Source organism: Ensifer sp. MJa1, assembly GCF_037026475.1.
In the GTDB taxonomy this organism is placed as follows: domain Bacteria; phylum Pseudomonadota; class Alphaproteobacteria; order Rhizobiales; family Rhizobiaceae; genus Ensifer.
The window spans coordinates 1-56,696 of sequence record NZ_JAKUMO010000030.1 but is presented as its reverse complement, the minus strand read 5'-3'; the positions used below and the strand labels follow the sequence as shown (position 1 = coordinate 56,696).

Annotated in this window: 51 protein-coding genes and 2 pseudogenes (1 of these 53 running past the window's edge); 26 read left to right on the top strand and 27 right to left on the bottom strand. The window is 61.7% G+C overall.

The genetic code is table 11. From position 1 onward, the window contains the following. Nucleotides 1–815, bottom strand: the 5' portion of a protein-coding gene (locus tag MKZ91_RS28100; protein ID WP_442892358.1) for an alpha/beta fold hydrolase. 133 nt of this gene lie to the left of the window's left edge; only the first 815 of its 948 coding nucleotides appear in the window; the start codon lies at nt 813–815; the stop codon falls past the left edge of the window. A 253-nt stretch (nt 816–1,068) separates the two neighbouring features. Here MKZ91_RS28100 and MKZ91_RS28095 point away from each other — a divergent pair, with 253 nt between their 5' ends. Continuing rightward, nucleotides 1,069–1,488: a VOC family protein gene (locus MKZ91_RS28095; protein ID WP_336174330.1), complete on the top strand. Its 420-nt coding sequence runs from the start codon at nt 1,069–1,071 to the stop codon at nt 1,486–1,488. A 100-nt stretch (nt 1,489–1,588) separates the two neighbouring features. After that, nucleotides 1,589–2,905, top strand: coding sequence for an epoxide hydrolase family protein (locus MKZ91_RS28090; protein WP_336174329.1), 1,317 nt, complete (start codon nt 1,589–1,591; stop codon nt 2,903–2,905). Nucleotides 2,906–2,993: 88 nt separating this feature from the next. On the opposite strand, the gene MKZ91_RS28085 is transcribed toward MKZ91_RS28090, so the two are convergent. From MKZ91_RS28085 to MKZ91_RS28045, 9 genes are all read right to left on the bottom strand, one after another. Then, on the bottom strand, nt 2,994–3,305 hold the full coding sequence (locus MKZ91_RS28085; RefSeq protein ID WP_336174328.1) for a hypothetical protein: 312 nt from the start codon (nt 3,303–3,305) through the stop codon (nt 2,994–2,996). Nucleotides 3,306–3,497: 192 nt separating this feature from the next. Then, nucleotides 3,498–5,084: a Na+/H+ antiporter gene (locus MKZ91_RS28080; RefSeq protein ID WP_336174327.1), complete on the bottom strand. Its 1,587-nt coding sequence runs from the start codon at nt 5,082–5,084 to the stop codon at nt 3,498–3,500. A gap of 241 nt (nt 5,085–5,325) precedes the next feature. Beyond that, entirely contained in the window at nt 5,326–6,579 is a 1,254-nt protein-coding gene (locus MKZ91_RS28075; RefSeq protein WP_336174326.1) for an ATP-binding protein, read from the bottom strand. Nucleotides 6,580–6,839: 260 nt separating this feature from the next. Continuing rightward, nucleotides 6,840–7,973, bottom strand: a complete 1,134-nt coding sequence (locus tag MKZ91_RS28070) for a glycoside hydrolase family 88/105 protein (RefSeq protein WP_336174325.1) — start codon at nt 7,971–7,973, stop codon at nt 6,840–6,842. Between the two features lie 8 nt (nt 7,974–7,981). Next, entirely contained in the window at nt 7,982–9,535 is a 1,554-nt protein-coding gene (gene pglA, locus MKZ91_RS28065) for a polygalacturonase PglA (protein WP_336174324.1), read from the bottom strand. A 69-nt stretch (nt 9,536–9,604) separates the two neighbouring features. Continuing rightward, complete coding sequence (locus tag MKZ91_RS28060) at nt 9,605–10,870, bottom strand: ABC transporter substrate-binding protein (protein WP_336174323.1); 1,266 nt, start codon at nt 10,868–10,870, stop codon at nt 9,605–9,607. A 40-nt stretch (nt 10,871–10,910) separates the two neighbouring features. Continuing rightward, nucleotides 10,911–12,005 carry an ABC transporter ATP-binding protein gene (locus MKZ91_RS28055; protein WP_336174322.1) on the bottom strand — a complete coding sequence of 365 codons (1,095 nt, stop codon included), beginning with the start codon at nt 12,003–12,005 and terminating at the stop codon, nt 10,911–10,913. 2 nt (nt 12,006–12,007) lie between these two features. Next, the gene (locus tag MKZ91_RS28050) at nt 12,008–12,892 is read right to left on the bottom strand and encodes a carbohydrate ABC transporter permease (RefSeq protein ID WP_336174321.1); all 885 of its coding nucleotides are present in this window, start codon (nt 12,890–12,892) and stop codon (nt 12,008–12,010) included. 3 nt (nt 12,893–12,895) lie between these two features. Beyond that, a complete protein-coding gene (locus MKZ91_RS28045) occupies nt 12,896–13,777 on the bottom strand; it encodes a carbohydrate ABC transporter permease (protein WP_336174320.1) in 882 nt (293 codons plus the stop codon). 212 nt (nt 13,778–13,989) lie between these two features. Between MKZ91_RS28045 and MKZ91_RS28040 the strand changes: the two genes are divergently transcribed. Then, nucleotides 13,990–14,922 (top strand): helix-turn-helix domain-containing protein, encoded by a 933-nt coding sequence (locus tag MKZ91_RS28040; RefSeq protein ID WP_336174319.1) that lies wholly within the window; start codon nt 13,990–13,992, stop codon nt 14,920–14,922. A gap of 146 nt (nt 14,923–15,068) precedes the next feature. Here MKZ91_RS28040 and kdgD read toward each other — a convergent pair whose 3' ends face one another. The 3 genes from kdgD to kduI all read right to left on the bottom strand — a co-directional run bounded on the left by kdgD (nt 15,069) and on the right by kduI (nt 17,653). Continuing rightward, nucleotides 15,069–15,980, bottom strand: a complete 912-nt coding sequence (gene kdgD / locus MKZ91_RS28035; RefSeq protein WP_336174318.1) for a 5-dehydro-4-deoxyglucarate dehydratase — start codon at nt 15,978–15,980, stop codon at nt 15,069–15,071. A 108-nt stretch (nt 15,981–16,088) separates the two neighbouring features. Further along, nucleotides 16,089–16,832 carry a 2-dehydro-3-deoxy-D-gluconate 5-dehydrogenase KduD gene (kduD, locus tag MKZ91_RS28030; RefSeq protein ID WP_336174317.1) on the bottom strand — a complete coding sequence of 248 codons (744 nt, stop codon included), beginning with the start codon at nt 16,830–16,832 and terminating at the stop codon, nt 16,089–16,091. Then, entirely contained in the window at nt 16,829–17,653 is an 825-nt protein-coding gene (kduI, locus tag MKZ91_RS28025; RefSeq protein ID WP_336174316.1) for a 5-dehydro-4-deoxy-D-glucuronate isomerase, read from the bottom strand. The genes kduD and kduI overlap by 4 nt, the downstream gene beginning before the upstream one ends. 128 nt (nt 17,654–17,781) lie before the next feature. Between kduI and MKZ91_RS28020 the strand changes: the two are divergent. From MKZ91_RS28020 to MKZ91_RS27980, 9 genes and pseudogenes are all read left to right on the top strand, one after another. Continuing rightward, nucleotides 17,782–18,568 (top strand): annotated as a pseudogene (locus MKZ91_RS28020) (NAD-dependent epimerase/dehydratase family protein). 3 nt (nt 18,569–18,571) lie between these two features. Then, on the top strand, nt 18,572–20,089 hold the full coding sequence (locus MKZ91_RS28015; RefSeq protein WP_336174315.1) for an aldehyde dehydrogenase (NADP(+)): 1,518 nt from the start codon (nt 18,572–18,574) through the stop codon (nt 20,087–20,089). 75 nt (nt 20,090–20,164) lie between these two features. After that, nucleotides 20,165–20,902, top strand: a complete 738-nt coding sequence (locus MKZ91_RS28010; protein ID WP_336174314.1) for a FadR/GntR family transcriptional regulator — start codon at nt 20,165–20,167, stop codon at nt 20,900–20,902. Between the two features lie 81 nt (nt 20,903–20,983). After that, complete coding sequence (locus MKZ91_RS28005; RefSeq protein ID WP_275025965.1) at nt 20,984–21,724, top strand: FadR/GntR family transcriptional regulator; 741 nt, start codon at nt 20,984–20,986, stop codon at nt 21,722–21,724. Nucleotides 21,725–21,804: 80 nt separating this feature from the next. Continuing rightward, complete coding sequence (locus MKZ91_RS28000) at nt 21,805–22,119, top strand: cupin domain-containing protein (RefSeq protein ID WP_336174313.1); 315 nt, start codon at nt 21,805–21,807, stop codon at nt 22,117–22,119. A 118-nt stretch (nt 22,120–22,237) separates the two neighbouring features. Next, on the top strand, nt 22,238–23,260 hold the full coding sequence (locus tag MKZ91_RS27995) for an ABC transporter permease (RefSeq protein WP_336174312.1): 1,023 nt from the start codon (nt 22,238–22,240) through the stop codon (nt 23,258–23,260). After that, nucleotides 23,260–24,147, top strand: coding sequence for an ABC transporter permease (locus MKZ91_RS27990; protein ID WP_336174311.1), 888 nt, complete (start codon nt 23,260–23,262; stop codon nt 24,145–24,147). The genes MKZ91_RS27995 and MKZ91_RS27990 overlap by 1 nt, the downstream gene beginning before the upstream one ends. A gap of 4 nt (nt 24,148–24,151) precedes the next feature. Next, nucleotides 24,152–24,988 (top strand): ABC transporter ATP-binding protein, encoded by an 837-nt coding sequence (locus tag MKZ91_RS27985; RefSeq protein ID WP_336174310.1) that lies wholly within the window; start codon nt 24,152–24,154, stop codon nt 24,986–24,988. Next, nucleotides 24,988–25,749 (top strand): ABC transporter ATP-binding protein, encoded by a 762-nt coding sequence (locus MKZ91_RS27980; protein ID WP_336174309.1) that lies wholly within the window; start codon nt 24,988–24,990, stop codon nt 25,747–25,749. The genes MKZ91_RS27985 and MKZ91_RS27980 overlap by 1 nt, the downstream gene beginning before the upstream one ends. 563 nt (nt 25,750–26,312) lie before the next feature. Here MKZ91_RS27980 and MKZ91_RS27975 read toward each other — a convergent pair. From MKZ91_RS27975 to MKZ91_RS27965, 3 genes are all read right to left on the bottom strand, one after another. Beyond that, complete coding sequence (locus MKZ91_RS27975; RefSeq protein WP_336174308.1) at nt 26,313–27,911, bottom strand: ABC transporter substrate-binding protein; 1,599 nt, start codon at nt 27,909–27,911, stop codon at nt 26,313–26,315. Between the two features lie 85 nt (nt 27,912–27,996). Continuing rightward, entirely contained in the window at nt 27,997–28,626 is a 630-nt protein-coding gene (locus MKZ91_RS27970; protein ID WP_336174307.1) for an SGNH/GDSL hydrolase family protein, read from the bottom strand. Nucleotides 28,627–28,644: 18 nt separating this feature from the next. Beyond that, nucleotides 28,645–29,793: a mandelate racemase family protein gene (locus tag MKZ91_RS27965; RefSeq protein ID WP_336174306.1), complete on the bottom strand. Its 1,149-nt coding sequence runs from the start codon at nt 29,791–29,793 to the stop codon at nt 28,645–28,647. A gap of 589 nt (nt 29,794–30,382) precedes the next feature. Between MKZ91_RS27965 and MKZ91_RS27960 the strand changes: the two genes are divergently transcribed. Both MKZ91_RS27960 and ppk2 read left to right on the top strand, forming a co-directional pair. Continuing rightward, nucleotides 30,383–32,173 carry a SulP family inorganic anion transporter gene (locus tag MKZ91_RS27960; protein WP_336174305.1) on the top strand — a complete coding sequence of 597 codons (1,791 nt, stop codon included), beginning with the start codon at nt 30,383–30,385 and terminating at the stop codon, nt 32,171–32,173. After that, entirely contained in the window at nt 32,142–32,993 is an 852-nt protein-coding gene (gene ppk2, locus MKZ91_RS27955; RefSeq protein ID WP_336174304.1) for a polyphosphate kinase 2, read from the top strand. The genes MKZ91_RS27960 and ppk2 overlap by 32 nt, the downstream gene beginning before the upstream one ends. A 75-nt stretch (nt 32,994–33,068) precedes the next feature. Here the strand turns inward: ppk2 and MKZ91_RS27950 are convergent, their stop codons facing one another. After that, nucleotides 33,069–33,536 carry a histidine kinase gene (locus MKZ91_RS27950; RefSeq protein WP_336174346.1) on the bottom strand — a complete coding sequence of 156 codons (468 nt, stop codon included), beginning with the start codon at nt 33,534–33,536 and terminating at the stop codon, nt 33,069–33,071. Between the two features lie 330 nt (nt 33,537–33,866). Further along, entirely contained in the window at nt 33,867–35,750 is a 1,884-nt protein-coding gene (locus tag MKZ91_RS27945; protein ID WP_336174303.1) for a patatin-like phospholipase family protein, read from the bottom strand. Nucleotides 35,751–35,973: 223 nt separating this feature from the next. Here MKZ91_RS27945 and MKZ91_RS27940 point away from each other — a divergent pair, with 223 nt between their 5' ends. Next, nucleotides 35,974–37,704: an adenylate/guanylate cyclase domain-containing protein gene (locus tag MKZ91_RS27940; RefSeq protein WP_336174302.1), complete on the top strand. Its 1,731-nt coding sequence runs from the start codon at nt 35,974–35,976 to the stop codon at nt 37,702–37,704. Between the two features lie 24 nt (nt 37,705–37,728). On the opposite strand, the gene MKZ91_RS27935 is transcribed toward MKZ91_RS27940, so the two are convergent. From MKZ91_RS27935 to MKZ91_RS27925, 3 genes are read right to left on the bottom strand one after another with little or no spacing between them, the layout of a single operon-like run. Beyond that, nucleotides 37,729–39,006, bottom strand: coding sequence for an L-fuconate dehydratase (locus MKZ91_RS27935; protein ID WP_336174301.1), 1,278 nt, complete (start codon nt 39,004–39,006; stop codon nt 37,729–37,731). Between the two features lie 17 nt (nt 39,007–39,023). Then, the gene (locus tag MKZ91_RS27930; protein WP_336174300.1) at nt 39,024–39,869 is read right to left on the bottom strand and encodes a fumarylacetoacetate hydrolase family protein; all 846 of its coding nucleotides are present in this window, start codon (nt 39,867–39,869) and stop codon (nt 39,024–39,026) included. Between the two features lie 24 nt (nt 39,870–39,893). Next, nucleotides 39,894–40,628: an SDR family oxidoreductase gene (locus tag MKZ91_RS27925; RefSeq protein ID WP_336174299.1), complete on the bottom strand. Its 735-nt coding sequence runs from the start codon at nt 40,626–40,628 to the stop codon at nt 39,894–39,896. Between the two features lie 303 nt (nt 40,629–40,931). Here MKZ91_RS27925 and MKZ91_RS27920 point away from each other — a divergent pair, with 303 nt between their 5' ends. Both MKZ91_RS27920 and MKZ91_RS27915 read left to right on the top strand, forming a co-directional pair. Continuing rightward, complete coding sequence (locus MKZ91_RS27920) at nt 40,932–41,720, top strand: IclR family transcriptional regulator (protein ID WP_336174297.1); 789 nt, start codon at nt 40,932–40,934, stop codon at nt 41,718–41,720. A 70-nt stretch (nt 41,721–41,790) separates the two neighbouring features. Next, a complete protein-coding gene (locus MKZ91_RS27915; protein WP_336174296.1) occupies nt 41,791–42,627 on the top strand; it encodes an amidohydrolase family protein in 837 nt (278 codons plus the stop codon). Nucleotides 42,628–42,736: 109 nt separating this feature from the next. Here the strand turns inward: MKZ91_RS27915 and MKZ91_RS27910 are convergent, their stop codons facing one another. Together MKZ91_RS27910 and MKZ91_RS27905 are read right to left on the bottom strand one after the other, a co-directional pair. Further along, nucleotides 42,737–43,279 carry an MgtC/SapB family protein gene (locus tag MKZ91_RS27910; protein WP_336174345.1) on the bottom strand — a complete coding sequence of 181 codons (543 nt, stop codon included), beginning with the start codon at nt 43,277–43,279 and terminating at the stop codon, nt 42,737–42,739. Nucleotides 43,280–43,386: 107 nt separating this feature from the next. Beyond that, entirely contained in the window at nt 43,387–43,833 is a 447-nt protein-coding gene (locus MKZ91_RS27905; protein ID WP_336174295.1) for a pseudoazurin, read from the bottom strand. Between the two features lie 146 nt (nt 43,834–43,979). Between MKZ91_RS27905 and MKZ91_RS27900 the strand changes: the two genes are divergently transcribed. From MKZ91_RS27900 to MKZ91_RS27880, 5 genes are all read left to right on the top strand, one after another. Beyond that, the gene (locus MKZ91_RS27900; protein ID WP_336174294.1) at nt 43,980–44,636 is read left to right on the top strand and encodes a MarR family winged helix-turn-helix transcriptional regulator; all 657 of its coding nucleotides are present in this window, start codon (nt 43,980–43,982) and stop codon (nt 44,634–44,636) included. A 209-nt stretch (nt 44,637–44,845) separates the two neighbouring features. After that, nucleotides 44,846–45,394: a carboxymuconolactone decarboxylase family protein gene (locus MKZ91_RS27895; protein WP_336174293.1), complete on the top strand. Its 549-nt coding sequence runs from the start codon at nt 44,846–44,848 to the stop codon at nt 45,392–45,394. 118 nt (nt 45,395–45,512) lie between these two features. Next, nucleotides 45,513–46,067: a redoxin domain-containing protein gene (locus MKZ91_RS27890; RefSeq protein WP_336174344.1), complete on the top strand. Its 555-nt coding sequence runs from the start codon at nt 45,513–45,515 to the stop codon at nt 46,065–46,067. Between the two features lie 10 nt (nt 46,068–46,077). Beyond that, entirely contained in the window at nt 46,078–46,785 is a 708-nt protein-coding gene (locus MKZ91_RS27885) for a glutamine amidotransferase (RefSeq protein WP_336174292.1), read from the top strand. Further along, nucleotides 46,778–47,485, top strand: coding sequence for an MOSC domain-containing protein (locus MKZ91_RS27880; RefSeq protein WP_336174291.1), 708 nt, complete (start codon nt 46,778–46,780; stop codon nt 47,483–47,485). Before MKZ91_RS27885 ends, MKZ91_RS27880 begins: the two co-directional genes overlap by 8 nt. Here the strand turns inward: MKZ91_RS27880 and MKZ91_RS27875 are convergent. Together MKZ91_RS27875 and ssuD are read right to left on the bottom strand one after the other, a co-directional pair. Next, nucleotides 47,476–48,942, bottom strand: a complete 1,467-nt coding sequence (locus tag MKZ91_RS27875) for an FAD/NAD(P)-binding protein (protein ID WP_336174290.1) — start codon at nt 48,940–48,942, stop codon at nt 47,476–47,478. The two genes, MKZ91_RS27880 and MKZ91_RS27875, sit on opposite strands and share 10 nt — an antisense overlap. 20 nt (nt 48,943–48,962) lie before the next feature. Beyond that, nucleotides 48,963–50,144: pseudogene (gene ssuD, locus MKZ91_RS27870) on the bottom strand (FMNH2-dependent alkanesulfonate monooxygenase). A gap of 282 nt (nt 50,145–50,426) precedes the next feature. Here ssuD and MKZ91_RS27865 point away from each other — a divergent pair. The 4 genes from MKZ91_RS27865 to MKZ91_RS27850 all read left to right on the top strand — a co-directional run bounded on the left by MKZ91_RS27865 (nt 50,427) and on the right by MKZ91_RS27850 (nt 53,810). Next, nucleotides 50,427–50,879 (top strand): flavin reductase family protein, encoded by a 453-nt coding sequence (locus MKZ91_RS27865; protein WP_336174343.1) that lies wholly within the window; start codon nt 50,427–50,429, stop codon nt 50,877–50,879. A gap of 192 nt (nt 50,880–51,071) precedes the next feature. Beyond that, nucleotides 51,072–52,079, top strand: a complete 1,008-nt coding sequence (tauA, locus tag MKZ91_RS27860; protein ID WP_336174289.1) for a taurine ABC transporter substrate-binding protein — start codon at nt 51,072–51,074, stop codon at nt 52,077–52,079. Nucleotides 52,080–52,173: 94 nt separating this feature from the next. Then, nucleotides 52,174–52,965, top strand: coding sequence for a taurine ABC transporter ATP-binding protein (locus MKZ91_RS27855; protein ID WP_336174288.1), 792 nt, complete (start codon nt 52,174–52,176; stop codon nt 52,963–52,965). Next, nucleotides 52,962–53,810, top strand: a complete 849-nt coding sequence (locus tag MKZ91_RS27850; RefSeq protein WP_336174287.1) for an ABC transporter permease subunit — start codon at nt 52,962–52,964, stop codon at nt 53,808–53,810. Before MKZ91_RS27855 ends, MKZ91_RS27850 begins: the two co-directional genes overlap by 4 nt. Nucleotides 53,811–53,826: 16 nt before the next feature. On the opposite strand, the gene MKZ91_RS27845 is transcribed toward MKZ91_RS27850, so the two are convergent. Then, complete coding sequence (locus tag MKZ91_RS27845) at nt 53,827–55,233, bottom strand: FAD/NAD(P)-binding protein (protein WP_336174286.1); 1,407 nt, start codon at nt 55,231–55,233, stop codon at nt 53,827–53,829. A gap of 336 nt (nt 55,234–55,569) precedes the next feature. Continuing rightward, nucleotides 55,570–56,175, bottom strand: a complete 606-nt coding sequence (locus tag MKZ91_RS27840; protein WP_336174285.1) for an RBBP9/YdeN family alpha/beta hydrolase — start codon at nt 56,173–56,175, stop codon at nt 55,570–55,572. Nucleotides 56,176–56,696 lie beyond the last annotated feature (521 nt).

The following is a 56,696-nucleotide window of genomic DNA, read 5'->3' as shown; positions in this document are numbered from 1 at the left end:
CTGATGTAGATGTCTTTCTCGCCCCAGATGACCTTCACCGGGGTCTTGAGCCTGGCGATATTGGCCTCGAGATAGTCCTGATCGCGCGTGAAGTGGGAATAGTAAGAGGCGAAGGCGTCGGCGCTTGTGAGGCCTTCGCGCGCCCATGAGGCTCTCATGTCCGATTGCACCTCGGGCGGCAGTTCGTACTGGGCTTCGGACGCAAGGCCGCGGCGATGCACGTTCTCCAGGATCTCGCCGCTGGTCCTGTTCATGTAGGCCCGCGTCGGCGTCGCCGTCGGCTCGCCCTTGAGGTTTTGCAGGCTCTCATACATGTACTGCGGCCGGTTGAACGGGGCGAAGTCGCCGACAATGATCTTCCTCGCGACAGTTGGTTCGTCGAGCGCCAGCAGCAGCGCGGGAAGGCTGCCGATATCCGAGGCGTAGATGACAAGGTTCGATCGGCCGAGACCCGAGGCATCTATGTAGGCCGCAAGAACCTTGGCGTAATCCCTCGGCGCGTAGGAAAACTGCATTGTCGAGGGGCGCGAGGATCGACCGTAGCCGGGCCAATCGAACCCATGCACGTCGTATTCCTTGGCGAGCGTTTCGGCGATGCTCTTCCAGACGGCCAGCGTCTCCGGGAAGCCGTGCAGCAAAAGAACCGTGCCGTTGGGGGCAGGCGCGTAAGCAACCATGCGCCTGAGCACAAAGGTCTCGTCGATCTTGATGAAGTCGATTTTCATCCCTGACGGGGAGGCGGCGTCCCCGACGTGCGCCGATGCCATTGCCATGGAAGCGGTTGCAATGACGTTCTTGAGCGATGGCAGAACCATGTCATGCGTCCTTCTGGTGAAGTCTGAAACTGACAGCAAGATCAGGCATCCAGTTGGTCGCCGGCAGATCGAATTTGCGAGAGGCACCCTCTTGGATGGGGCGCGTGTGAGAGGATGCCTCTCAGTTTCGCCAAGTACCGACTGCCAGGTGCCGCTCCTAGATTTGCGCTTATTCCCGGATCGTCCGCTTTCGACAGGCGATCTCAAGCGAACCGCGAAGCGAAAATCGCTCGCCATAGGAAGGAAGAACGGAATGAACGATATCCTGCTGGAAAAGCCCAGAGCGCTTCCCGGTCACTCAACCGTCGGCACGAATGATCTTGATGCCGCTGCTGCCTACTACGACAAGCTTCTTGCCGTCTTTGGCATCGGCCGCGTGCTCGTGCAGCCCGGACGCGCCATCTACTATGGGCACCGCACCCTCGAGTTCGGCATCACCAAGCCATTCAACGGTCAAGCAGCCCTTGCCGGCAATGGCAACATGATCGCCTTTGAAGCGCGTTCGCGCGCCCAGGTCGATGCCGCGCACGCAACGGCATTGGAAGCAGGCGGATCCGACGAGGGCACCCCTGGTCCGCGAGGCCCCAACGGCAGCGACCCGTACTGCGCCTATTTCCGCGATCCGGAAGGAAACAAGTTCCTCGTCTACCGCACCGGCCCCGACGAAGCCTGACAAGCCTGTGGCGCGGGACCTTGCCACTAACGGCGAGGTCCCGCGCAACGTCGAAGCCCAATCGGTAACGCGTGTGGGTTTTTGCCAAGGAGTTTCACAAATGATCTTTGAAACCAAAGCTGAGAACCCCCGGTTCACCCGGCGCTCATTCTTGCTTTCGGGCGCAGCAATCGGTGCAGCCGCGGTGATGCTGCCGGCATCCGGTGCCGAAGCCGACACCTTTACGGCGCCGAACGAGAGCGACAGCATCCGGCCTTTCAAGGTCGACGTTCCCGAGACGGCCCTTGAGGATCTGCGACGACGCCTCGCAGCGACCCGCTGGCCGGACAGTGCGACCGTTGACGACCGCTCCCAAGGTGTAGAACAGCAAAAGCTCCAGGAACTCGTCGCCTATTGGCAGTCCGACTATGATTGGCGAAGGGCCGAACGGAGGCTCAACGCTTACCCGCAGTTCCTGACGAACATCGACGGGTTGGATATTCATTTCATCCACGTGCGCTCACGCCATGCGGCAGCACTTCCACTGATCATGACCCACGGATGGCCTGGCTCGATCTTCGAACTGCTCGACGTGATCAATCCGCTAACGGAGCCGACCGCTCATGGCGGCAAGGCCGAAGACGCGTTCCATCTCGTCATTCCATCCATTCCGGGCTTCGGCTTTTCACAAAAGCCGGCGTCGACGGGCTGGGACGCGCAACGGATCGCCATGACCTGGCACACATTGATGAAACGGCTCGGCTATGATCACTACGTTTCGCAGGGTGGCGACTGGGGCGCGATCATCAGCGACGCCCTTGCGCGCCAGGCACCGAAAGGCTTGCTCGGCATTCATGTCAACAGGATCGAGCGCGGGACGACGCTACCGACCGACGCCGCGCAAGCGCTGAAGAGCGGAGGGCCATCCCCAGACACCATGTCGACCGACGAGAAGAAAATCTTCGAAGAGGCCCGCGACTTCCTGAACAATGGCTTTGGTTACGCTGCGATCCTCAGCACGCGCCCGGAGACGATCGGCTACGGGCTCTCGGACTCACCGGTGGGCCTCGCGGCCTGGCTCTACGACAAGATTGCGGATTGGGTGTTCACGCGCGGTGAACCGGAAAAATCGCTGAACAAGGACGAAATCCTGGACAACATCACCCTGTATTGGCTGACGAACACCGGCCCCTCGAGTGGACGTATTTATTGGGAAAACCTCAAGGCGGGAGCGAAACTCTCGCCGGCCAGGGTTCCGGTTGCCGTGACCGTGTTTCCGGGCGAGGTTTACAGGCCACCCAAGAAGTGGCTGTCAAAGGCCTATCCGCAACTCGTGTACTACCACCTCGCTTCGAAGGGCGGACATTTCGCCGCCTGGGAAGAGCCCGAGGTGTTCACCGAGGAAATCAGGGCTGGCTTCAGACCAATGCGCCTATAAAGTAGGCTCTACGCTCATGATACCCACGCTCCGATCTCGAGCGCAGCTCCAGGCGCGTCGACAGGGCTTGTCTCTATTCCTGCTGGATTTACCAAGGCAGGGACAACGTGTTTGAGAAGAAGCCGCCGAGCGCGCCGACCAGCCCCACAGTTACTACCGCTACTTCCATGTAGCCGGCGAGGAGGACCAGTCCCAGCATCGAAATCGCCGATGCGGTTGTGATCACTGAAGTGCCTTCGCTCAGAGGCAACACCGCCGTTACCTCTGGTGCGGGCAGACGGGGTTGACTGATATTTTGAATGTTGTCGTTTGCGGGACGCAGCAAGCGGGGTGGGCGAGGGTGACTCAGCCTGCTTTTCTCACATATTCCCGGATAGGTGTCGCAGATGGATTTCGGCATCGGAGCGTGTCCATGATCGAATTTGACCTGAGCCAATTGTGACGATCACGCCTGGATCGTCCGTTCCCGGGGTAACTCTCGCGGTCGTAAGGGGCATCCGCACGTCACGGGCTGCGATGTTCGCCGCGCCCGATGCGATGCAGACAGTCCGGATCGCACGGCGCTAGACACTGTGCCCGATCCGAGACCACTTCATTGAGCCTTTGCGGACACTGCGCTCAGTTCCTCGAGATCGAGATCATGCTCGAGTTCCCTCAGGGTTTCGTCGTCGATCTCGCCGGCGCGATGGAGCCTGAGGAGTTCTCGACGGCCCGTCGCGACGGCCTCAAGCACGACATCAAAGTGGGCGTGGAGTATCGGGAGGTAGTGGTCCGTCCGCTCGGCATAGTCGACGATCGATGTCGCTCTTCGCTGGTAACGCTCCAGCAACTGGGGATGTATGAGCTTGCCGTCCGCATCGTGTGCCAGGCGTTGGACAGTGCTGAATTGTGCCTGGGCCATGGCGGCTTCGGCCTGACTCATCGTAAGCCGGGCCTTTTCGGCTTCCGTCTCCACCAGCCGTGCCCGATCAATCACCCATCCGAGCGTCGTGCCCTGCACGAGCACCGTTCCGACGATGACGATGAACGACGTGAGCAGGATGAAGTCGCGACCGGGGAAATCTTCCGGCAGGCTGAGCGCCAGGGCGAGTGTGACCACGCCGCGAACACCTGCCCAACTCAGGACCGTGGCGCCGCCGACACCGAGGGGCCGAATACGGTTTGCGCCCTGGGCACTCCAGATCTTGATGACGGCATCGGACGCGAAGATCCAGATGAAGCGCGTGACAACCAGCGTGACGAGGATCGCAAGCGCCGGCAATCCCATCGTTGTTGCCACCGTGCCGAAGCCGCCAGCGCGCTCGACGACATCTCGCAACGACAACCCGATCAAGATGAAAACCGCGGCTTCCATCAAGAAGACCAGCACATCCCAAAACGATGTGCCGCGCATGCGTGTTGCCGCCGAAAGCACCGTCGGCTGGTGCCAGCTCGCGATGAGACCCGTCGTCACCGTCGCTATCACGCCCGAAACATGAAGCTGCTCTGCGAGAAGATAGGAAATCCAAGCCAGGAGCGTTGTCGCGGCGATAATCAGGTATTCGTCGCCAAGATACCGAACGAACTTGACCCACGCCGTCCCGACGACGGCTCCCACGACGGCACCGCCGATCGCCAGCAGAAAGAAATTTCCAACCGCCTCGCTCACGCTGAATGCGCCCGTCACTGCGGCCGCAACGGCGAACCGGAAGAGCACCAGGCAGCTCGCGTCATTGAGGAGGCTTTCTCCCTCGAGCAGAATCTGAAGTCGGCGCGGCAGCCTGACCCGTTCGAGCACCGCGCGGGCGGAAACCGCATCCGGCGGTGAGACGATCGCCCCGAGCGCTGCACAGGCGGCCCAGGGCAGCGATGGAAAGAGCAGGTGCGTGACGACGGCCACGACCGCGCAGGTGAAAAACACCGCCCCGATGGCAAGCGAGGCAATGCCGATCATATGGCGCCGCAACCTGGCGACGGCGATGGACCAGGCGCCATCAAGAAGCAGCGGTGGCAGGAAGATGACGAGCACGAGGCCGGGATCGATCGTAATGGCCGGCAGACCGGGCAGAAAGGCCAAAAGCCCGCCGCCCGCAAGCAGCGCCACGGATGGCGGCAGCCGAAAGCGGTCCGCCACGTAGTGCAGCACGATGATCGCGGCGAACATCGCAATCACCAGCTCGAACAGGTGGGTTGGTTCCATATCGCCATCCTCCCAATTATCCTGCTGCGATGGGCTTCGCTCGACAGAAGGTGATCGAATCCAGGACAAGCCAGGCCAAGGTCGGAGGAAAGCGCGACTTCGTCAATCCGCGGCGGGTGCATGCTCGTCATAGAAGGAACGTGCGTTTCCTGGCGCAAATCATCCGTTCGCCGGATGGCGACAATGCTAAAGCAGCGGTTTCCGGCACATCCGATAGTTCCATAATGTATGTTACGTGATCTTACATCGTCCACAGGACTGAAAGCGGCGCGGCGTGCAATTTTTCGCCGAACGGCGTCACGCGGTCGTGATCGTGAAGGACGATCCCGTGCAGGAAGCGGTCACCGACCGCCTCCTGCAGTTGACGCAGTCCCTTGAAGTCCTCAGCCTTGACTGTCGACGATGCTTTGACCTCGATGCCGACGACGCGACCGCGTCGGTCCTCGACAACAATGTCGACCTCCGTCTGATCCTTCGTCCGATAGTGAGAGAACGAAAGTCGACGTTCCGACCACGATGCGAGCTTCATGAACTCGGATGCCACGAAGCTCTCGAGCAATGGACCGAAGCGCGTCCTGTTTTCACGGATGCTGTTGACATCGTCTTCGCGCAGGGCTGCGAGCAAGCCGGTGTCGAGAAAATGCAACTTCGGTGTTTTCACCAGGCGGCTAAGCCGGTTGTTGGACCATGGCGCGAGCGTTCGGACAAGGAAGAGTCGCTCGAGGATTGCTACATACTTTTGAGCGGTGACACTCGATAGTCCGAGAGCCGAGCCGAATCCGCTGTGATTGATCAACTGTCCCGCATGCTCTGCCAGGACATCAAGTAGGCGCGGCAACCTGCCCAGCTGATCGATGTTGGCAATGTCGCGCACGTCTCTGTCAAGGATGAGCGCCACGTAGTCCTCAAGCCACGCGGTGCGTCGGGCGGGCTGAGTCCTGCGTACGACCTCAGGGTACCCTCCACGTACAACCGTCTCCACAAGGTCGTCGCCGAGGACAAGTTCGTCCGCGATCACCGGCACCTCTCCCGCAAAGATGCGATCAAGAAAGCGGCCTGGGGTAGATCGGATTTCTGCCTGCGCAAACGGTAGCAATGATATCAAGGCCATGCGCCCGGCAAGAGAATCTGCCACCGCCGGCACGGTGGCGAGGTTCGCTGAACCTGTGAGCAGGAAGCGGCCGGGTTCATCGCTGCGATCGACGCTTTCCTTTATCGCCAGCATCAGTTCGGGCGCACGTTGAACTTCGTCGATAACCGCGCGCTCGAGGCCGCGGACGAAGCCTACGGGGTCGGATTTGGCAGCGCTAAGTGTGCCGGCGTCATCGAGGGTATAATACGGTCGCTCAGGTCCTGAGAACTGTCGCGCAAGTGTGGTCTTTCCGGCTTGCCTTGGTCCGGCGACCAGAACGACGCGCGTATCCGACAGCGCCGTCTCGACCATGGAGCGGGCCTTGCGTTTGATGAGCGTGTTCGGGCGATTTGAATCGGTCATGCGCCCGATGTTAAATCCGTTGGCGTCCAATTTAAAGTAAAAATCCGTCCAATTTAAAATGAACCTCACTTTACCGTGAGGCTGTTCGCTCGAAACAGGAGTGGATACGGAACGCGACGGAACGGGGGTGGTCGGTCCCGCTTCCCCTTCGGGCCACTATGTTGAAGCTCCTGCGGCGACCCTTCTTCCACCCTTCGCGTGACGCGAATTCCCGCTTTCCCGCTGATGCGGCGCTATGCTGAAAGCTCCGATACGCTACATCATGAGCTAGCTAGCCCTCTCGGGCCGGTCGTAGCGCCAAGGGATATTTTGGCGCGCCTCAGACCTTCGGCGAAAGCCATCATCAGTGGTCCGACGCCCTTGGCGTCATCGGCCACTACCCTTTCAGTGAGGTAATAGCCGGGTGAACCGTCCCGATAGTTGCCTTCGAACCCGCCGAGACCGGCAACTCCAACGATCGTCGTCAATCGGGTGACGCCCTCGTCGTCTGTGTCGAGACGTCGCGACAGGAGCGCGTCGAGGGCCTTGTTGCCGGCAGAAGCTGCCCGGTCGGGCTCGGCAAGACCCAACCGATCGGCGCGCAGCAATGCGTAGGCAAGCATCGCGGAGGCAGAGCTTTCCTCGTAGTTGCCCTTGAGATCGGGTTCGTCGAGCACCTGCATCCAGAGACCGGCCGGCGTTTGCCTCGCGATCAATTCGTCCAGCAGAAGGCGTGTCCGCTGACGCAGCGCAGCAGTCGCCCTGTCGTCGGGCAGAAGCGCCAGCACATCGACCAGCGCCATTGCCAGCCAGCCGACGGCGCGCGCCCAAACCGCCGGTGACTTTCCCGTTGTCGGATCGGACCACCGTTGCTTCCGGCTGTCGTCATAGCCGTGAGCGTAAAGACCGCCGGTAGTCGCAGTGAAATCCAGCGCCGTCGAAAACTGCTGAAGAGCGTCGGCGATCAGCGCCGGCTTGTCATTAACGAGGGCGTACTCGATCTGAAACGGCAACCCCATGTAAAGCCCATCGAGCCAGACCTGGTGCGGATAACGCTGCTTGTGCCAATAGTTGCCCGCAATTATGCGCGGATGGGTTTCAAGTTGACCTGCGAGATGGTCTGCCGCTTGTCTGTAACGAGGATCCCCTGTTTCTGCGGCGAGCGGGAACAGGACGCGTCCTGCAAGGACGTTGTCGATGTTGTACTCGGCGGGATCGTAGCCGAGGAGCGTGCCGTCAGGAGCGATCTGGCGATCGATGAGCCGGCGCAGGTGCTCGCTCCAGCGCTCTTCGCCGGTCGCTTCGAAAAGAAGGCGGAGACCGCGGTAAATGCAGCCATCCTCATAACACCAGCTTCCGCCCTTGTAGGGGGTGTAGCGTTGCGCGAACTGGTCGAAATATATGGTCGGGTCCATCGGTTATCTCATTCAAAGGAAAAGGAAATCGGGGCTCTGCTTAAGAGCGCCGGTTCATCGCAGTCGACGTCGGCGCACTCGGCGACGATTGCCTCGTGCAGCATCGGTCGTATCCCGTCGGCCATGATCGGAGGCGTAGGTGTCGCGTCGGCGCGATAGGACGCGATCTTCAACCGGCGAATTCTAATATTGCTGATGGGTGCTTCCGGCAGACCGAGAAACGCGCCCGCTGTGTGGGCGAGCTTGCGGATTTCGACATCCTCGATGGTGACGCCGTCGATGCAGGGTGTTCCCGTATCCGTTAGCGCCGGCTGGCGTGATTGCACCCACTCGTCGTGACCATCCACATCGCAATGGTAATGAGCGTTGGCCGATAGCGCTGTGTCGACGCCATCCATGAGAACCCGCCGCATCGTAATGTTCGTGATAGAACCGCCGCGACCGCGCCTTGTCTTCAGACGCAGGCCGCGATCGGTGCCGACCATCTCGCAGTCCGCGATAAAGACGTCGTGCACGCCGCCCGACATTTCCGAGCCGATGACGAGGCCGCCATGGCCTCGCTCCATCAGGCAATGGGTGACGCGGAGGCCGCGGGTTTCGCCGAGATGATCGTCTTCGCCGTTCGGTCCGCGCTTTCCGGCTTTGACCGCGATGCAGTCGTCGCCGACCGAGAACCGCACGCCGGTGATAGTGACGTCACGACAGCTTTCGGGGTTGAAACCATCGGTGTTGGGGCTGTCGGGCGGAGCGCAAACGGTGAGACCCGCGGCAACCAGCCCGCTGCAGTCCTGCGGATGGATCGTCCAGGACGGCGCGTTGCGGATGGTAAAACCAAGCAGCTTCGTATCGGTGCAGGAAACGAGGTGCAGCCCACGCGGGCGGCGGGCCCCGTCGCGGGTTTCCTTTGGCCAGGTCCACCAGTCCCCGCTGTCGCCCGAGCCATCGAGCGTGCCTTCGCCCTCAATCACCAGATCTTTAGCGCCGATCGCATGGACCGGAGCGGCAAAACAGACGGCCGGCAGTCCTTCCCAGCTCCCGAGCATCCTGCCCGTTTCGTCACGCGCCGCAAGGATGGGCCAGCCGGCGCGAGTCGATGGCGCCCGCAGAACCGCTCCCTTGGAGAGATGCAGGGTCATGCCGCTCTTCAGCCGAACGGGAAATGCCGTCCAGTCTCCCTTGGGCAGACGCAGTGTACCGCCGTCGGGCACGGCGGTTACAGCATCTGCCAAAGCGGCAGCGTTGGCGCGGGCTCCTTCGAGATCGTCGTGGCGGATATCCGGGACAAGACCGAACGCGGTCGGATCAACCAGACCGGCGCAGGCTGCCATTTCGAACTCGAGTGGCTGGAACCCGTCGACTTCAAGCCGGTAACGATAAAGGGGTCGAAGGTCATGAAAGAGGCTCACGACGGTCGTCGCCGCGCCTTCTTGCGCGTCGCCATCGCCAGTCAGCGCCGAAAGTCGCCACGACGCCGGCTCAGGCAGGCGATAGAGCGCTCCGGCTTTAGGCAGGCAAAGCGCTGCCGTTCGCGCCGAAAGCGCGATGATGGACGGTCGGATCATGTCTCTTTCTCTTGGCTATTGATCCACGAGGGGAGCCCGCCGCGAAAACCGCGGCGGGAAGTCTGAGGATCAATCGAACTCGGCGAGCACGTCGTTCACCGTCTCGATGATCTGTGCGGCCGCCTCATCCGCCGTCAGCTGGCCATAGGCGAATTCTTCCAGCGTATCGATGAAGGCTGCGCGCACTTCCGGATGCTCGTTGAACGGCGAGACGGCCGGGCCGCTCGCGGCAACGACGATCGCGTTTGCGGCCCGCACTTCAGGTTCACCCTTGTCACCGAGGCGGGCGGCGGCTGCCTTCGACGCCGGCAAGCCGCGCGATGTGCCGAGCGCATCGATGCCCTCCGGTTCGTTCAGCAGGCAATTGACGATTTGAGCGGCCGCCCCCGGATCCTTGGAATTCTTGGAGATGGAGAACACCATCGAGGGCTTGCGATAGACGCCTTCTGTCACCGCGTCCGGTAGCTTCAGCATGGCCACGGGTTTCAGGACCTGACCGTCCTTCAACGGGTCCGCATATTTCGAATAGGTCGAATCCCACTCGTAGGAACCGGCGACCTTGCCATCGGCCCAGGCCGGCTTTTCGAACAGGTTGACATTGCCGTCGGCCGCCTCCTCTTTCTGCGATCGGATAGCTCCGGTCTCGACCAGTTTACCCAGGAACGATATGCCCTCGGAAAGCTCCTCCGGCGTCCAGGCAACGCGATTGGTCGCGGGATCGACGAGATCCTTTCTGGTCTTCTGAACGACAGCCAGGGTCGTCAAAAGCTGGGCTGTCTCCTTCACGGCGTTGAACGTGTAGTAGTCCTTGCCGAGCTTCTCCTTGATGGTCGCCGTGGCCGCGAAGAACTCATCCCAGCTCTTTGGAATGGCGACGCCTGCTTTCTCGAAGGTCGTGGCGTTGAAGAAGAAGACACGACCCGTCGTCGAAATGGAAAGCCCCTGCAGCACCCCGTTCATCGAGCCGGCTGCCAGATCCGCCTCGCTCCAGTTGGAAAGGTCGATCGCCCCAAGCTTGCGCAGATCGGCGAAACCGTCGCCATTCTTCGAGAACAGCGGCAGCCAGGGCCAGTTGACCTGGATGATGTCTGCTTCGGTCTTGCCAGCCATCTGGGTCGTCAGCTTTTCAAGGTAGCCGTCAAAGCCGGTGAATTCGCCCTTGACCGTGTGGCCATGTTTTTCGCCACAGGCGGCGATCGCCTTCTGGGTGGCGACATGGCGGCTCTCGCCGCCCCACCAGGCCATGCGCAATTCGGCGGCCTGCGCTGCCGTGGCAAGAGCCAGAGCGCCGTAGGCGACGCTGACCAGTGCTGCGATCATTCTTTTCATTTTCATTGAACTTCTCCTCCTTGGAATAGGGCCGAACGCTGCCTCCTCACAGCGAGACGTTGCGGCCGTCGGTTTTGTCGAAAACGTGAAGATGGTCCGGGTCCGGGCGCAGTCGGATCACATCCGACCGGCCGATCGCCTCGAACTCGGCAGCACCGACGACGCTCGCCAGCTTGCGCCCTTCGAGATCGGCATGGAGATAGACCTCGTGGCCCATGAACTCGGCATTGGTGAGCCTTGCAGCGAGCCCCTGCCCGTCGGCGGCGAGCGAAAGATGCTGCGGACGCATGCCAAGGACCGCCTCAGCAGGGCGAGCCGAAAGCCTGCCTTCGAGATTGGTGCCAAGCGCCAGCCTTTGGCTGCCGATCTGGAGTTCGCGACCCTCAAGCGTCGCATCGACAAGGTTCATCTCTGGGCTTCCGATGAAGCCGGCGACGAAGAGGTTTGCCGGACGGTTGTAGAGCTCCTTGGGCGTCGCCACCTGCATGATGTGGCCGGCCTGCATGACGCAGATCCGGTCTCCCATGGTCATGGCTTCGGTCTGATCGTGCGTCACGTAGATGACCGTCGAAGACAGGCCTTCGGCCTTCAACTGGCGGTGCAGGTCGGTGATGCGTACCCGCATCGAGGCGCGCAGCTTGGCGTCGAGATTGGACAGCGGCTCGTCGAACAGGAAGACGCCCGGCTTCTTGATCAGGGCGCGCCCGAGAGCCACGCGCTGGGCCTGGCCGCCGGAGAGCTGCTTCGGCAACCGGTCGAGCAACGGTTCGATTTCGAGGATCTTGGCCACCTGATTGATGGCCGCCTCGATCTCGGCCTTCGGCTTGCCTGCGATCTTCAGGCCGAAGGCGAGGTTGCCGCGCACCTTCATATGCGGATAGAGCGCGTAGTTCTGGAACACCATTGCGATCGAGCGCTTGCCGGGCGGCAGGTCGTTGACGCGCTGGTCGCCGATCAGGATTTCTCCGCCTGAGATTTCCTCAAGCCCCGCAACCATGCGCAGCGTCGTGGACTTGGCGCATCCGGACGGGCCGACGAAGACCATGAACTCTCCATCCTCGATATCGAGGTTGATGCCGTGGACTGCCTTGAACGCGCCGCCATAGACCTTTTCGAGGTCTTTGAGTTGAACCTTTGCCATGGTCAGCCTTTGACTCCCCCGGAGGAGATCCCTTCAATGAAATACCGTTGCGCAGCGAAGAACACGACCAGAGCCGGTGTGATGGTCAGCACCGACATTGCGAGAATGCGGTTCCATTCGAAGGCTTCTGTTGTGTCGATGGAAAGTTTGAGCGCGAGGCTCACGGGGTACTTGTCGACCGATGACAGGTAGATCAGCGGCCCGAGAAAATCGTTCATCGTCCACATGAACTGGAACAGGCAGACGGAGATCAGCGCCGGCGCCAGCATCGGCACGACGATGTAAACCAGTGTCTGCAGACTGTTGGCGCCATCGACGCGCGCCGCCTCTTCCATGTCTGCCGGCAGCGAGCGCAGGAACTGCACCAGCATGAAGACGAAGAAGGCATCGCCGGCAAAGGCAGAAGGCACCCAGAGCGGCAGGAAACTGTCGAGCCAGCCGAGATCACGGAACAGGATGTATTGCGGGATGCGCGTCACCACATTCGGCAAGAGCAGGATCGCGATCACGGAAGCGAAGAGGATCTTCTTGAGCGGGAAATCGAACCGCGCGAAGGCGTAGGCCGCCATGGTGCAGGAGATCGCCGTCCCGATCACCTTCGGCAGAATGATCAGGAACGAGTTCCAGAAGAAGCGGCCGAACGTGTAGGGCGTCGACGTCTGCCAGCCCTTGATGTAGCCGTCGGCGGTCGGATTTTCCGGCAGGAAGCCGGCGCCGGCGAAGATCTCCGAGTTGGTCTTGAAACTTGCGCCGACCAGCCAGATCAGCGGATAGAGCATGACGAAACCGACTGAAAACAAGAGCACGTAGCGAACTGTTGTCGACAAGAGACGGAGCCTTGCCCTGCGTGCGGCCTGCCGGTCGTTGAAAGTCTGGAGGTCGGCCATGGCTCAGTTCCTCTTGTCGCCGGCGTAATAGACCCACTTCTTCGAGGACCAGAATGCCACGAGGGTCAGCACGGTGATGATGATGAAGAGCACCCAGGCAATCGACGAGGCATAGCCCATGTTGAACTTCTTGAAGGCCTCGTCATAAATGTAGAGCGGCAGCAGGTAGGTTGCCTTCAGCGGACCGCCCTGGGTGATGATGTAGGGGCCGTTGAACTCCTGGAACGCCTGAACCATCTGCATGATAAGGTTGAAGAAGATGACCGGGGTCAGCAGCGGCAGCGTGATCCAGAAGAAGGTCCGCACCTTGCCCGCACCGTCGATGGCTGCCGCCTCATAGAGCGACTTGTCGATCGATTGCAGCGCCGCGAGAAAGATCACCATGGCCGAACCGAACTGCCAGCAGCGCAGAAGCGTGATGGTGAAGAGCGCATTGGTCGGATCGCCGAACCAGTCGACTGGAGCAAGCCCCAGCGTGGCGAGCGCCATGTTGGCAAGTCCCTCCGAGGCAAAGACATAGCGCCACAAAACGGCGATCGCGATCGAGCCACCGAGGATCGACGGCACATAGAAGGCGGTGCGGAAGAGGCCGATGAACTTCAACCGGTAATTCAGGATCGCGGCGATGAAGAGTGCAAAGGCGAGCTTCAACGGCACGGTCAGAAACACGTAGAGCAGCGTTACGTTGAGCGACTTGATGAACGTGCGATCACGGGTAAACAGCCGCTCATAGTTGGCGAACCCCGTCCAGCGGGGCTCGCTCATCAGATCATAGCTGGTGAAGCTCAGGTAGAACGAGCCGATGAACGGAATGGCCGTGAAAATCAGAAGGCCGATGATGTAGGGCGCGAGATAGCCAAGCCCGAGAAGACGCTGACCTTTCATGCCCATCCTCCCGGATGGCACCGAAATGCTGCTTTTATAGATACAGTTTCGTACAAATTACGCTCCCGGATCGGCACGGACGAAAGCGGGATTTTCCCTTTTTCGCCACGAACCGGTCCCTCCTCCCAGATGATGCGGTGCGCATAAGCGGTTTATGCGGTGACAATCGCCGATCTCTCCTGCAGAATGAATTCACAAAGGTGAGGAAAAAGATGGACGAAATTGAAGGTGGCATTCTCTCTGCGATTCCGCCGACTGCGCTGACCCTTAATCTGACGCGGGCAGCGATCCGCATGGAACACTCGCACACCTGGCGGATCGACAAGTCCAACGAGGTCGATGACCTCGTGATCTGTCTCGAAGGGCGCGGCCACTACCTGATCGACGGCGATCCGGTGATCATGGAGCCGGGCGATGCGATGCTGATTTTGCGCGGGCAACGTTTCGTCGGATGGAATGAGGGGCGGGAGACCTATCTCGGTGTCGCGCAGCACTTCACGCTCGATATCTATGGGCGCCATAATCTTATCGCGCAGATGGATCTGCAATCGAAATTGCGCCTCACACGCTGGCCGCTTCTCGAACCGCTGGTCCGCCACTATCGCCAGAGTGCTCCCCCCTCCTCCGTTACCCTCGGCCAGCATCATCTCTTCATGGTGCTGCTCATTGCCTTCATCGAGGATGCATTCATCGGCTGGCGCGACCACGCCACCTATCAGCCCGAGGGTGCCGATGCGATCGACCTTGCTGTCATGAAAGCTGCCACAATGATTTCCGCCAATCCTCTCGATCCAGAAGTGGCAACGCGCGCGGTCGACGCGTCGCCTTACAATCGTGACTACTTCCTGCGCGAGTTTCAGAAGCGGGTCACGCGCACACCACGCAAGTACCAGGAACTGAAGCGGATGGAGCGCGCGATGCACTTTCTGGAGGCCGGCCTTTCGGTGGCGGCGGCTGCTGCGGAAGTCGGCTATTCCGACCCCTATTATTTTTCCCGCATGTTCAAGCGGACCTTGGGCCTTAGTCCGCGCGATCACCTGAACAAGGTCCGCCAGAGCCGTGATGGCGGCTTGATGCAGCTTGATGAACCCGAGCAGGCGCAGGCACTTGCGGGTCAGTTCTCCCCGGCGATGCATGGCAAATGACCGAGGTCGCGCACGCTCCCAAAAGTCGATCGACCCTGGGAGCGCTACATCATCGCGGGAGCCGGGCGCTTTGAAACACGGCACGAACGCCCTCCATGAGAAGAGGACTCGTGCGGCGCTCAGCGTCAACGCCGTGCAAAGAGCCGTCACGTCTTGCGCTTGTGGCTGCCGATGAGCGCGTCGAGCATCTCGACTTCGGCGCCCGTCAGGTCCTTGAGCGGGCTGCGCACGGAGCCGGCATCAAACCCCTGCAGCCGCACGCCGGCCTTGATCGCCGCAACCGCATAGCCCTTGGCCCGGTTTCGGATCGCGATGAACGGATAGAAGAAGTCGTTCAGGATGCGCTCGCAGGTGGCACGATCGCGGCCGCGGAGGGCTGCGTAGAACTCGTTGGCAAGTCCCGGCACGAAATTGAACACGGCGGACGAATAGGTGGTAAACCCGGCACCGAGGTAGGCCTCGGCAAAGAGCTCGGCCGTCGGCATGCCGCCGAGATACATCAGCCGATCGCCCATCTTGGCGGTGACCTGGCGCACGAGGCCGATGTCGCCGGTGCCGTCCTTGAAGCCGATCAGGTTCGGGCATTCGTCGCAAAGACGAGCCAAGGTATCGGCCTGCAGCACGGAATTGTCGCGGTTATAGACCATGACGCCGATGCCGACCGACTGGCAGATCTTCTTCACGTGGTGGTAGAGGCCTTCCTGGGGCGCATCGATCAGGTAATGCGGCAGAAGCAGGATACCATCGGCCCCGACTTTTTCGACCGAGCGAGCGATATCGATGGCCATCTCGGTGCCGTAGCCGCAGCCCGATACGATCGCGGTCTCGCCAGACACCTCCTTGGCGGCCGCAACGATACCGGGAATTTCATCCGGCTTGAGCGAGAAGAACTCACCGGTCCCGCCGGCGGCAAACAGTACCGGCGCCTTGTAGCCGGCCAGCCACTCAACGTGCGCCTTGTAACTTTCGGGCGCGAAGCGGCCCTGCGCATCGAAGTGCGTCACCGGGAAGGAAAGCAGGCCCGATCCAAGTGCGGCCTTGATCTGTTCTGGGGTCATTTCTCTTGGTCCTTTACGTGTATTTAGAATGGAAAATTTCGGGATCCGGGCCGCTTCCGCGTCAGCTCATCATATCACCGATATGACAAGTAGGGATTGGCGACGGCTTCATCGAGCCAGCCAGCCACCGTCCACATTGAGTATGGCGCCGTGAACGTAGTCGGCAGCAGACGACGACAGGAACACGGCGGCGCCGGCGATGTCCTTGGGCTTTCCCCAGCGGTTGGCGGGGATGCGATCGAGGATGGCTTTATTGCGATCGGGGTCGTCGCGCAGCGCCTCGGTGTTGTTGGTCTCGATGTAACCTGGCGCGATCGCGTTTACATTGATGCCCTTGGACGCCCACTCGTTGGCAAGCAGCTTGGTCAAACCCGAAACGCCATGCTTGGAGGCCGTATAGGACGGCACACGAATGCCACCTTGGAAGGAAAGCAACGATGCGATGTTGACGATTTTTCCGGATCGGCCCTTCGCCAACAATTCCTTGGCGAAGGCCTGGCATGTGAAGAAGAGTGCTTTGACGTTGACGTCCATGACGTCGTCCCAGTCGGCCTCGGAAAACTCGACCGCATCGGCGCGGCGAATGATGCCGGCATTGTTGACAAGAATGTCGTAGCCCTTTCCGGCAAAGACGTCGCGCGCAGCCATCGGATCGGCAAAGTCCAAGGCAAGCGGCACGGCGATCCCTCCCGCGTTTGCGATGATTTCAAGGGTTTCCTCAGGCGCGCGCCGCGCAGCGCAAGTTACGTCAGCGCCAGCCGCAGCAAGGCCAACGGCAACCGCCTGCCCAAGCCCGGTGTTTGCGCCGGTGACGAGCGCCTTATGGCCCTGAAGGGAAAAAGAATTTGTCACTTCAGTTCCCCCGGCTGGATGAACTCCATGTCGGTATAGTCGACATTGTCGCCGGCCATCGCCCATATGAACGTGTAGGATCCGATGCCGGCGCCCGAGTGAATGGACCAGGGGGGAGAAATCGCGCCTTCTTCGTTCGAGATGAAGAGATGGCGCGTTTCCTGCGGCTCGCCCATCAGGTGCAGCACGCGCGATTTTTCGTCCATGCCGAAATAGAGATAGGCCTCCATGCGGCGATCATGGACGTGCGCAGGAATGGTGTTCCACACCGAGCCATCTTCAAGCGTGGTGTAGCCGAGGACGAGCTGGCAGCTCTCCATGACCAGCGGGTGGATGAACTGGTTGATCGTGCGCTTGTTGGAGGTCTCGGTCGTGCCGAGTTTGACTTCCTTGCTGTCGGCAATGGTGACAAGCCGGGCGGGCAGGCTGCGGTGGGCCGGGCAGGAAGTGATGTAAAAGCGCCCCTCCCCGGAGAAGGTTACGGGCCCCGTACCCATTCCGAGATAGAGAACGTCGCCGCGCTTGAGCGTGTAGCTTTCCTTCTCGGTGGTGACGATGCCTGTTTCGCCGACATTGACGATACCCATCTCGCGCCGGTCAAGGAACGACGGCGTCTTGGTTTCTTCCACCTTGTCGAGCGTCAGCGGCTTGCCCGCGGGAACGGCGCCGCCCATCACGAAGCGATCGTAGTGGGTATAGATCAACCGGATCTCACCCGGCCTGAACATGTCCTGAGCCAGGAAATGCCTGCGGAGACCCTCTGTATCGAGCGTCTTTGCATAGTCCGGATTGACGGCTTGCCGCGTTTCAACGGTCAGCATGAAACTCCTCCATCGGTAATTGCGACCAACATATAATATGTGTTAGACCTATTTGTATGATATGTCTGACAAGGTCAAGAGGCAAGCGGTACCTTGTCTTTGTTTGCGGTGTCTGAAGGGGGCTTGGAATGGAACGTCTGCTCATTACCGGCGCGGCGGGTCAGCTTGGGCGTGTGATGCGCACAAAGCTCGCCGGGCTTGCCGTCACGGTCCGGCTTGCAGATCGTGCAGGTCTACGCACCCCGGCTGACCATGAGGAGCTCGTCCCATGCGATCTTGCCGACGCTCAAGCGGTGGACGCCATGGTCGCCGGCTGCGTCGGTATCGTCCATCTTGGCGGGGCGTCGACCGAAGGGCCGTTTGAGGGGATCGTGCGCGGAAACATCGGCGGTCTTTACAATCTCTTCGAGGCCGCTCGCGTCAATGGGCGCCCGCGCATCGTCTTTGCCAGTTCCAACCACACAATCGGCTGTTATCCGCAAGCCGAACGGCTCGGCCCAGATGCTCCGTTCCGCCCGGATGGATTTTAAGGGGTCTCAAAATGCTTCGCTTGCGCGCATGTATTTCGAGAAGTTCGGGCAGGAAACGGCGCTGGTTCGCATCGGCTCCTGCACGCCGGGGCCAACGAACCACCGGATGTTATCGACCTGGCTTTCTCATGGAGACTTGGCGTCGCTTGTCGAGGCGGTCTTCCGCGTCCCGGTTTTGGGCTACCCCGTCATCTGGGGCGCATCGGCGAATGACGCCGGGTGGTGGGACAACACCCATCTTGGCTGGCTCGGGTGGAAACCCAGGGGTAATGCCGAACATTTCCGGGCGCGTGTCGCGGAGGCAGTGCCGCGGCCTGGCTCCGACAAATCCATGGCCCGCTTTCAGGCCGGTGCCTATGTCGACAATCCGATCTTCAAGGAGTGATGAATGACTTTCGAACCGCATGGCAAACATCTGGTCGCAGGCGAATGGATCGCAACTGCGCAGAAATTTACGAGCGAACCGGCAAGTGGTCCTGCCTTTGAATTCTCCGTCGGAACGGTGGAACTGGTTGATCAGGCGGCAAAAGCCGCAGAGGACGCCTTCTGGACCTATGGCCACTCCACTCGGGAGGAGCGCGCAGCCTTCCTCGAAACCGTCGCCGACGAAATAGAGGCGCGCGGGGCGGCGATCACCGAGATCGGGAGTTCGGAAACCGGGCTGCCAGCCGCCCGGCTCGAGGGAGAGCGTGCCCGAACCACTAGCCAACTTCGGCTGTTTGCCGCCCACATTCGCAAGGGCGAATACCTCGACAGGCGACGCGACGAGGCCTTGCCGGCCCGCAAACCCCTGCCCCGCCCCGACATCCGCCTGATCCAGCGCCCGATCGGTCCTGTTGCCGTCTTCGGCGCCTCCAACTTTCCGTTGGCGTTTTCGACCATGGGCGGTGATACCGCCTCGGCTCTTGCGGCAGGTTGCCCCGTCATCGTCAAGGGCCACTCGGCACATCCGGGGACCGGCGAGATCGTCGCAGAGGCTGCGCTGGCCGCGGTCAAGGCGCACGGATTGCACCCGGGCGTCTTTTCGTTGATCCAGGGCGGGCGCCGCGATGTTGGAACCGGGCTCGTAACGCATCCGTTGATCAAGGCGGCCGGTTTCACCGGCTCTCTGGCGGGTGGACGGGCACTGTTTGATCTGTGCGCAGGACGACCGGAACCCATCCCCTTCTTCGGCGAACTCGGCTCGGTGAACCCGATGTTCCTCCTGCCCGACGCGATCACGGCGCGCAGCGCGGAGATCGCCAAGGGGTGGGCAGGTTCGCTTACGATGGGCGCCGGGCAGTTTTGCACCAATCCGGGCATCGCGGTGATCCTTGCCGAGCAGGCCCCCGCCTTCGCGCAAGCCGCTCGCGCCGCGCTTTTAGACGTTGCACCGCAGTTGATGCTCACCGACGGCATTGCCAGAGCCTACCGCGACGGGCGTGACCGGATCACGGCGGGAGTTGGCGTCCGCCATATCCTCGGCTCAGATTGCAAGAACCGCGATGCAACGCCCAACCTCTTTCTCGTTGCGGCTCGGGATTGGCTCGGCAATCACGCCCTTTCAGAGGAGGTTTTCGGGCCGCTCGGCCTGATCGTCACGGTCGAGAATCCCGAAGAGATGATTGAGGTTGCGAATTGCTTTGCAGGACAGTTGACAGCAACCATCCATCTCGACGCTGGCGACACCGATCTCGCTCGCAAGCTCATGGTGATCCTTGAACGCAAGGCGGGCCGCATCCTGGTCAACGGCTATCCGACAGGCGTCGAGGTCTGCGATGCGATGGTTCACGGTGGCCCGTACCCGGCCTCGACCAACTTCGGCGCAAGCTCGGTCGGAACCATGGCCATTCGCCGGTTTCTAAGACCCGTTTCCTATCAGAACATTCCTGAACGGCTGATGCCTCGGGATCTGAGGTCGGCATAGCGACGGATTGCGCCATCACCCCTTGATGGCGTATCCACAAACGGACCGACAGTGATCTTGGAAACGGCCTATTGCATGATGACAGCGACGACTTCCGATCCCTCCGCCTCCCAGGGCAAGACGCTCGTGGCGCAGGTTACGGATGCTCTTCGTTCCCAGATATCCAAGGGGCGTTACAATCCTGGAGACCGCCTGCCGTCTGAATCAAAGCTCACCCAGGAATTCGGCGTGAGCCGCACAGTGGTGCGCGAGGCGATTGCCGCGCTCCGCTCCGACGGCCTGGTTGAGCCCCGGCAAGGAGCGGGCGTTTTCCTTTTGCAGCAGTCTGCCTCCGCGCGGCGGCCGTTTCAACAGGTCGACCTCACGCGGGTGTCGTCGCTGATCGAGATGCTGGAGCTTAGGACCGCAGTCGAGGGCGACGCAGCGGCACTTGCGGCCCTTCGCCGCTCGCCCGGTCAGGAAGGCAAGCTCATTGAAGCCTTTGACGCCTTCAGGGCCTGCGCGGATGCGGGCAAACCGACCGCGGAGGCCGATTTCGCCTTCCACGTCGCGATCGCCGAGGCAACCAACAATCCGCGCTTTGGCGAGTTTCTTAGGGCGCTTGGACCGGCTCTCATCCCCCGTCGCGCCATCGTGGATAACGGCGAGGAGGCTGTTCTTGCCGCCGACGAACTTAAGCGTCTCGTAGACGAACACGAGGCAATTCTCCTGGCCATACAGAACGGCGACGAGGATGCCGCACGCGCGGCCATGCGCAACCACCTCAAGAATAGCCAGATACGCTATCGCGCCATGTTGCGCACGACGCGCTAAGGACGCGAACCCGCGGCCGCCCTTGCAATCGAACAGATAACGGCTAACATGCCAGACAGGTTCGAAACAGGCGGAGTGGAAATGGAAGCCGAAAACAATCACGTTCGCGGCACGTCGCTGGCGGCAAAGATCAGCACTGCACTTCGCCGCGAACTGATGGAGGGTGTCTTCCGCCCGGGTGACAGGCTCCCGAGCGAAAGCGCCCTGACCAAGGAGTATTCGGTCAGCCGAACCGTCGTACGTGAGGCCATTGCAATCCTGCGGGCAGACGGTCTGGTTGAGGCGCGCAAGGGCGCTGGCATCTTTGCGCTGGAGACCCAGCAGGACAAGAACCAGCCCTTCAAGGACCTGACGACCCAACGGATCTCCTCTGTGATCGAACTCCTTGAACTCAGGACGGTTTTCGAGGTTGAATCAGCCGGGCTTGCGGCATCTCGTCGTTCGGCGGCACAAATCGAGGCGATCCTCGAGGCCCATCACCACGTGGGCGAATGCCTGGCCACCGGGGCCCCCACGCGAGACGCAGATTTCGAGCTTCACCTTGCGATCGCGGAGGCCACGCAGAACCGGCGCTTCCCGGAGTTTCTCCAGCTGATCCGCTCAGGCATCATTCCGCGCGGCGAGCTGCAAGGCTCGGCACCTGGCTCGCGCCCAAAGGACTATAACCTTCACCTGCAGGAGGAACACGGCCAGATCGTCGATGCCATCATCGAGGGAAATGCGGACGCCGCACGCGAACGGATGCGCGCCCACCTTCGTGGGAGCCTGGAGCGCTACAAGGTGCTTTTGCGTTCGCGCACCATGGCAACCGAAGAAAGTTGATCTCGGGTCAACATCGTAGTTGTCATACAAGTATATGAACATGTATGGTGATGGTGTTATACAACATCGCCGAGGCTTACATGACTCTCCCCACCTTTCCCGCAGTATCGCCCGACGCTGGCGTCACCCGCCAGGTCCTTTCCGATTCCCCCGAACTCATGGTCGTGTCTTTTCGCTTCGAAACCGGCGCAAAAGGCAAGTTGCACCGCCATCCGCATGTGCAATCCACCTATGTGGCGCGCGGCCGTTTCCGCTTCTTCCGCAACGGCGTAGCCTATGAATTGCAGGCTGGCGACAGTCTCGTCATCCCCGGAGATACTGAGCACGGGTGCCAGTGCCTTGAGGCGGGCGAGCTCATCGACTGCTTTTCGCCCCGTCGCGACGATTTCCTGTGATCGGTTTGGCTTGACAGCATGACGAACCTGTGACAGGTTTGCCAAAGTTGTCATACAGGAGTGGAGCCTGTATCGCCTTACCCTCAGGCGAATGACACACGGAGGAACCAAGAGAACCATGTCACCACGCCGCATCCGCTTCTATGGCGCGGCCGGACAGATCGGGACCATTGCGGTCACGCTGCTCGGGCTGCTTCTCCTGACCTTCTTCATCGGCCGGTTGATGCCCGCCGATCCCGTCCGCGCCATTGTCGGAGAAGATGCGACCCGGGAGACCTATGAGCAGGTTTATCGCTCGCTGGGTCTCGACCGGCCGCTCTGGGAACAGTTCTTCTACTATCTGGGCGACGTCTTCACCGGCAATTTCGGCACCTCTATCCGCACCGGCCAGCCGGTCATCCAGGATATCCTGCATGTAATGCCGGCGACGATCGAGCTTGCCACTTTCGCGATCCTTATCGGCGCCGGTCTTGGCATCCCGCTCGGCGTCCTTGCCGCCGTCAACAAGGATCGCTGGCCGGATCATGTCGTGCGCGTCTTCAGTCTTTTTGGCCATTCCATGCCGATCTTCTGGACGGGCATGATTGCACTCATTGTGTTTTACGCCCATCTCGGACTCGTCGGTGGCAGCGGGCGAATGGATCAGTTCTATATCGGCCTCATCGAGGAACGGACCGGCTTCCTGCTTATCGACAGCCTCATGGCGGGCGAGATGGATGTCTTCTGGTCGGCGGTCAACCACATCATCCTGCCCGCCGCTCTGCTCGGCTATTCCTCGTCTGCCTATATCACGCGCATGACGCGCAGCTTCATGCTCGACCAGCTCGGCCAGGAATATGTGACGACGGCACGCGTGAAGGGTCTTTCGCGCAGCCAGACGATCTGGCAGCACGCCTTCATCAACATCCGCGTCCAGCTGGTCACCATCATCGCACTTGCCTATGGGGCGCTGCTTGAGGGCGCCGTGCTGATCGAAACCGTCTTTGCCTGGCCGGGCTTTGGCCAGTACCTCACCAACAATCTCATTACTGGCGACATGAACGCAGTCATGACCTGCGTGCTCATCGTCGGCATCATCTTCATCGGACTGAACCTCTTGTCCGACGTTCTCTACCGCATCTTCGATCCGAGGACACGCTGATGGACGCACGCGTTCAACCCACCTCCCGTCTGCCGGCGCCGCTTCAGTCCCTGAAGAACATCGTCCTTTTCCTGCTGAAAAGCCCGACGTCGACCTTCGGTCTCGCAGTTCTGGCCTTGTTGATCGTGATCGCCGCCTTCGCACCGCTGATCGCGACCCACGACCCCTATGCGCAGGATCTCGCCAACACCTTGCAGGCGCCAGGTAACGGACATCTGTTCGGAACCGACGAGCTCGGTCGCGACATCTTCAGCCGGCTCGTCTTCGGCGCACGCATCACGCTCACGATCATCTTCCTCGTCTCGATCGTCGTCGGTCCGATCGGTCTCGTCATCGGCACGACTGCCGGCTACCTCGGCGGCAAGGTCGATACTGTGATGATGCGCATCACCGACATTTTCCTGTCGTTCCCGAGCCTCATTCTCTCGCTCGCCTTCGTCGCGGCACTCGGGCCAAGCCTGAACAATGCTATCATCGCGATCGCGCTCACGTCCTGGCCGCCGATCGCGCGACTAGCGCGTGCCGAGGCGATGACCTTCCGAAAGGCGGATTACATCTCGGCGGCACGTCTGCAAGGCGCGTCCGCGACCCGCATCATCTTCAAGTCGATCATGCCGATGTGCCTGCCTTCGGTCCTCATCCGGCTGACGTTGAACATGGCGACCGTGATCCTGACCGCCGCCGGCCTCGGCTTCCTCGGGCTTGGCGCGCAGCCTCCGCTTCCGGAATGGGGCGCGATGATCGCAACCGGCCGCAAGTACATGCTGGACAGTTGGTGGCTCGTCACCTTCCCGGGCATTTCGATCCTTTCCGTCAGCCTCGCATTCAACCTGCTCGGAGATGGCCTGCGCGACGCGCTCGACCCGAAGCAGATGAACCGGAGATAGCGCCATGGAAAACACCATTCTCGACGTTGAGAACCTGCGCATCCGCTATGGCGGCGCTCCGACAGATGCGGTGCGCGGCGTCTCATTCACCCTTGGGCGTGAGCGCCTCGGCATCGTCGGCGAGAGCGGCTCCGGCAAGTCGACAGTCGGACGTGCGCTTCTGCGTCTGCTGCCGGGCGCGACCATCACCGCCGACAGGCTACGTTTCGCCGAGCTCGAACTGCTCTCGCTTTCCGAAAAGGAGATGCTGAAGGTCCGCGGTCGGCGCATGTCGATGATCCTCCAGGATCCGAAGTTCTCATTGAATCCCATTCGTCGCGTTGGGGACCAGGTGGCGGAAACTTATCTGCGTCACTTCAAATGCTCGAAGGCCGAGGCGCGCGACAAGGCGCTGGCCATGCTCGAAGCGGTCAAGATCCGCGACCCGAAACGCGTCTACGAGCAGTATCCGCACGAGATATCGGGTGGCATGGGTCAGCGCGTGATGATCGCGATGATGCTGTTGGCCGATCCCGACCTCGTCATTGCCGATGAACCCACCTCGGCGCTCGATGTCACCGTACGCCTGCAGGTGCTGAACATTCTCGATAGCCTGGTCCGGGATCGCGGCATTGGACTGATCATGATCAGCCACGACCTGAACCTCGTGCGCAATTTCTGCGATCGGGTCCTGATCATGTATGCCGGTCGCATCGTTGAAACCTTGGCGGCTGCCGACCTCGACAAGGCGCAACATCCCTATACGCGCGGTTTGCTCGCGGCACAGCCGCGGATTGGCGGCGGTCGAGCACCGCTTGCCGTACTCGATCGCCGTCCTGAATGGCTGGAGGAAATTGCCTGATGTCCGTTTCAGTCGAATGCCGCGATCTCGCAATCACCTTCGGCGCCGGCCCGACGGCGGCCAAGGTCCTTCCCGGCGTCGCCTTCTCGGTCAAGCCCGGCGAATGTTTCGGTCTCGTTGGCGAAAGCGGTTCGGGCAAATCCACGGTCCTGCGCTGCATCTCGATGCTGACGGATATCTGGACCGGCAACATCCTTATTGACGGAAAGCCGGTGCGCGACATTCCGCTCATCGAGCGCTGTCGCACGCTGCAGATGGTGTTTCAGGACCCCTACGGCTCCCTGCATCCGCGCCAGTCGGTGCGAACCGTCCTCAACGAGCCGCTCGTCATTCACAAGCTTGGCGACCGCGAAGAACGCATGCGCAGCGCGATCACCGATGTCGGCCTGCCGGTCTCGTTCCTCGACCGGTTCCCCCACCAACTCTCCGGCGGTCAAAGGCAGCGCGTGGCAATCGCGCGCGCCCTGATCCTTGAACCATCGCTGGTGCTGCTCGACGAGCCGACGTCGGCGCTCGATGTTTCGGTGCAGGCGGAGATCCTCAACTTGCTTCAGCGCCTGCGCGACGAGCGTGGTTTCACCTACATCATGGTGACGCACGACCTCGCCGTCGTCGACCACATGTGCGATCGCTTTGCCGTCATGCTCCATGGCGAAATCACCGAAATCCTGCCGCGCGAAGCGATCCCCGGAAACCGCGCGACCCACCCCTATGCCCGCGAGTTGATCGGCGCCTCGTTGGAATACGAGGGCGCGCACTGAAGCTCCCGAAGCCAACTCCATTGCAAGGCACACCTTCTCGGCCTGCAATGCGTGAACAAAATTCTCCCCCGACTTGCCCGGCCCAGTGCCGGGCTTTTCTTTACATAGACCTTTCTTGCTGCGGCGACCGAGGACTGGAGTTCATCGGCCGAACCTCGATACCCAGCGTCGGCAACCTCGCTCCAAAGGGAGATATGGCCGGCAGCGCCGACCCCGGGAACCCCTGCGCCCTCGTGCAGTGTCGCGCATTGTTGCGCTTTAGCGCAGTGTACTCGATCGCGGACATGGCGCAGCGGGCTTCAGCGCCGACAGCACCGCATTGATCGGGATGGGGGGGCAGGTGACGAGCATGTCCGACCTCGCGTCGGTCGCCGCTTCAAACCGTGGCCGGGCTTGGCGGCAGACGATCATGACGTTGCCGCCGGCGCCATCCCCTAACATCTCAAGAGGTGGCGGCTGCTTTCCTTCAGCCGACAGGCAGCTTCATTTGAGCCCGTGCAAACGCAAAAAAGGCACGTCTTGCGGCGCGCCTTTTTATTCTCGATACAGACGAAGGGCCGGGACTACCGTTCCTTCTTCACGCCTTCGAAGCGCGAGAGCCAGGGGCTGACGATCATACCCTTCACGTCGCTTCGGAAGGCCGCTGTGTCGATGACCTCCGAGAACGGCTGGATCGACATGACGAGCTCGTCCATGTAGGTCTGAACGCCCTCATAGAGCTTGGCCTGCTTGGCGGCGTCGCGTTCGACCAGCGCCTCTTCGATCATCTTGTTCAGCTTCTCGTCGAAGAAGCTGGTGCGCCAGCTCTGGTAGTTGGTGAGCTTCGCGTCATCGGAATTGTTCGGGTTATAGGCGACAGAGCGCAGGTTATTGTCCGGGTGCGGCTGCTGGCCGCCGCCGCCACGGCCGAGCAGCAGTTCGAACTTGCGCTCGCGCATCGCACCGTAGATCTGGTCGCCCGAACCGCTGATGAGTTCGGCCTGAATACCGGCCTGGCCAAGCGTGTTCTGGATGGCGGTTGCCGCCTTCATGAAGGGGTCTTCGGAAAGTACGCGCAAGGTCGTCTTGAAACCATCAGGATAACCCGCTTCTGCAAGCAGAGCCTTGGCCTTCGCGACGTCCAGCTTGTAGCCTTCGTCCGGCAAGGCGCCCAAGACACCCGTCGACAGCGGACGCTGATGCAGCTTGCCGTAATAGGGCATCACCGCCTTGTCGAGACCTTCGTAGTCGATCAGGTAGCGTAGCGCCTCGCGCACCTTCTTGTTGGCGAATTTCTCGTCCTTCATCGAGACGCTGAGGTAGTAGAAGCCCGAGCCCGGGGTCGATTCAATCGTGATCGCATTGTCGGCCTCCAGCGATTTGAGATCCGGCGCTTGCAGAGAGTAGGCAACGTCGATGTCGCCTTTTTCCAGAAGCAGGCGCTGCGATTGCGATTCCGGCAGGTGGCGCAGAAGCACGCGCTTCATGCCAGGCGCCTCACCCCAGTACTCGCCGTTGCGGGTAAGGATGATGAATTCGTTCGACTTCCACTGCGTCAGCGTGAACGGACCGGAGCCTGCCGAATTCAAGGTCAGCCATGCTGCGCCGAGGTCGCCGTCCTTCTCGTTTTCGATCGCCGTCTTGCTGTCGATGATCGAGCCCGGCCCGTTTTGCGCAAGGATCATCAGGATCAGGTTCGGGTCGTCGGCCTTCGGCAGATGCAACACGAAGGTGCGCTCGTCTTCGACGACGAACAGCTTGTCGGCTGCTTCGAGCGTGAACCCGCGGGTTTTAAGGAAGGACGATTGCGCCAGATTGCGCGCGAGCAGCCGCTTCAAGCTCCAGGCGATGTCTTCGGCTGTAACTGGATTGCCGGAGGCAAACTTGGCGTCGCTGCGCAGATGAAAGCGGATCGACATGCGGTCGTCTGCCACTTCCCAGCGTTCCGCTAGTCGCGGCTGAACGCTGCGATCCTCAGGAGAGAGCACGACCAGCGTGTCATAGATGTTGTTCAGCACCTGGACCGTCTCGCGGCCGGTGATGGCGGCTGGGTCGAGCGTCAGGATGTTGCTCATGGTCGTTGCGACGACGAGTTGATCCTCCGGCGTTTCGGCCTGAACGAGGTTTGGCATTGTCGTGGCAAGAAGCGCACCGAATGCGACCGTTGCTAGAAAATGTTTCATGCTTCCTCCTTTGCGGCCGTCCACTTGGGAACCGACCTTCCTATTACAAGATCCGCCTGCCTGTTCCTCCACAGGCAAGGCTGGATCAGCCAAGAATTTCGTCGACGGGCACGGCGAGCGCCCGTCCGATTGCCGCCGTGTCTGCAGCTTCGAGATGCACACCATCGATTTCTGACGCCCGGGTCACCGACCCGGCATCAAAGAACGGATGCCCGAGTTCGTCCGCAAGCTTGCGGTAGAGGGGGGATAGCCTCTCGGATTCCGCCACGCTGCGAGCCGCCGCGGGATGTCCACCTGGTCCGGCGGAACAGGGCGGCGGCGCGACGATGAGAAGCTTCGGCTTCGCCGCCTTTGGTTTGTAGGGAAAGGTTTCGACGATCTGCGCCAGCCGGCGCATGCCCGAAACCGCCCCTTCTGCGCGCCCGCCATGTACGGGCTTGATGTCGTTGGTGCCGAGCATGACGATGACGAGGTCGAGCGGCATGTGGCTGGCAAGCGCCACTTCCAGCGCCTTGGCGCCATTGCGGCATGCGGGCCCCGCGTGGTCGTCGTAGCAGGTGGTGCGCCCGCCGAGACCTTCGGGGATGATCTTTGCCCGGCCGCCAAGCGTTTCGCCCAGAACCTCGGGCCAGCGGCCTTCCGGCGGGTGACGCAGGCCCGTTGCCGGGTCGGCGCCCCAGGTCAGGCTATCTCCGAAGGCAAGAACGGTCTTCATCACAGGTTCCCCCGCCCGTTACCGAACGCGATGGTTTTCGATGAAATTGAAGTCGATCTCCTCGCCGAGACCGGGGCGATCCGGGACATGCACATAGCCCTCGCGGTCCATCGGATCGGACAGCGACTTCAGGTAGTCGTGCCCGTCGTCATATTCGAGGAACGGGTGGAGCAGGCCACGCTCGTACCAGCGGCAGTTCCTGGTTGCGGCCACGACATGCAGGTTCATGGCGGTGTTGCCATGCACCTCGCACTCCATGCCGAAGGCTTCGGCAAGATGCATCGTCTTCAGCGCCGGCGTGATGCCGCCGACGTCGTTGACGCCGGTGCGCAGGATGTCGCAGGCGCCAGCCTTGATCCACTCGGCACGGTGCCAATGCTTGCCGGCGGCACTCTCCGGGCCAACGACGGGAATGTCGAGATTGTCGGCTAGCCACTTGTAGGACGACAGCGATTGTTCATCCATCGGCTCCTCGATCCAGTCGAAGCCGAGCTTCTCGAGCCCTCGCCCGAGTTCGAGCGCGTCAGTGCGGGAATACCAGTGGAACGCGTCGATCATCAGGCGGATACCCGGCCCTACAGCTTCGCGCACGGCAGCGCAGGCCTTGAGGTCCATCTTCACGTCCGGTGCCCAGCTGACAGGCGGCATCCAGGTGTGAAGCTTGATGCCCTTGTAGCCGCGCTCGACCAGCGTCTCGGCAAACCGCCCGTAGTCTTCCGGTGTCGCAAGGCCACCTTCAAGTTCATCCCCGCACATGATCGAGCCGTAGGCGAGAACCTTGTCGCGATAACCGCCGATCAACTTGTAGACAGGTTGTTTAAAGGTGCGTCCTGCCAGATCCCACAACGCACAATCAACCACCGCCAAGGTACGGTCCGTCAGCTGCGCAGCGGAACCGCGCTGCCAATGGGCGAGATCCTGCCACAATCGTTCGCGGTCGCGATGATCCTCGCCGATCAGGACCTTCTTGACGAATTTCTCGATGACATGCGGGCGGACGATCTCCGGCGCCGTGAAGGAATGCCCCTCGTGACCGTCCTCGGTGCGGATCGTTAGCATGGCCTGCTCCACCTGATGCGGCGGGCCGGGATGCGCGTGACCAGCACTGTCCGAGTGGCGGCGAGTGGTCGTGCGGAAGACCCGCACTTCGACGTCGGTGATGATCATTGTTCCTCCGGTATGCGAAAGGCGACGGCTTGGTCGCGCTAACTTGTCTAGACTGACAATAGGCAGATGTCAGCAAAGTTGTCAAACATGTATGACAGATTGATGGAAAATATCTGATAGGTGGCGTAAGGTTGGTGGACGCCGTCGCCCGCGTCACCAGGGTGCGGCAGGTCGGCGATCCATGGCTTCCTCTTGAGATCTTGTCACAACGCCGTTTGCTGCTGAAACTTACCGGTCGCCGCCGCCTCCATCACCTTGTCGAACTGCACGGTGGCGATCGATGAAATGCAGCACCAACGTGGTCGTCATCGCACGATGATCTATCCGGCGCGGCTGAAAGACCGTCTGTATTTCAGGAATGCGACGGCAACTTAGGCTAAGCGCCGGAGGCTTTTCAAAACGAAAGGTTTTGCTGACAATACCGGGCGATGATAGTGTAATTTAGTTCGGCCTTCTGTGCAGAAGCGTATGTAATTGCGGTTGAATTCGCTGACACAGACCATCTTTTGTTTTCAGCATTGCAAGACCACAGTCGTATCGAATCGTGAAGCAACTGGCTTTCAAACGGGACTGATCCGGAGGCACTCGCATGCCGCTGAACCTGCCGCGCCTGCCACTGCTCGAAAACCTCGGCGGGTATCGGGTGGATTGGTTGCGAAATGACGTCTCGGCCGGCGTGGCAATCGCGGCGGTCGGCCTGCCGAGCGCGATCGCCTATCCCGCCATCGCCGGCCTTCCGCCGGAAACCGGGCTTTATGCCAGCATCACCCCGCTCATAGCCTACGCCCTTTTCGGTCCGTCCCGGCAACTCATCGTCGGCCCGGATGCTGCCTCAATGACGGTCCTTGCGGCTGTTCTGGCAACCATGTTTGCCACACCGGCGTCGATGGCGGATCGTGTTACCGCAGCCGCCCTCCTCGCCCTCATTGTCGGAATTCTCTGTCTGGTTGCCCGCCTCGTGCGGCTCGGCGTGCTCGCGAACTTTCTCTCCCGTCCGATCTTGACCGGCTTCTTTGCCGGTATTTCGCTGTCGATCCTGGTCGGACAGATCAAGCGTGTCACCGGCGTCGACATCGAATCCGACGGCCTCATTGCTCCCCTGCTCGACCTCTTGCGACAGGCCGGTTCAATCCATTGGCCAACCCTCGTATTTGCTCTTGCATGTTTTGCGCTGCTGCAGATCGCCCGCATCTATCGCTCACCAGTGCCGGGCCCGGTGATCGTCGTTTTTGTCGCGGTGCTGCTGTCCTTTCTCTTCGACTTCGAAGGGCGCGGCATGGCCGTTGTCGGCAATATTCCCGAAGGCCTGCCGTCATTCGTCGTGCCCCACGGGGCAGTGCCGATCGACGTCCTGCTGACCGGGGGCGCCGCGATCTTCCTGGTGAGCTTCGGTTCGGGCGTCATTGCTGCGCGCAGCTTCGCAGCACTCGGTGGCTACCGCGTCGATCCGAACCGCGAGTTGACCGGCTTCGGGGCTGCCAACATTGCAGCCGGCCTGTTTGGTACGTTTCCGGTAACCGCCTCGGATTCCCGCACCGCCGTCAATTTCGCGGTCGGTGGGCGGTCGCAGATCGCAAGCCTGGTCGCCGCAGCAACCCTCATGGCCGTCCTGCTCTTTCTCGGTGAAGTGCTTCGCATCCTGCCGATCGCGGCACTGGGCGCGATCCTGGCGGCAACGGCCTTGAGCTTGATCGACATCGAAGGGCTGAAGCGGATCTGGCACGTCAACCGGATCGAGTTCGTCTTTGCGCTGATCGCCCTTTGGGGGCCGATCGGCCTTGGCGTCTTGAACGGCGTCGTTATCGCCATTGCCGCGACGCTGATCTATCTGCTGCTGCAGACGATGTATCCGCATGACGCGTTGCTTGGCAAAATCCCCGGCCGGGATGGCTTCTACAAGCTGCATCGCGCCCCGCAGGCACAGCCCGTTCCGGGCTTCGGTGCCTGTATGATCCAGGACAGCCTGCTTTTCTACAATGCGGACTATGTCCGGGCACGACTGGAAGCAATCGCCGAGGAACTCCCCGCCCCTCGCCGCTGGCTGATGATCGATGCCAGCGCAATCCCACAGATCGACAGCACCGCTGCCGACATGCTCGGCGAGCTTAGCGACGAGCTGAAAACACAGGGCATCGCCCTCGGTCTGGCGGAATTGCACACGGACGCGCGCGCCATACTCGAGCGAGCCGGCATCATCGAGAAGATCGGCCCTGACATGGTTTTTGAGGGAATTGAGGACGCACTCGACGCCTATGAAGCGCGATTCGGCATGACCGCCTCAAACGCGCAGCCGATCGCCGTGCCGATCGTCACGGATTCACAACCCAGTTTGGAAACGGGAGGGAAAAATGGGAAAACACGAAGGCAAGAAAAAGAATAAAGACAAGAACGGCGGCGAGAAAGCTGCCGAATTGGCGACGCCGGAGGAGCGATCCGGTCCCAGTTACACCAAGGAACTTGAGCGTCTGCAGGAGGAAGTCGCGCATCTGCAGGCGTGGGTAAAGAAGAGCGGTGCGCGCATCGTCATTATCTTTGAGGGACGTGATGCCGCCGGCAAGGGTGGTGTCATCAAGCGGCTAACCGAGCGCGTCAGCCCGCGCGTCTTCAGGGTCACCGCCCTGCCCGCTCCAACGGAACGGGAAAAATCGCAGATCTACATGCAGCGCTACATTCAGCATCTGCCGGCCGCCGGTGAGATCGTCATTTTCGATCGCTCCTGGTACAACCGACCGGGTGTCGAGCGGGTCATGGGTTTCTGTACTGACGATTCAGCGCGGCGCTTCCTCGAGCTTGCGCCACGCTTCGAAGCAGCAATGGTCGAGAGCGGCATCATCCTGCTCAAATACTTCCTCGACGTCAGCGAAAAGGAACAGGAACGCCGGTTCCGCCAACGCATCGTCGATCCACTCCGCCAGTGGAAGCTGAGCCCCATGGATGTCGAATCCTACCAGCGCTGGTGGGACTACACGCGCGCCTACGACGAAATGATCCGGATGACGGACACCGAATATGCGCCGTGGTGGATCGTGCCATCGGATGACAAGAAGCGCGCGCGCATCAACTGCATTGCGCACATACTCTCGTCGATCCCGTATGAGCGCGTGAAATTCACCGAACCGGACCTCGGCAAGCGGCAGAAACGGCCGGCCGACTTTGTGGAAGACAGCCACGTCCGGCGGACCGTGCCGAACGTGCTTTAGGTGCGAGCGGCGGCTGCGCGCCAGATACGGATCCAACAGCCGCTGCGTCCCAGCAGCGGCTAGCGGAAATCGCGTTCAGGCCTTGTCGGGCGCCCAGTTCAGGAAAAAGCCGACATCGCCCGGCACACCGCCTGGGAAGTTGATGATCATCGCTTTCAACTTGTAACCCTGCGGCTTGCCATAGGTCTGGTACCGATCGAAAAACTCCTTTGCCTTGCCCTGCAGTGTGGACGGCCAGTCACGATCGCCGCTGTTGATCGCGCGCCCACTGTCGGTGCAAAGCTCGGAGGGGAAACTGTAGACCATCGCTTCGAATTTTCCGGCCTTTACGGCGTTGGCGACGAGGCGTCGCACGATTGCGATTTCTTCTTCCGTCACATGCTTCTTCAGAAAATCCGCGGCAAAGTCGGCATGTTTCTCTTCTTCAATCGCCTTCAGCCGACGGTCTTTATCCATCTCCTCCATCTCGCGCTGGAGCATCTGCATGCGAAGATCTTCAGCACTCATCGGTTTTGCGGGATCCAGATTTTTATTCTCAGACATCGCGTCGATCCACTTCAACAAGATGGGAACGCTGTGGCCGGTTGCGTGCGGCGCCGCGCGTCGCATAGGCCAAAGACGTCCCGCAGGTACATCCAAGGGAACCCGATCGGCATACCAATTCGGGAGCGAGGCATTTCCGAATGTGAGCCTCCCGCTAGTCCGAGGGCCCTATCACCTGTCGATCATTTTCGTTGGCACGCCATAGCCGGGTGAGGAATGGGTCCCACAAGGCCACCCTAAAATACTACAACCCCAAGGGGGCAGTGACAACTCGGGAAGAGCGATCGAGTTCGCGACAATATCCTCGCCGACAAGGACAATCCGCCGCCATTACAGGTGCGACACGTCGAGACTGTCGCCCTGTGTTTTCGCCTCGTCGCGCTCGTTCGAAAGACCAAGGATTGCCCGCAACGTCGGGTCGTTTTGCCCTAGACGTTCGTCAATCCATTGCCTCGTCCAGTGGTAGGCTTCAACGAAAAGCTCGGAATGCCGGCTCCAATCCATGAAGCTGATCGCGCTCGAAATCGGCGGTGAGATCAGGATATCTCTCTCCCCAAGCACCACTTCCTCGGGCCGGTGCGCCAGCACGCTTGCAGTGATCACCTGGATCACGCTTGGAACTTTCGGCAAGCCGGCGCGGCCAAACGGGTTAAGCATCCGGACCGCGAGCTCGGACGCCCCGGGGATGCTGTCATAATCGATATGGTGTTTGCGTGGTCCGTCCGAGCGTAGGCTCGCGACCACATTGGGGCCTGCCTTCAGTTCCTTCATCTGGTCCAGCGGCAGATTGTTCATGATGGCCCCGTCCACCAGCATGTCACCCTCTGCCGTGAAAAATGGCGGCAAAACGCCGGGGATCGAACCGGACGCCCTGACCGCTTGCCAAAGCTTTCCACGGCGGTGGACATGCGCCTGGCGCGTGGTCAGATTGGTCGAGAGCGCAAAGTACGGGATCCACAGATCCTCGATGAGGACGTCGCCATACTCGGCCTGCAGGGTCCGATCGAGCACCTTGTGATCCAGAAGCGCATATTGCGGCAGCGTGAGGCGGCGAAACGCACGGCTCTTGACGAAGATCTGGTGTGTTCCCCTGTCAATTTCGTCGGCCTCCAGTCCGCTGGCAAAGCCCGCCATCATCGCCGCTCCGGAGCTGGTACCGCCAAGATAGTCGAAGAATGCCCCTGCCTGCACAAACGCCTTGTAGACGCCAAGATGAGAACATCCGAGCGAACCGCCTCCGGCGGCCACGAACCCCCTCGCCTCGCCGGAAACGAACCGGACAAGGCGCTCGACATCTTGGCTATCTTCGAGCGCGACGTGATGATGCTGGCGAATACCCGGCCGCTCGTCCAACCAGACAGCCGTTCCCGAAACGCTTGCGGAGCGTTTCTCGTGGACGAGAACCAGGCGAAGGCTGGACGGCGCGTGCACCGACAACGCCAGCCTTTCGCATGGACCGGGATGCGGCTCTCCTGACGCATGCGCAACCATCAGCACACTATCGGCCTGGCGAATGCAAACGCGTGTCCATTCGTTCGGCTCGTCCTCAGCGACATAGACGATGATCTCTGCCTTCACCTCCAGATGATTGAGCCAATCCAGTATCGGCTGGTCGTCGATCGCGATCGCGCCGAACCGCCCCTCGACGTCGGCCCGGGTCAGGAACACCGCGCGGCTGTTTGCGGAAAATGCGCGGTGCAGGCGTTCGATGAAAGCCGGCGGGATCCGACCGCTGCCCGCAGGCACGATCGCGAGCGTTCGCAACGCGCATGGCTGCTTGACCCGTGACGACGCCGGGGATTGCATCGCAAAGCGACGCGCGAGGAATGTCGTGACGGACTGGCGCAGGCTGGGCAACGCCTTGGCCGCCTTCTCGAACTGGTCATCGCGGATTTCGAGCACGATCGAATCGCGCGCCGCGACCACTGTCGCGATGCGCGGCAGGCTGGCAAAGAAACCGACTTCACCAACGAGCTCGCCCCGGCCGATCTCGGCAACAGGTTCGATGACGCCTTCGCGATGCACTGTGAACCGTCCCGACAGGACAGCGAAAAACCGATCCGACCGGTCTCCTTCGCGAACGAGGACTTCGCCGCGTCGCAAGATCCTGCGGTCCGAATGGGCAGCCAGAGCCTCCAATGCGGCCAAAGACGTCTGGTCGAACATCAGCGTTGCTGACAGCAACCTGGCGGCAAAAGAACCGGTGGAGTCCATCGAACCTCCCTGGGGTACGTCTCTGGACCTTAGCCGTTTCGGCGCGGATGCCGAAAGAGAATTTGCGACAAACAGCTCCCCGACCTCGGGTTCGTCGCTGCGCCGAGCCCGTGTGCACTGCGCTGATTGAACAGGAGCAGCCCCTGAACTGCTGTGCTATAGTGCGGCATTCGGCGCCAGTTGGAAGTATAGCGCGGTGGCTCAACCCCAGGCGGAACGCAGATTGGCGGCCATTCTGGCCGCCGACGTCGTCGGCTTCAGTCGGCTAATGGGTGCCGATGAAGCTGGAACGGCGCGCGCGCTCAGGGGGCATCGCGAAGCGATACTGCCGCTCGTCAACGAACAGGGCGGCCGCATCGTCAAGACGATCGGCGATGGCGTACTCCTGGAATTTCCGTCCGTGGTTTCCGCCGTCGCCTGTGCCGCAGCCATCCAGCGCATGATGGCCGAGCGGAATGCAACTGTTCCCGTAGACCAGCGCATGCTGTTTCGCATGGGCGTCAACCTCGGCGACGTTCTGATCGAGGGCGACGACATCATCGGAGACGGTGTGAATGTGGCAGCCCGCCTCGAGGAGATTTCCGAGGCCGGTGGGATCTGCATTTCCGAAGACGTCTATCGGCAGATCGACGGTAAAGTCGACATCAGCTTTGCCGATATGGGGCTGCATCACCTGAAGAATATCGCCCGTCCATTGCGGACCTATCGCGCCCATCTCGGTCAGATCCTGCCGCTACGCACTCCCGGTCCGGCGTTGCCGGACCGGCCATCGATCGCCGTCCTGCCGTTCGGAAACATGAGCAACGACACCGCGCAGGACTATTTCGGCGATGGTGTCGTCGAGGAGATCATCATCGGCTTGTCGCGCATGCGCTGGTTGTTCGTCATCGCACGCAATTCGAGTTTCATGTACAAGGGACGCGCCGTCGACGTGAAGCAGGTCGGCCGCGAACTCGGCGTACGCTATGTGCTTGAAGGCAGCGTACGAAAGGCCGCCAACCGGGTGCGCATCTCCTCCGAACTGGTGGAGGCAAACACCGGCATCCATATCTGGGCGGATCGTTTCGAAGGGGGCCTCGAAGACATCTTCGAGCTTCAGGATCAGGTCACCGCCAACGTGGTTGGGGCGATCGGACCGAAACTCGAACAGGCGGAGATCGAACGCGCCAAACGCAAGCCGACGGAAAACCTCGACGCCTACGACTACTTCCTGCGCGGAATGGCTGCGCTCCACCGTTGGAACCGGGATGCCAACAACGAGGCGCTGCGGCTGTTTTACCGTGCGATCGAACTCGATCCGGAGTTTGCCGCCGCCTACGGCATGGCTGCGCGCTGCTATTCGCAGCGAAAGGCCAGCGGCTGGATGGTCGATCGACAACAGGAGACAACCGAGACCGAGCGGCTTGCGCGGCGTGCGGCCTCCCTCGGCAAGGACGACGCCGTGGCGCTCTGCACTGCTGGCATCGCGTTCACCTACGTTCTCGGCGTTCACGACTACGGCGCCGATCTTCTCGATCGCGCGCTGGCGCTGAACCCGAATTTGGCCTCCGCCTGGCTGTTCAGCGTCTGGGCCAAGATCTGGTTCGGCGAACCGGAAATCGCCATCGACCATCTGGCGCGCGCCATGCGGCTCAGCCCGCAGGATCCGCAGATTTTCAACGCGCAGGCCGCGATATCTGCAGCGCACTTCTTTGCCGGTCGCTACGAGGATGCTGCGGCCTGGGCTCAAGCTGCCATTCGCGAGCAGCCCGTGCATTTCATTGCAACCTGCGTCGCGGCGGCAAGCAATGCGCTGGCCGGACACCCGACCGAGGCGGCGGAGGCGATAGCGCGCCTGCGGCAGCTCGATCCCGACTTTTGCCTTTCCAACCTCGGTGACTACTTCCCGATCCGGCGAAGCGAGGATGCTGCGCTTTGGGTAAGAGCGCTCGAGCAGGCCGGGCTACCGACGTAGCCGACTGCCGACAAATGGCTGCCGTCAGCTGACGAAAGTGTGGTCGGCAATCGACTGCGGCTTCATCTCGATCGAAAACCCTGGCCGCTGCGGAGGCATGTAGGCGGCGTTCCGGATCACGCAGGGGTCGACGAAATGCTCGTGCAAATGGTCGACATATTCGATGACCCGGTCTTCCTTCGTGCCGGAAACGGCTATGAAGTCGATCATCGATAGATGCTGCACATACTCGCAGAGCCCTACCCCGCCGGCATGTGGCCAGACGGGCAAGCCGTACTTGGCGGCGACCAGCAGCACTGCGAGCACTTCGTTCAACCCACCCATGCGGCAGCTGTCGATCTGGACGATATCGATCGCGCCTTCGGCGATGAACTGCTTGAACATGATGCGGTTCTGGCACATTTCGCCGGTCGCGACTTTGACCGGCGCGATCGCCTGGCGAATCTTGCGATGGCCGGCGACATCGTCGGGGCTCGTCGGCTCCTCGATGAAGAATGGCTTGGCAAAGGCGAGTTGCTTTACCCAGTCGATCGCTTCACCGACCTCCCAGACCTGATTGGCGTCGATCATCAGGTACCGGTCCGGCCCGATCACCTCGCGTGCGATGGCGAGGCGGCGGATATCGTCGGCAAGATCACGGCCGACTTTCATCTTGATGTGGTTGAAACCCTGGTCGATCGCTTCCTGGGCAAGACGCCGCAGCTTGTCATCGGCATAACCGAGCCAGCCGGCCGACGTCGTATAGCAGGCGTACCCGTCGCGTTTAAGCGTAGCGATACGCTCCGCCTTGCCGGGCTCGGCCTTGCGCAGGATGTCGATCGCCTCGTCTCGGGTGAGCACATCCGTCATGTAGCGGTAGTCGACGATGTCGGCGATCTGCTCCGGCGTCATCTCGGCGACCAGCCGCCACACCGGTTTGCCCGCTTCTTTTGCAAGCAGGTCCCAGACCGCATTGACGATGGCGCCCGTCGCCAGGTGGATTGCGCCCTTTTCCGGTCCGATCCAGCGCAACTGGCTGTCACTGGTCAGATGCCGCCAGAAGTGGCCGGGATTGGCCAGGATATCGGCCGTATTCTGGCCAACGACAAGGTGCCGCATGGCGTTGATCGCCATGCAGCAGATGTCGTTGCCGCGCCCGATCGTAAAGGTCAGACCGTGGCCTGCCACCGCCGGACTGTCCGTATCCAGGATGACATAGGCCGCGGAGTAATCGGGATCCGGGTTCATGGCGTCGGACCCGTCCAGGCTCTGCGATGTCGGAAAGCGCAGATCGAAGACACGCAGATCGGTGATACGGGTCATGAATGTTCCCTCGAAGGTTACTCGTCGGCGCGCACCGACTGTTTCTGGCTGCCCAGGCCCTCGACGCCGAGCTCGACCACGTCGCCGGCCTTGAGGAAACGCGGCGGTTTCATGCCCATGCCGACACCGGGCGGCGTACCGGTCGAGATGATATCGCCCGGTTGCAGCGACATGAATTGCGAGAGGTAGGAAACGAGGAAGGCAACGCCATAGACCATGGTCTTCGTCGAGCCGTTCTGCACGGTCTCGCCATTGACCTTCAGCCACATCGGCAGGTTCTGCGGATCAGGCACTTCGTCCTTCGTCACCAGCCAGGGGCCAGTGGGCCCGAACGTGTCGCAGGATTTGCCCTTCGTCCATTGCCCATGGCGCTCGGTCTGGAAAGCGCGCTCGGAAACGTCATGCACGACGCAGTAACCTGCGACATAGTCGAGTGCTTCGGCTTCGCTGACATATTTCGCCTTGCGGCCGATGACGACGCCAAGCTCAACCTCCCAATCCGTCTTCGTCGATCCGCGCGGGATCAGGAGATCGTCATTGGGGCCGACGATGGCCGAAGTCGCCTTCATGAAGATGATCGGTTCCGGCGGCACCTTGGCGCCGGTTTCAGCGGCGTGGTCCGAATAGTTGAGGCCGATGCAGACGAATTTGCCGGTTCCACCAACGCAGGGACCGAGCCGCGGATTGCCGGCGACAACGGGCAGCCCGGAAAGATCCAGAGCCTTAAGCTCGGCAAGTTTGTCGGGATCGAGCGCAGCACCGGAGAGATCGGCAACATGGCCGGAAAGGTCGCGCAAGGTGCCCGTCGCATCAAGCAGGCCAGGCTTTTCGTGACCAGGGGTGCCGTAACGGAGAAGTTTCATGTCCTAAATCCCTAAACTCGTTGATCAGATCGTCCAGCCGCCATCGATGGCATAGGCCTGGCCCGTCGTATAGGTCGCCCCGGCCAGATGGACGGCAAGGTCGGCAATCTCTTCCGGCGTGCCCAGCCGCCCCATCGGCTGACGGGCGATAAAGGCGGCCCGCGCCGTCTCGTAGTCCACTTGCGCCCGCATGCGGTCCTGCAGCGACGGACTTTCGACGGTACCGGGGCAGATGGCATTGCAGCGAATGCCCTCGGCAACATAGTCGGCCGCCACTGATTTCGTAAGCCCGATCACGGCCGCCTTGGTGACGCCGTAAGCGAAGCGGTTTGGCACGCCTTTAATGCTCGAGGCGACCGAGGCCATGTTGATGATGGCACCATCCTTGCGCGCGCGCATGCCTGGAAGGACCGCCCGGATGGTACGGATCATCGCCTTGACGTTGAGGTCGAAGGCGAAGTCGAGATCTGCGTCCTTCATGTCGAGGATCGAGCCGGCGTGCACAAAGCCGGCGCAGTTGAAAAGCACGTCGACACGGCCGATCCTGGCGACAAGCGCTTCGACCGCGCCGGTATCGAGCACGTCGAGCCTGTGGGTTTCGAGTTCCGCCTCTTTGGCCAGCGCCGCCAAAGCATCTGCATTGATGTCGGTGGCATGAACCTTCGCACCCGCTGCGGCAAAAGCGAGTGCTGTGGCTCGGCCAATGCCTTGAGCGGCGGCGGTGATCAGCACGACCTTGCCCGCAAAATCCACTGTCATTCTTGCTCCCTCCTCGTCCTCGAACTGGGCAAAGGCATGCCCAGTTGCCTTCCCGCGTAATCAGTCCAAGCGTTCACCCGCGTCGCACGTTCCCGCTCGCAGCGATCCGGTCCAAATCGCTTGAGCGGTGCTCCAAGCGGCAACGCCTTCGCTATGGTTCCAATGAGGCTCTCGCGCCGCCATCCCCTCACTTGTGAGGATTTCATTTATATGCAAACAATAATCGGCGCTTGCGTCAAGGGCATAGTTCCCTGCAGCGGGCGCTTCGCCAATTGGAAACACGTTGATTGCAGAGGAAGCCGCATGGAGGTGGAGGAGTCTGATCGTTACCGTGCCCCCGCCCTCGACAAGGGGCTCGATATCCTCGAGCTTCTGGCCAGTGTCGACGGTGGATTGACGCAGGCCGAAATCTCCAAGCGGCTCAACCGTTCGCCGAACGAATTTTACCGGATGCTCGACCGCCTGGTGCGTCGCGGCTATGTCACCCGCATCGACGGCGACCGCTATTCACTGACCCTGAAACTGTTCGGCCTGGCGCAACTGCACGCGCCTGTACGGCGCCTTGCCTCCTACGCCACACCGCTCATGCGCGAACTCGCGCAAAGCTCGCGACAAGCCAACCATCTTGCCGTATTCGACCGCGGCTCGGTCGTCGTCGTTGCCCAGCAGGAAGCACCGGACTACTGGGGAATTTCCATTCGCGTCGGCTCGCATATCAGCCTGCTCGAGACCGGCTCCGGTCATGTGCTTCTGGCATTCCGATCCCGGGAAGAACGCGAAATGATGATCGCCGAGCATGCGCGCAGCGCCAACGAAGCAACACCCGGCCTCGACTTTCATGAGCGTCTCGAGCGGATCCGGGCACATGGTCACGAGAAAATGGCAAGCGCCCAGACCGCCGGTGTGCATAACCTTTCTGCGCCGATCCTAGGCCCCGACGGGCGCTGCATTGCGGCGCTGACGGTGCCTTACATCGGGCTTGTCGGCGCTGCATCCGCACCTGATATCGACGCAACCGTCGCCCTGCTCTTGCGGACGGCTGCGGAGCTTTCGTCCCTCGCAGGGTCGGATGTCCCTGCGGCAAGTGGTTGAAGAAGTCAGCGCAACGTCTCGTTCGAGCAGTTGTTTTATGTGAGCTTGGCCGTTCAGAGGAGGGAACCTCTTGATCATCGACACGCATCTGCATCTCATCAACAAACGGACGCTGAGCTATCCTTGGCTTGCGGGCGTCCCCGCCCTCGATCGCGACTTTCTGTATCAGACCTACAGCCAGGAAGCGCTGCGGCTTGGCATCGAGGCGGCCCTGCATATGGAAGTTGATGTGGCTCCAGAAGAGATCGAGGCGGAAACCCGCGAGATCGAGCAGCTGGCGCGCGAGCCTGGGAGCCTGCTTCAAGGCGCGATCGCCGCCTGCCGGCCAGAGGAGGCATCCTTCGAAGCCTATTTGGAGCGCCAGCAGGATGTCGCCTTCGTCCGAGGTTTTCGTCGGGTGCTGCACGTCATGCCGGACACTCTTTCCGAATCGACGACGTTTCGGGAAAATATTCGTCTTCTGAACGGGCAGCGCTTCACCTTCGACCTCTGCGTCCTGCCGCGGCAGATCGACAAGGCGATTGCGCTCGTGGACCTTGCGCCGGATCTCCAGTTCATCCTCGACCACTGCGGCGTTCCCGATATCCGAGCCGGGGCCGAGCACCCCTGGCGCGAGCAACTGGGCGAAATCGCCCGTCGCCCGAATGTCGTCGCAAAGATCTCAGGCGTCGTCGCCTATGCTGACGAAAACTGGCGAATGGAGACGCTTCGCCCCTATGTCGAGCATACGATTGCGACCTTCGGCTGGGACCGGGTGGTCTGGGGCAGCGACTGGCCGGTGTGCACGCTTGGCGGCGGTTTATCGACCTGGGTCGCTGCCACCCATGCCCTCATCGAGGGCTGCAGCATGGACGAGCGCCGCAAGCTGCTCTCGGGCAACGCGCGACGGATCTGGAGCCTCGGCTGACAAGGGAACGGTAGGCGCGTGAGGCGTCACGCTGCAGGCCAATCCGATGCGGCTCGGTGGTATCGCCCCCTAGCCTTTGTCGTTGATGCTTGTTGGTCCCGCGGCGAAACTATCGCCTGGCGTGCGATTTGCGGCGCCCGTTGCTACTGTCTCCATGCGGAACCGCATCGGGCTTGTTGTCCCCCATGGCTCGCGCTTCGACAAAGCCGATGACATACAGAACCGTGAACGCGGAAATCACCGCAAGTCCGGCAACGATCCAATGCCCGAACCCGACTGAAAGCCCGATCGCACCGGCGAGCCAAAGGCTGGCGCCAGTCGTTATCCCCTGAACCTCGCCGCGTGACAGCACGATCGTGCCGGCGGCCAGGAACGCGACGCCGGCGGTGACGGCCTCGACCACCCGCAACGGATCGATGCGCACCCGGTCGTCGAAGAAGCCTCCGAGGCGGACGCTTTCGAGCGATATGATGCTGAAGGTGCAGGCGGCAAGGCAGACGAGCATATGGGTCTTGAGGCCGGCGGGACGCGCTTTTGCCTCGCGTTCGAAGCCGATGACGGCGCCCATCAACAATGCGCCGAGGATGCGCACGAAAATGACGGGATAGGGTATCTGCGAGGGCGGAAACAATTCGGCGGCGATCTGATCCATGCGGAACCAACGCGAAGCCTTCGCATTGGTTCCGCCGACCGCTGCCACGCCTTACCCCTTGCGTCGACGCGCAGCCGCCTTCCCCGCCCCAACTGCAGACGCGGCTCCTAGTTCGCGAGCGCCGCCAGAGCCGCGTCCAACCGCTCCTGCGCCTTCTTCGGGTTCTTGACGCCCTTGATCGCGTCCAGGTTGGCAGGGGTTTCTCCGACCTGAACCACGCCCACCATCCCCATGCCGTAATGCGGCGTGCACTTGACGCCATAGAGGCCCGGGGCCGTGAAGGTCACCTTGTAATTTTCATTGATCTTGCTTTTGAAGGCCTCGGCGCCATCGGGGATCATGCCCTTGATGGTTTCGACGTTGTGCCCCTTGTCGGTCGGGATGAAGGTGACAGTATCTCCGGTTGCCACCTTCAGCGACGCCGGCTCGAACACCATCGCGCCGTTCTCGCCCTTGTTCAGCATATGCACTTCGAAATCGGCGGCGGCGGCTGGCGCTGCGACAAGCACTGCCGCGATCGCCATACCCAGTCCGCTCCTGATTGCATTCAACATCATCGTCTCCGTCTGATTGACCAGCACTCGTTCGGGCTGGGCGAATGAAGAAATAGGCCGACGCCGAACCGCCGACTTTGATGCGCGTCAAACACCGGGCGGTTTGTTGCTGTTGACAATACGTAGGATTCCTATACAAATAACCCATGAGCAAACTACCAGACGATACTCCTCCCTTGATCGACCGGATCGGCGTCGGCCTGTCGCGGGTGGCAACAGCAATGCGCACGGAAGCCTGGACAGCCGCCGATGCGATCGGCCTTAACCCGACGCAATTGCAGATCCTGACCTTTCTGGTCGCGCGCGGCCGGGCGGGAATGCGGGTGAAGCAGATTGCCGCCTATCTCGGCGTCAGCCAGCCGACGACGACGGATTCAGTCAATGCGCTGCTGCGCAAGGGGCTCGTCGACAAGCAGAGCGATCCCACGGACGCCCGCGCCCTGGCGGTCGCCGCGACGCCTGCCGGCGAGAGCGCTGTGCGCCGGGCTGGTGAACTCGCCTCGGCAACTGAGGACGCCATCGCCGCGCTCTCCAAGCTCGAGCAGCAGGATCTGCTCGTACATCTCCTCAAGATCATTCGGCGGCTGCAGATGGCGGGGGCCATTCCCGAGCAGCGCATGTGCGTCAACTGTCGCTACTTCCGGCCGCATGTCCACGACGATCCGAGCGCCCCGCATCATTGCGCCTTTGTCGACGCCGCCTTCGGACCGGCCGAGCTGCGCGTCGATTGCGGCGAGTATGAAAGCGGCGAAGAAGGCGCTCGAGAGACGGCATGGCGCGTGTTCACCCGCGAAGCGGGGTGATGCATGAACGAATTGCCGCGCAATCGGCGCCATATCCGTCGCACATGATCACCCGCGCGTGCCGGCCACGCGCAACGAGCTTCAGCATCGGCGCCCGCAAGCAGCGTTTCCAGTATTGCCCGCGTGATTGATGCTGTCGGCGCCGGTCCGACGACTGCCATCGGCGGACCGGCTATTTTCTCCCTCCACGCAAATAGAAAGAGAAAACCATGAGCAGAATTAATCTAGTCGACCCCACTTCGGCAACCGGCGTCAGCGCCGAACTGCTTGGCGAAATCCGCTCGGCCTTCGGTGTCGCCCCCAACATGTTCCGCGCCGTTGCCAATTCTCCGGCAGCACTTGCAAGCATGTGGGGATCGTTCGGAGCGCTTCGCAAGGGGCGCCTCGGCGCCAAGCTTGGCGAGCAGATCGCAGTTGCCGTCGCCGACCGCAACGATTGCCATTATTGCCTCGCTGCCCACACTGCACTTGGTCGCAAGGCTGGTGCCACGGCGGAAGAGATGGCAAGCGCGCAGCGTGGCAAGTCGTCGGATCCGAAAACGGCCGCCGCCCTCGCCTTCACCGTGAAGCTCGTCGAGGCACGCGGCCAGGTCGCCGACGCAGATGTGCGCGCATTGCGTGACGCAGGCTTCGATGATCAGGACATCGTCGAGATCATCGCGCATGTCGCGCTCAACCTCTTTACCAATTACATCAACGTCGCGCTTGCCGTGCCGGTCGATTTTCCGGGCGTGAAGCTCGTCCGCGAAGCCGCCTGACACATCAGCAACAGGCGGGACGAACGGCCCTGCAGGCAGGGTGTTCTCCCGCATCAGCCGGACGGGCGTGCACCGTCCGGCGCCCGTCGGAGTTGAGATAATGAACAGCAACCTTCGCATGACTGCACCGGAACTCGCCGTTTCGACCTGGTTCAACACCGCGGCGCCCCTGAGCCTCGAAGGGCTTCGTGGACGGGTCGTCTTTCTTCACGCTTTTCAGATGCTCTGCCCGGCCTGCGTCTCGCATGGCCTGCCGCAGACCCAGCGCGTCCAGAACATTTTCCGCGAAACCGATTTGCAGGTGATCGGCCTGCACACGGTGTTCGAACATCACGCTGCAATGGGACCCGAGGCGCTCAAGGCTTTCATTCACGAATACCGGCTGACCTTCCCGATTGCTGTCGATCAGCCGTCGAGCGAAGGACCGATACCCAAGACGATGGAGCGCTACGGCATGCGTGGCACGCCGACGGCGATCATCATCGGCCGCGACGGCCACGTCGAGTATCACCGCTTCGGGATCGAGGACGACATGGTCATCGGCGCGCGGCTGGCGACATTGCTCGCCGCACCCGTCCCGATCGACGCGACGACGGCACAAGACACGGGATGCACGCAGGACGGCTGTGTCCCGTCGGCGGGACCGATCAGCAACAGCAAAGCCGGCAGTTGATGGTGAGACGATGAAAACAAGAAAGGCGATCGCCATCAGGCACGTCCATTTCGAGGACCTCGGAACCTTTGCAGCGCCGCTACGCGCCGCCGGGTTCGAGATCGAGTACCGCGATGTCGGAAATGACGACTACCTCGCTTTCGATCCGGTCGAGCCGGATCTGCTTGTCGTGCTTGGCGGACCCATTGGCGTCTACGAGGACGAAGCCTACCCTTTCCTTGCAGACGAGATCGAAGCGCTGAGAATGCGGCTGTCGGCAGATCGCCCGACACTCGGCATTTGCCTCGGGGCTCAATTGATCGCCCGGGCGCTTGGAGCCCGCGTCTATTCCTCGGGTATCAAGGAGATCGGTTTTGCGCCCCTCACCTTGAGCGCCCCAGGCGCTGCCTCACCGCTTCGCCATCTCGAAGGCCTGCCGGTGTTGCATTGGCACGGTGATACTTACGAGTTGCCGGCAGGCGCCGAATTGTTGGCTTCGACGCCCGAAACCGTTCAGCAGGCTTTCGCCCGTGCCGACACGGTGCTCGGCTTGCAGTTTCACCTCGAAGCCGAGGCCGGTTTGCCGTTCGAGCGCTGGCTGGTCGGCCATGCCTGCGAGCTCGCCGCCGCCGGGCTCAATGTTGCCCGTCTACGCGCCGACGCCGAACGCTTCGGCCCGAGTTTGAAAGCGGCAGGTGCCGCCCTGATCGGGGAATGGCTGGAGCGCATGGATGGTTGATCGGCAGCCGATCGTACTCGACGCCCTGCTCGTCGGCGCGCTTGCGCCGATTGATGATCGCGGCACCTTGAGCGGCATCGACAAACGGCCAGCCTGCGGGGCGGTGTATCTGGGAGCCACGGGCTTTGCCGGCGACCACCAGGGAGACGTCAAACGCCACGGCGGCATCGACAAGGCCGTGCACCACTACCCGCTGGATCACTATCATGCCTGGGCGCAGGACATTGGTTCCGTGCCACCTCTGGAGATGCCGGGGGCGTTCGGCGAAAATCTTTCAACCGTCGGGCTGACCGAGAACGACATCGCGGTCGGCGATCGCTTTCGCCTTGGCCAAGCACTGCTGGAAGTGAGCCAGGGACGGCAGCCCTGCTGGAAGCTGAACCGGCGCTTCGGCCTGCCGGACATGGCCCGTCGCGTCCAGCAGTCTGGTCGCACCGGCTGGTATTATCGCGTCATCGAGGCGGGTTTCGTCTCGGCCGGAGACCGGCTGCAACTCCTCGATCGTCCCGCCGCCGAATGGACGATTGGTCGCCTCTGGCACTATCTCTATGTCGACACGTTGAACCGCGAGGCCCTTTCGCAGATCGCAAACCTCGCCGTCCTGCCGCCGAGCTGGCGGGACTATGCGGCAAAGCGGCTGCAGACACGCACGGTGGAGGATTGGACCCGACGCCTCGACGGCGAACCCTTTCAGCGATGAGTGTCGCCGACCAGCGACGGAGCCGGCCGCTTTGCCACCGGCGACGCGGTTGCGAGCGGACGCCGTCCGATGGCTTTCCTTGGCGGCGTCAGCATGTCTGCTATCTCTCCGGCAACAAAGATCGCGTGGTCGTTGACCTGCGGCAGCCCCATGAGCTCGCCGAAGGTGCCACGCGCCAGCGGACCGGCGATAATAAGCGACCGCTCCGCCCGCCCGTCCGCCGCGATCGCGCGGCTCGCTACATCGCAGGCGAGCCCCAGGCCGACATCATCGAGGCGAAGCCAACCCTGCGAGGCGAGATCGGCAAGCCAGTCGTGACATGACAGGATGCCTGTGTGGGCAGGACCCGTCGTTACCACACAGGCATCGAATAGCATCCGCTCCGACGAACCGTTGCGCCGATGGCGAATGTCGACGGCGATCACCTCGCCATCGGTCTCGACCCGATCGATGGAGCCACCAAGGACGCGAAGCTGTCCTGTTTCCAGCCCCTGCCGGATCGATGCATCGACCTGCGGTGCAACCCGGAAACGGTGTACGTCCCAATAGGCGCGCAGGTGGCGGACCAGCCGCCTGCGCTCGGCCGGCGGCAGGGCGCGCCAGACCTGGCCGCCCTGGCTTCGCAGCGCATCGAAAACGCCGTGCCAGCTGGTACCGATCTCCGCGGCTTCCCGCACGGCACGGCGGACACGCCGCAGAAGCTCAAGGGCAGTTCGCGCCGGATCGTCGGAAAAATCGCCGAACGGCTCCTGCGGGGTCGTGGCATGGCCACGCGACCGCAGCCCCCGGCGCGAAAGGGAGACGATCTGCCCGCGATGGTTCGCGAGCCGCAGCGACGCAATCACATCGGCCGCCGTCAGCCCGTTGCCAATAACCAGGACACGGTCCTGCGGACGAAGGCACGCCAGAGCGCCGGTGACCGTCGCATCCGGCACATAGCGCGGATGTCCGTGGAGCATCTCTGCGACACCACGGGGAGCGCGCGGCGGCGGATGGGTGGTGGCGATGACGACAATATCGGCAAGCAACTCTGCACCGCTGCCCGTGCGCAGCAGCCAATGATCCCCATGGCGGTCGATATTCACGACACGTTCGCGCCGGTGCGCGATCCGGCCGGTCTTCAGGAATGGTGCAATGAACTCGCCGACATAGCGGCCGAAAACGGCGCGGCGCGGGTACAGATTGCCGTCGGCGGCAAGAGCATCGGCGTCGTCGCCCGGCTCGCCCTTCGATGCCAACCAACTGAGGAAGTCATCGGAATCATCGGGGATGAGGCTCATGCGCGCAGCCGGCACATTGATGCGATGGGCCGGATTGTCGGTATCATAGGCAAGCCCCGCGCCGAGCCGCTCGCGTGGCTCGAAAACGACGATGCTGGCGCCGTCGCTTGCGGGATTGCGGGCCAGGTTTGCAGCGACCGCCGCGCCGGTGAAGCCGCCGCCCACGATTGCGATCACCGGTCGGCGCCTTGTCCCGGTCACGATTGGGACGCCTTGAACTTCGGCCGGTGGTCGCCGGCAATGGTCTCGCCGAAGGGTCCGGTATTGATCGATGCCTCGCGTGCGGGAACGGCATGGGCCAGCGGCAGGTTCGGCAGCACCAGTTCGCCGAAGCGATAGGCCTCTTCCAGATGCGGGTAGCCGGACAGGATGAAACTGTCGATGCCGACCTGGCGGTACTCCTCCATGCGCGCCTTGACCTGGTCCGGGTTTCCGACCAGGGCCGTGCCCGCGCCGCCGCGCACCAGGCCAACGCCGGCCCACAGGTTAGGCGCGGCTTCAAGCTTGTCGCGACGACCGCCATGCAGGCGACTCATGCGGCTCTGACCAACCGAATCCATGCGCTCGAACACCTTCTGTGCGGCGGCAATCGTGTCGTCATCGACATATTGTATCAGTTCGTCGGCAGCCTGCCATGCTTCCTTCTCGGTTTCACGCACGATGACGTGCAGGCGGATACCGAAGCTCACCTCCCTGCCCTCGGCTGCAGCCAGCGCGCGCACCTCGGCGATCTTGCTGGCGACGTCTTCGACCGGCTCGCCCCAGGTCAGGTACTTGTCGATCGTGCGTGCCGCGACCTCCTGCCCCTTGCCGGACGACCCGCCGAAGTAGAGTGGCGGATGCGGCTGCTGCACCGGTTGGAACAGCAGCTTGCCACCTTCGATCTCGAAGTGCCTGCCCTTGAAGTCGACCTCTTCTCCACGCAACACCGCCTTGTAGATGTTGAGGAATTCTTCGGTCACCTCATAGCGATCGCTATGAGAAAGGTGGATGCCATCGCCCTTGTTTTCGATCGGATCACCGCCGGTAACGACATTGATCAGGAGCCGGCCGCCCGATAGCCGGTCGAGCGTTGCCGTCATGCGCGCGGCAAGTGTCGGCGACAGCAGGCCAGGTCTGACTGCAATCAGGAAACGCAGCTTCTCGGTCAGTGGCGCCAGCGCCGAGGCGACCACCCAGCTGTCCTAGCAACTGCGGCCGGTCGGGATAAGAACGCCATAATATCCGAGCGTATCGGCTGCCTGGGCAACCTGCTTCAGATAGTTGAGATCGACATTACGCCCACCGCGGCTGGTACCAAGGTAGCGGCTGTCGCCATGGGTCGGCAGAAACCAGAGCACGTTGATTTTCTCGGGTATCGTTAGAGGCGTAGTTCCCATGGGCGAAGTCTCCTCATAGAGCGTGTCCGATGGCTGGCAGAGCCACCTTGCAATGGCGAAAAACATAAACTCTATAAAATTTATTGACAATGAAAAATCAGGCGACCATCTTTTGCGGGAGGAAAAATTTTTCCCGGATCAGCAAATAGAGACCGGGAATTAGGTGAAATTTTCGAGGGTTTGGCCATGACGATCGCGCTTGCCGCATCTCCAGCATTCGACACCATCATTCCAGCCACCAGTGGCTACGAGCCGGTTACAGCGCCAGCCTTAAAGGCGGCGATGCGCAATTTCTCCGGCGGCGTCTCGGTCATCACGGCCGGCGTCGGGGATGAGCGCACCGGCGCGACCGTTACCTCGGCGACGGCCCTTTCGGTCGAACCGCCGACCATGATCGTCAACATCAACCGCACGTCCTCGACCTGGCCCGTCATAGAGCGTCACCGGCATTTCTGCGTGAATGTGCTATCGAACGAGCAACAGGCGATCGCCGAGCGCTTTGCCGGTTCAGGCGGTGCAAAAGGCGTTGCGCGCTACGAAGGTGCCGAATGGTTCCGATTGGTGAGCGGAGCTTCAGCCCTGAGCGGTGCGCTCGCGGCCATCGACTGTGAGGTCGAGGAGATCATCGAGCGCCACAGCCACGCAATTATCCTCGGCCGCGTGGTGGCAATCGCCACTGGTGCTGGCGAACCGATCGTCTACCACAATGGAAGCTATGGCGGTCTTCTTCGCTAGGGCAGTCAGCGGCTTCAGTGGCGCTGCACGAAGCGCCGCCGAAATGGCTGAACTTTGGAAAGGCCTGTCCGCCGCGATCCGAAATCGGAAATAGTTTTTCTATATATTTTCTACGTTTTTTATCAGCATTGTATGGAGGCTCCACCGAGAGCCAGGACTTTCAACCAGGACTACAACGTTGAGGAGCACACAATGACGATCAGCAGACGCACACTTCTCGCAACCGGCGCCGCCGTGCTGCTGGCCGCCCAGGCCTATCTGCCCGCCCGCGCGGACGACACGACGCTGACGATCGGCTACCAGCCGATCGTCGAGCCATCGCGCGTGCCGCAAGCAGACGGCACCTATGAGAAGGTCACCGGAGCCAAGATCAACTGGCAGAAGTTTGATGGCGGCGCCGACGTCATCGCAGCGCTTGCATCCGGCTCGATCGATATCGGCTATGTCGGCTCCTCACCGCTCGCGGCAGCCGCAAGCCGCCAGATTCCGCTCGAGACAATCTTCGTTGTCGGCCTGATCAGCGAAGCTGAAGCGCTTGCCGTGAAGGGTATCGACAAGCCGGAAGATCTTGCCGGCAAGAAGATCGCCACGCCCTTCGTATCGACGGCGCATTACAGCCTGCTGACCGCCCTCAAGCACTGGAATGTCGATCCGAAGTCGGTCGAGATCCTCAACCTCAGGCCGCCAGAGATCGCAGCCGCCTGGCAGCGTGGCGATATCGATGGCGCCTATGTCTGGGATCCGGTGCTCTCGGAAATCAAGAAGACCTCGACGGTTCTCGCCACATCGGCAGACGTCGCCAAATGGGGCGGCCCGACCTTCGACGCCTGGATCGTCAGCAAGAAGTTCGCCGAGGAGCATCCAGATATCGTGACCGGCTTCGTCAAGGTCACCGGCGACGCCTATGCCGACTATCGCGCCAATCCCGATGCCTGGAGCGCCACCTCGCCACAAGCCGAAAAGATTGCGCGCCTGACCGGCGCCAAGCCTGAGGACGTGCCGAACTTGCTGAAGGGCTACTACTTCCCGTCGCTCGAAGAACAGGCGTCTGCCGAGCTTCTGGGGGGCGCGACCGCGAAGGCCGTTGCTGAGACTTCGGCCTTCCTGCTGGAGCAGGGCAAGATCCCTGCGGTGCTTCCCGATTACACGCCCTATGTCTCGGCGCGCTGGGCGCAGGAAGCCGCAAAGCTCTCGTTCTGACCCCACCGGTCGTCAATGGCGACCGGCCATGTTCACCCGACGCGCGTGCCGGGTGAACAAACCGGTCGTCACAGGCCGCCTTCAGGAAATCAAGATGTCTGTTCTCTCGCTCAACAACGTCACCCTTCGCTACGCGACCGCTGACCATCGCTCCACACCGGTGCTGGCGTCCATCGACCTTGCGATTGAAAGCAGCGAGTTCGTCGTCGTCATTGGCCGGTCGGGCTCTGGAAAGACCAGCCTGCTCAACATCGCCGCCGGTTTCGTGGCGCCGAGCAGCGGTCGCGTCTGTCTCGATGGGCAATCCGTTACAGGTCCCGGCGCCGACCGCGCCGTGGTTTTCCAGGACGACGCTCTTTATCCATGGCAGTCGGCGGTGGAAAATGTCGCCTTTCCACTACGATTGCGCGGCATCCCCAGGAGGGAGCGCTTGGCGAGGGCACGCGACATTCTCGATGGCGTTGGCCTGCAAGAGGCTGCAGACCGTCGCGTCTGGGAACTATCTGGCGGCATGCGCCAACGCGTCGGCATCGCCAGGACGCTTGCCTCCGACCCGCGCTTCCTGTTGCTGGATGAGCCGCTTGGCGCACTCGATGCGCTGACCCGCAGCCGAATGCAGGGTTTCCTACTTGACGTCTGGCAACGGAGCGGGGCCGGCGCGCTGCTCATTACCCACAGCATCGACGAAGCGCTGCTGCTGGCGACGCGCATCATCGTCCTTGCCCCCAATCCCGGGCGGATCACGAGCGAAATCGCAACCCCGTTCGGCCGCGATCATCTTGCGGGTACGCCGTTGCCCGAAATTGGTGGTTCGTCAGCGTTTCGGCGCCTGCACGACGAACTGACCGCTCTCATCCATGCCGAAGACGAAGGGATTGCCGCATGAGCCTGTCGCTCGAAAGCCTGCCGTCGAAGGAACAGGAGCTTGCCGATACCGATTTCGATGGGCCAAGCTCGCGACGATCCCCTGTTCCGCTCGCCTGGATTTCGGCTGCGACGATCGTCGCGGTTCTGGCGCTCTGGAGCCTTGCCTCAAACTATGGCCTCGTGTCGTCGCTGTTCCTTCCTTCGCCGGCTGCAGTCTATCAGGCGCTGAAGGGCCTTGCCGTGGTGGGTTTCGTCGACGCGACGCTTGCCCAACATGTGGGCGCCAGCCTTCTCAGGATCTTCGGCGCGCTTGCCGTTGCAATCCTCGTCGGCGTGCCGGCAGGTCTTGCGATCGGCACCAGTCGCCTGGGCAAAGGCATTCTCGACCCGATCGTCGAATTCCTGCGTCCCTTGCCGCCACTCGCCTATTTGCCCTTGGTGATCATCTGGCTCGGAATCGGCGAAGCATCAAAGATCGCGGTGATTGCGCTGGCGATGCTGCCGCCGGTTATCCTGTCGACGGCAACGGGTGTCCGGTCCACCTCGACCGATCACATCAACGCAGCCCGGGCGTTCGGTGCTTCCCGACTGCAGGTGCTGCGCCACGTCATCCTTCCAAGCGCCCTGCCCTCTGTTCTGACGGGCACCCGTATTGCGCTTGGAGCGGGATGGTCGACGCTGGTCGCAGCCGAGCTCGTGGCCGCGACCCGTGGCCTTGGCTTCATGATCCAGTCGGCCGCCCAGTTCCTGGTTACCGATGTCGTCATCGCCGGCATCGTCGTGATCGCGGCCGTCGCCTGCCTGTTCGAACTGTCTGCGCGCCTGCTCGAGCGTTGGCTGGTGCCGTGGGCCACACGAACCTAACTGTCAGAGGAGACCGTCAGCCGGTCTTCAACGTCACCCGATGCAGGGTCGCGATCAGCCGGGCCGCCGCATAGGTCTGCGTCACGATCTCCGGCACGAGGTCGATGTCCGGCAGGCTGCCAACGCCGAGCGGGCCGATCGCATAGAGATTGCGGGTCGGCTGCCCGCCGGCGAGCACCTGGCCGGCCGGACTGACGGCGATGCCGAGGGCCAGTTCGTCCGGCTCGGCCAGGCCGCCGGAAAAGAGGCTCTGCATCAGAGGTGCATCAAGGTCCGGTGCGGAACAGCGACAATCAATCACCTGATCGGCCAAAAGCAGCGTTTCTTCGCTTTCACCGGCCCATCTCACCATCAGCCCGTCAGGACGACGCTTCCCTGCCCATCCCTTGCGCACGACCGTTCGTCCGTCGACAAGCTCCTGCTGCAGGCGCAGATGCAGCGGTGCCGGCAGCCGGTTGCGATGGCTGTCATAGATCGACCGCAGATGCCGGTTGAATCGGTGTTTTTCGGCCTCTGGCAACGCCTGCCAGAGGGAACGGGCACGCCGGCGCAGGCCGTTCATCGCCGCCTGCCAACCGAGACCCGCCGCTTCCGCTTGCGAACACGCCTGCCGCACGAAGCGCACGATGTCGCCGAGCCGGGTCGGCATGGGGTCCACGGGGAAAGTCGGCGCCGCGGCCAGCCGCGTATGCGGCTGCGGCAGAAAGCCATGACGCGAAAGAATGGTGATTTCGCCGGCAAAGCCGTTGTCGCGCAATTGCAGCAGCCGATCGACGACCCGCACGCCGCTACCGAGCAGCACCGTGTGGCGCGGCACCACCAGCCGCCGCGCACGAACCAAGGGGCGCTCCTCCTCGGCAATGTCCAGTACGCTGCTGCGTAGTCCGAACCCGGTCGCAAGCACCACGACATCGCATTCGACCGCCGCATCCTGCTGTACCACCAGGAAGCGGCCCGACGCCTGTTTGCGCAGCGCGACCACGGCCTGGCATGACAGCTGCATCGAAATGTCAGGGCGGCGCGTCAGTGCTTCCGAAAACCGCTGGTAGACGTAGTCACTGAAGATGCTTTTCGGCACGAAGATCTGCTGGAAGCCCGGAATGGCCGCCGAAACAGCGGCGCGAAAGTCGGCGTTGGCTGAGAGCCACTCGTTGAAGTCCTCCGGCTGGCCAGCGGCCACCGAAAGGTCGCGAACGCGGCTGTTAAGGATCTCGCCACTCCGGGCGGCGACCAGCACCTGTCCGCCGCTGATGGTCGGCTGCGGATCGAACAGATGGACGTGGAACGCGGTCCGTACCGATTTCATCAAGGCGATCGCCGTCATCACCCCGGAAAATCCGCGGCCGATAATAGCGATATGCGGCTTTTCCCGCGGTCCGGCCGCTTCAGGCGAGATCTTTGCAAACAGTCCATGGACAGTCATGTGAACGCTCCTATGGCCCGGCTATACCCGCCGGCAAAGTTTGAAACGCATGGCTGTTTCGGCGCGAACACAGACACCGACCGAATTGTGAGAAGGGGCCGACAGGCCACGCGCACGGGTCATCCGCGCTACTTTCGCGGTGTCGGCTGGGACATCGGCAACCTTGGCGGTCGCCGAACATGTATCCGTTATCCTGGTTGGCCTGGCACCTCGGCACATGGTCATCCCTAGACGGCATACTCTATACATTTAATACGTTATTAGAGCGCGAAATGGCGGGGACATCAAGTGCCGAGTGCAGCGGGTCGCAGGTCCGTCCCCAGCGGCTCTGCTGTTTCAGACCATGCCCGTCGTCACCGGTTGACGTGCCGATGCCTCGATCCCTGGCCCACGTGCCGTTTCGCGACGTGCGATGCCGTTCAGCACCTTCAACAGGTCGTAGCCTCGCGACCACCGGCCAAAGCCGCTGGCGATATTGATGTGGCCGGCATGGCCGAGGTCCACCAGGCGGCTACCCCATCGTGTCGAGAAGTGCCGGAGCCTGTCGAAGGGCATGTAGGGATCGTTCAGACTGCCGACGACGAGACTGGAGAATGGGAGCGGCAGCTCCGGCATCACGCCGAAGTCGATCGCCCCGGGATGAAGCCTTTCGGTCGGACCGAGATCACAAGGGGCGACCAGCAGTGCGCTGCGCACCTGGCGCGCCAAAGGACGCCGGGCGAGGTTCGCGACAAGAATACATCCGAGGCTGTGGGCCACAAGATCGACCGCCCCGTGCCTTTCTATGTCGCGTTCCAGGGCGTCGCGCCAGGCGCCAAGCTCTGGGCGTCCCCAATCCGCCTGCCCCACCAGAACCGCTTCTTGATGATCGTCGAGCCAATGGCGCTGCCAGTGCCCGTCGTCCGATCCGAACAGTCCGGGAATGATGAGCGTTTTTGCCATGACATCAATCTCTTGCGAGGACGCTTCTAAGTTGCAACAGCCCGGAAGAACCGGCCGATTCATGACGTTGATTATGTGAAGGCAACGATCGCCGCGTAAGCAAGGAACACCCAAGATCTATATTTTCTATAGTATTTATTTCTTTGAATGAAGATCACTTCGTCGCGATCGACTGGCAGACGTGGAACAATGTTTGGAGCAGAGTGTTTCCATGGACGCGGCTCCAGGCGAAATCAGTTTCCTTGTGACCGGCCTCAGCGTCAAAAATTTGCGTTGTTGGGGCTCACGAACTTGATAGTTTGGCGCCGAAGTACACCGGCGTAGAGACAAGCCGGCCAATCGCCGATTCTGATCGCCGGTTTGGATGAGGGGACGATGCGGCCGCATGCGGCTGCCGGGTTGAAAAGGTGATCGCAATTTGACGCAGCGACGCAACGGGAGCCGCTGGCGGTTTCGCCAGCCGAGTGTATTGCCTGGGTTTGGTTTGTCGCTCGGGATCACGCTGAGCTGGCTGGTCCTGA

Bases quoted from the DNA above. Each gene is read 5' to 3' on its own strand.
- MKZ91_RS28095 (WP_336174330.1), top strand. From the start codon at position 1,069: ATGAACGATATCCTGCTGGAAAAGCCCAGAGCGCTTCCCGGTCACTCA.
- MKZ91_RS28090 (WP_336174329.1), top strand. From the start codon at position 1,589: ATGATCTTTGAAACCAAAGCTGAGAACCCCCGGTTCACCCGGCGCTCA.
- MKZ91_RS28085 (WP_336174328.1), bottom strand. From the start codon at position 3,305: ATGCCGAAATCCATCTGCGACACCTATCCGGGAATATGTGAGAAAAGC.
- MKZ91_RS28080 (WP_336174327.1), bottom strand. From the start codon at position 5,084: ATGGAACCAACCCACCTGTTCGAGCTGGTGATTGCGATGTTCGCCGCG.
- MKZ91_RS28075 (WP_336174326.1), bottom strand. From the start codon at position 6,579: ATGACCGATTCAAATCGCCCGAACACGCTCATCAAACGCAAGGCCCGC.
- MKZ91_RS28070 (WP_336174325.1), bottom strand. From the start codon at position 7,973: ATGGACCCGACCATATATTTCGACCAGTTCGCGCAACGCTACACCCCC.
- pglA (WP_336174324.1), bottom strand. From the start codon at position 9,535: ATGATCCGACCGTCCATCATCGCGCTTTCGGCGCGAACGGCAGCGCTT.
- MKZ91_RS28060 (WP_336174323.1), bottom strand. From the start codon at position 10,870: ATGAAAATGAAAAGAATGATCGCAGCACTGGTCAGCGTCGCCTACGGC.
- MKZ91_RS28055 (WP_336174322.1), bottom strand. From the start codon at position 12,005: ATGGCAAAGGTTCAACTCAAAGACCTCGAAAAGGTCTATGGCGGCGCG.
- MKZ91_RS28050 (WP_336174321.1), bottom strand. From the start codon at position 12,892: ATGGCCGACCTCCAGACTTTCAACGACCGGCAGGCCGCACGCAGGGCA.
- MKZ91_RS28045 (WP_336174320.1), bottom strand. From the start codon at position 13,777: ATGAAAGGTCAGCGTCTTCTCGGGCTTGGCTATCTCGCGCCCTACATC.
- MKZ91_RS28040 (WP_336174319.1), top strand. From the start codon at position 13,990: ATGGACGAAATTGAAGGTGGCATTCTCTCTGCGATTCCGCCGACTGCG.
- kdgD (WP_336174318.1), bottom strand. From the start codon at position 15,980: ATGACCCCAGAACAGATCAAGGCCGCACTTGGATCGGGCCTGCTTTCC.
- kduI (WP_336174316.1), bottom strand. From the start codon at position 17,653: ATGCTGACCGTTGAAACGCGGCAAGCCGTCAATCCGGACTATGCAAAG.
- MKZ91_RS28015 (WP_336174315.1), top strand. From the start codon at position 18,572: ATGACTTTCGAACCGCATGGCAAACATCTGGTCGCAGGCGAATGGATC.
- MKZ91_RS28010 (WP_336174314.1), top strand. From the start codon at position 20,165: ATGATGACAGCGACGACTTCCGATCCCTCCGCCTCCCAGGGCAAGACG.
- MKZ91_RS28005 (WP_275025965.1), top strand. From the start codon at position 20,984: ATGGAAGCCGAAAACAATCACGTTCGCGGCACGTCGCTGGCGGCAAAG.
- MKZ91_RS28000 (WP_336174313.1), top strand. From the start codon at position 21,805: ATGACTCTCCCCACCTTTCCCGCAGTATCGCCCGACGCTGGCGTCACC.
- MKZ91_RS27995 (WP_336174312.1), top strand. From the start codon at position 22,238: ATGTCACCACGCCGCATCCGCTTCTATGGCGCGGCCGGACAGATCGGG.
- MKZ91_RS27990 (WP_336174311.1), top strand. From the start codon at position 23,260: ATGGACGCACGCGTTCAACCCACCTCCCGTCTGCCGGCGCCGCTTCAG.
- MKZ91_RS27985 (WP_336174310.1), top strand. From the start codon at position 24,152: ATGGAAAACACCATTCTCGACGTTGAGAACCTGCGCATCCGCTATGGC.
- MKZ91_RS27980 (WP_336174309.1), top strand. From the start codon at position 24,988: ATGTCCGTTTCAGTCGAATGCCGCGATCTCGCAATCACCTTCGGCGCC.
- MKZ91_RS27975 (WP_336174308.1), bottom strand. From the start codon at position 27,911: ATGAAACATTTTCTAGCAACGGTCGCATTCGGTGCGCTTCTTGCCACG.
- MKZ91_RS27970 (WP_336174307.1), bottom strand. From the start codon at position 28,626: ATGAAGACCGTTCTTGCCTTCGGAGATAGCCTGACCTGGGGCGCCGAC.
- MKZ91_RS27965 (WP_336174306.1), bottom strand. From the start codon at position 29,793: ATGATCATCACCGACGTCGAAGTGCGGGTCTTCCGCACGACCACTCGC.
- MKZ91_RS27960 (WP_336174305.1), top strand. From the start codon at position 30,383: ATGCCGCTGAACCTGCCGCGCCTGCCACTGCTCGAAAACCTCGGCGGG.
- ppk2 (WP_336174304.1), top strand. From the start codon at position 32,142: ATGGGAAAACACGAAGGCAAGAAAAAGAATAAAGACAAGAACGGCGGC.
- MKZ91_RS27950 (WP_336174346.1), bottom strand. From the start codon at position 33,536: ATGTCTGAGAATAAAAATCTGGATCCCGCAAAACCGATGAGTGCTGAA.
- MKZ91_RS27945 (WP_336174303.1), bottom strand. From the start codon at position 35,750: ATGGACTCCACCGGTTCTTTTGCCGCCAGGTTGCTGTCAGCAACGCTG.
- MKZ91_RS27935 (WP_336174301.1), bottom strand. From the start codon at position 39,006: ATGACCCGTATCACCGATCTGCGTGTCTTCGATCTGCGCTTTCCGACA.
- MKZ91_RS27930 (WP_336174300.1), bottom strand. From the start codon at position 39,869: ATGAAACTTCTCCGTTACGGCACCCCTGGTCACGAAAAGCCTGGCCTG.
- MKZ91_RS27925 (WP_336174299.1), bottom strand. From the start codon at position 40,628: ATGACAGTGGATTTTGCGGGCAAGGTCGTGCTGATCACCGCCGCCGCT.
- MKZ91_RS27920 (WP_336174297.1), top strand. From the start codon at position 40,932: ATGGAGGTGGAGGAGTCTGATCGTTACCGTGCCCCCGCCCTCGACAAG.
- MKZ91_RS27910 (WP_336174345.1), bottom strand. From the start codon at position 43,279: ATGGATCAGATCGCCGCCGAATTGTTTCCGCCCTCGCAGATACCCTAT.
- MKZ91_RS27905 (WP_336174295.1), bottom strand. From the start codon at position 43,833: ATGTTGAATGCAATCAGGAGCGGACTGGGTATGGCGATCGCGGCAGTG.
- MKZ91_RS27900 (WP_336174294.1), top strand. From the start codon at position 43,980: ATGAGCAAACTACCAGACGATACTCCTCCCTTGATCGACCGGATCGGC.
- MKZ91_RS27895 (WP_336174293.1), top strand. From the start codon at position 44,846: ATGAGCAGAATTAATCTAGTCGACCCCACTTCGGCAACCGGCGTCAGC.
- MKZ91_RS27890 (WP_336174344.1), top strand. From the start codon at position 45,513: ATGACTGCACCGGAACTCGCCGTTTCGACCTGGTTCAACACCGCGGCG.
- MKZ91_RS27885 (WP_336174292.1), top strand. From the start codon at position 46,078: ATGAAAACAAGAAAGGCGATCGCCATCAGGCACGTCCATTTCGAGGAC.
- MKZ91_RS27880 (WP_336174291.1), top strand. From the start codon at position 46,778: ATGGTTGATCGGCAGCCGATCGTACTCGACGCCCTGCTCGTCGGCGCG.
- MKZ91_RS27865 (WP_336174343.1), top strand. From the start codon at position 50,427: ATGCGCAATTTCTCCGGCGGCGTCTCGGTCATCACGGCCGGCGTCGGG.
- tauA (WP_336174289.1), top strand. From the start codon at position 51,072: ATGACGATCAGCAGACGCACACTTCTCGCAACCGGCGCCGCCGTGCTG.
- MKZ91_RS27855 (WP_336174288.1), top strand. From the start codon at position 52,174: ATGTCTGTTCTCTCGCTCAACAACGTCACCCTTCGCTACGCGACCGCT.
- MKZ91_RS27850 (WP_336174287.1), top strand. From the start codon at position 52,962: ATGAGCCTGTCGCTCGAAAGCCTGCCGTCGAAGGAACAGGAGCTTGCC.
- MKZ91_RS27845 (WP_336174286.1), bottom strand. From the start codon at position 55,233: ATGACTGTCCATGGACTGTTTGCAAAGATCTCGCCTGAAGCGGCCGGA.
- MKZ91_RS27840 (WP_336174285.1), bottom strand. From the start codon at position 56,175: ATGGCAAAAACGCTCATCATTCCCGGACTGTTCGGATCGGACGACGGG.